The sequence below is a fragment of the Haloquadratum walsbyi C23 genome, from assembly GCF_000237865.1.
GTDB classification, from domain to species: Archaea; Halobacteriota; Halobacteria; order Halobacteriales; family Haloferacaceae; genus Haloquadratum; species Haloquadratum walsbyi.
In genome coordinates this window covers 1-57,671 of sequence record NC_017457.1, presented here as the reverse complement: position 1 = coordinate 57,671, position 57,671 = coordinate 1, and the positions used below count along the sequence as shown (strand labels likewise).

46 protein-coding genes and 1 pseudogene are annotated in these 57,671 nt (G+C 41.7%); 18 read left to right on the top strand and 29 right to left on the bottom strand.

What is annotated here, in order from left to right:
* The first annotated feature begins 86 nt into the window (after positions 1–86).
* The 3 genes from HQRW_RS14435 to HQRW_RS16655 all read left to right on the top strand — a co-directional run bounded on the left by HQRW_RS14435 (position 87) and on the right by HQRW_RS16655 (position 2,129).
* Positions 87–557: a hypothetical protein gene (locus HQRW_RS14435; RefSeq protein WP_014554919.1), complete on the top strand. Its 471-nt coding sequence runs from the start codon at positions 87–89 to the stop codon at positions 555–557.
* Positions 558–748: 191 nt separating this feature from the next.
* The gene (locus HQRW_RS14430; protein WP_014554918.1) at positions 749–1,006 is read left to right on the top strand and encodes a hypothetical protein; all 258 of its coding nucleotides are present in this window, start codon (positions 749–751) and stop codon (positions 1,004–1,006) included.
* A gap of 322 nt (positions 1,007–1,328) precedes the next feature.
* On the top strand, positions 1,329–2,129 hold the full coding sequence (locus HQRW_RS16655) for a hypothetical protein (RefSeq protein WP_014554917.1): 801 nt from the start codon (positions 1,329–1,331) through the stop codon (positions 2,127–2,129).
* 476 nt (positions 2,130–2,605) lie between these two features.
* Here the strand turns inward: HQRW_RS16655 and HQRW_RS14420 are convergent, their stop codons facing one another.
* Entirely contained in the window at positions 2,606–4,732 is a 2,127-nt protein-coding gene (locus tag HQRW_RS14420) for a GmrSD restriction endonuclease domain-containing protein (protein WP_014554916.1), read from the bottom strand.
* Between the two features lie 577 nt (positions 4,733–5,309).
* Here HQRW_RS14420 and HQRW_RS15975 point away from each other — a divergent pair.
* Positions 5,310–5,465 carry a hypothetical protein gene (locus HQRW_RS15975; protein ID WP_158307772.1) on the top strand — a complete coding sequence of 52 codons (156 nt, stop codon included), beginning with the start codon at positions 5,310–5,312 and terminating at the stop codon, positions 5,463–5,465.
* Between the two features lie 503 nt (positions 5,466–5,968).
* Here HQRW_RS15975 and HQRW_RS14415 read toward each other — a convergent pair.
* Positions 5,969–6,514, bottom strand: coding sequence for a restriction endonuclease (locus HQRW_RS14415; protein WP_014554915.1), 546 nt, complete (start codon positions 6,512–6,514; stop codon positions 5,969–5,971).
* 793 nt (positions 6,515–7,307) lie between these two features.
* On the opposite strand from HQRW_RS14415, the gene HQRW_RS16855 reads away from it, so the two are divergent.
* Positions 7,308–7,496, top strand: coding sequence for a DUF5808 domain-containing protein (locus HQRW_RS16855; RefSeq protein ID WP_014554913.1), 189 nt, complete (start codon positions 7,308–7,310; stop codon positions 7,494–7,496).
* Between the two features lie 628 nt (positions 7,497–8,124).
* Here HQRW_RS16855 and HQRW_RS14410 read toward each other — a convergent pair.
* Both HQRW_RS14410 and HQRW_RS14405 read right to left on the bottom strand, forming a co-directional pair.
* Positions 8,125–9,246 carry a hypothetical protein gene (locus HQRW_RS14410; protein WP_149031589.1) on the bottom strand — a complete coding sequence of 374 codons (1,122 nt, stop codon included), beginning with the start codon at positions 9,244–9,246 and terminating at the stop codon, positions 8,125–8,127.
* 1,774 nt (positions 9,247–11,020) lie between these two features.
* Entirely contained in the window at positions 11,021–11,275 is a 255-nt protein-coding gene (locus tag HQRW_RS14405) for a hypothetical protein (RefSeq protein ID WP_014554911.1), read from the bottom strand.
* Between the two features lie 154 nt (positions 11,276–11,429).
* On the opposite strand from HQRW_RS14405, the gene HQRW_RS14400 reads away from it, so the two are divergent.
* On the top strand, positions 11,430–11,684 hold the full coding sequence (locus HQRW_RS14400) for a hypothetical protein (RefSeq protein WP_014554910.1): 255 nt from the start codon (positions 11,430–11,432) through the stop codon (positions 11,682–11,684).
* A gap of 389 nt (positions 11,685–12,073) precedes the next feature.
* Complete coding sequence (locus HQRW_RS14395) at positions 12,074–12,607, top strand: hypothetical protein (protein ID WP_014554909.1); 534 nt, start codon at positions 12,074–12,076, stop codon at positions 12,605–12,607.
* A 2,203-nt stretch (positions 12,608–14,810) separates the two neighbouring features.
* On the opposite strand, the gene HQRW_RS15750 is transcribed toward HQRW_RS14395, so the two are convergent.
* The 3 genes from HQRW_RS15750 to HQRW_RS14380 form a co-directional block, all read right to left on the bottom strand.
* The gene (locus HQRW_RS15750; protein WP_049892392.1) at positions 14,811–15,149 is read right to left on the bottom strand and encodes a hypothetical protein; all 339 of its coding nucleotides are present in this window, start codon (positions 15,147–15,149) and stop codon (positions 14,811–14,813) included.
* A gap of 166 nt (positions 15,150–15,315) precedes the next feature.
* Positions 15,316–15,768 (bottom strand): hypothetical protein, encoded by a 453-nt coding sequence (locus tag HQRW_RS14385; RefSeq protein ID WP_049892391.1) that lies wholly within the window; start codon positions 15,766–15,768, stop codon positions 15,316–15,318.
* A 158-nt stretch (positions 15,769–15,926) separates the two neighbouring features.
* Positions 15,927–16,994 carry an endonuclease NucS domain-containing protein gene (locus HQRW_RS14380; protein WP_014554906.1) on the bottom strand — a complete coding sequence of 356 codons (1,068 nt, stop codon included), beginning with the start codon at positions 16,992–16,994 and terminating at the stop codon, positions 15,927–15,929.
* 1,051 nt (positions 16,995–18,045) lie between these two features.
* Here HQRW_RS14380 and HQRW_RS14375 point away from each other — a divergent pair.
* Together HQRW_RS14375 and HQRW_RS14370 are read left to right on the top strand one after the other, a co-directional pair.
* Positions 18,046–18,495: a hypothetical protein gene (locus HQRW_RS14375; protein WP_014554905.1), complete on the top strand. Its 450-nt coding sequence runs from the start codon at positions 18,046–18,048 to the stop codon at positions 18,493–18,495.
* A 14-nt stretch (positions 18,496–18,509) separates the two neighbouring features.
* Positions 18,510–18,770 (top strand): hypothetical protein, encoded by a 261-nt coding sequence (locus HQRW_RS14370; protein ID WP_149031588.1) that lies wholly within the window; start codon positions 18,510–18,512, stop codon positions 18,768–18,770.
* A gap of 171 nt (positions 18,771–18,941) precedes the next feature.
* Here the strand turns inward: HQRW_RS14370 and HQRW_RS14365 are convergent, their stop codons facing one another.
* Positions 18,942–19,202: a hypothetical protein gene (locus HQRW_RS14365; protein WP_014554903.1), complete on the bottom strand. Its 261-nt coding sequence runs from the start codon at positions 19,200–19,202 to the stop codon at positions 18,942–18,944.
* A gap of 121 nt (positions 19,203–19,323) precedes the next feature.
* On the opposite strand from HQRW_RS14365, the gene HQRW_RS14360 reads away from it, so the two are divergent.
* Positions 19,324–20,289 carry a hypothetical protein gene (locus HQRW_RS14360; protein WP_014554902.1) on the top strand — a complete coding sequence of 322 codons (966 nt, stop codon included), beginning with the start codon at positions 19,324–19,326 and terminating at the stop codon, positions 20,287–20,289.
* Positions 20,290–20,634: 345 nt separating this feature from the next.
* Here HQRW_RS14360 and HQRW_RS14355 read toward each other — a convergent pair whose 3' ends face one another.
* From HQRW_RS14355 to HQRW_RS14345, 3 genes are all read right to left on the bottom strand, one after another.
* Positions 20,635–20,850, bottom strand: a complete 216-nt coding sequence (locus tag HQRW_RS14355; protein WP_049892390.1) for a hypothetical protein — start codon at positions 20,848–20,850, stop codon at positions 20,635–20,637.
* Positions 20,851–21,061: 211 nt separating this feature from the next.
* Complete coding sequence (locus tag HQRW_RS14350) at positions 21,062–21,946, bottom strand: zinc ribbon domain-containing protein (RefSeq protein WP_014554901.1); 885 nt, start codon at positions 21,944–21,946, stop codon at positions 21,062–21,064.
* 29 nt (positions 21,947–21,975) lie between these two features.
* Entirely contained in the window at positions 21,976–22,533 is a 558-nt protein-coding gene (locus HQRW_RS14345) for a zinc ribbon domain-containing protein (RefSeq protein ID WP_014554900.1), read from the bottom strand.
* A 1,830-nt stretch (positions 22,534–24,363) separates the two neighbouring features.
* On the opposite strand from HQRW_RS14345, the gene HQRW_RS15275 reads away from it, so the two are divergent.
* The 3 genes from HQRW_RS15275 to HQRW_RS14335 all read left to right on the top strand — a co-directional run bounded on the left by HQRW_RS15275 (position 24,364) and on the right by HQRW_RS14335 (position 27,451).
* A complete protein-coding gene (locus tag HQRW_RS15275; protein ID WP_014554899.1) occupies positions 24,364–24,555 on the top strand; it encodes a hypothetical protein in 192 nt (63 codons plus the stop codon).
* 782 nt (positions 24,556–25,337) lie between these two features.
* Positions 25,338–26,684: a Cdc6/Cdc18 family protein gene (locus tag HQRW_RS14340; RefSeq protein WP_014554898.1), complete on the top strand. Its 1,347-nt coding sequence runs from the start codon at positions 25,338–25,340 to the stop codon at positions 26,682–26,684.
* Between the two features lie 479 nt (positions 26,685–27,163).
* Positions 27,164–27,451: a DUF5789 family protein gene (locus HQRW_RS14335; protein WP_014554897.1), complete on the top strand. Its 288-nt coding sequence runs from the start codon at positions 27,164–27,166 to the stop codon at positions 27,449–27,451.
* A gap of 1,601 nt (positions 27,452–29,052) precedes the next feature.
* Here the strand turns inward: HQRW_RS14335 and HQRW_RS14330 are convergent.
* The 10 genes and pseudogenes from HQRW_RS14330 to HQRW_RS14285 all read right to left on the bottom strand — a co-directional run bounded on the left by HQRW_RS14330 (position 29,053) and on the right by HQRW_RS14285 (position 45,101).
* A complete protein-coding gene (locus HQRW_RS14330) occupies positions 29,053–29,463 on the bottom strand; it encodes a hypothetical protein (protein WP_014554895.1) in 411 nt (136 codons plus the stop codon).
* 1 nt (position 29,464) lies between these two features.
* A complete protein-coding gene (locus HQRW_RS14325; protein ID WP_014554894.1) occupies positions 29,465–31,843 on the bottom strand; it encodes a hypothetical protein in 2,379 nt (792 codons plus the stop codon).
* A 3-nt stretch (positions 31,844–31,846) separates the two neighbouring features.
* A complete protein-coding gene (locus HQRW_RS14320) occupies positions 31,847–33,535 on the bottom strand; it encodes a hypothetical protein (protein ID WP_014554893.1) in 1,689 nt (562 codons plus the stop codon).
* Complete coding sequence (locus HQRW_RS14315; RefSeq protein WP_049892386.1) at positions 33,532–35,250, bottom strand: hypothetical protein; 1,719 nt, start codon at positions 35,248–35,250, stop codon at positions 33,532–33,534. The genes HQRW_RS14320 and HQRW_RS14315 overlap by 4 nt, the downstream gene beginning before the upstream one ends.
* 272 nt (positions 35,251–35,522) lie before the next feature.
* On the bottom strand, positions 35,523–35,891 hold the full coding sequence (locus HQRW_RS15745) for a hypothetical protein (protein ID WP_149031587.1): 369 nt from the start codon (positions 35,889–35,891) through the stop codon (positions 35,523–35,525).
* Between the two features lie 421 nt (positions 35,892–36,312).
* On the bottom strand, positions 36,313–37,977 hold the full coding sequence (locus HQRW_RS14305) for a pentapeptide repeat-containing protein (RefSeq protein WP_014554890.1): 1,665 nt from the start codon (positions 37,975–37,977) through the stop codon (positions 36,313–36,315).
* A 364-nt stretch (positions 37,978–38,341) separates the two neighbouring features.
* Positions 38,342–38,695 (bottom strand): DUF6788 family protein, encoded by a 354-nt coding sequence (locus HQRW_RS14300; RefSeq protein WP_014554889.1) that lies wholly within the window; start codon positions 38,693–38,695, stop codon positions 38,342–38,344.
* Positions 38,696–39,561: 866 nt separating this feature from the next.
* Positions 39,562–40,698, bottom strand: a complete 1,137-nt coding sequence (locus HQRW_RS14295; RefSeq protein WP_014554888.1) for a tyrosine-type recombinase/integrase — start codon at positions 40,696–40,698, stop codon at positions 39,562–39,564.
* Between the two features lie 264 nt (positions 40,699–40,962).
* Positions 40,963–41,220: pseudogene (locus HQRW_RS14290) on the bottom strand (hypothetical protein); the annotation flags it as partial.
* Between the two features lie 206 nt (positions 41,221–41,426).
* A complete protein-coding gene (locus tag HQRW_RS14285) occupies positions 41,427–45,101 on the bottom strand; it encodes an NACHT domain-containing protein (protein WP_049892383.1) in 3,675 nt (1,224 codons plus the stop codon).
* Positions 45,102–46,243: 1,142 nt separating this feature from the next.
* Between HQRW_RS14285 and HQRW_RS14280 the strand changes: the two genes are divergently transcribed.
* Entirely contained in the window at positions 46,244–47,119 is an 876-nt protein-coding gene (locus HQRW_RS14280; protein ID WP_014554886.1) for a ParA family protein, read from the top strand.
* A complete protein-coding gene (locus HQRW_RS14275) occupies positions 47,116–47,520 on the top strand; it encodes a hypothetical protein (RefSeq protein WP_014554885.1) in 405 nt (134 codons plus the stop codon). The genes HQRW_RS14280 and HQRW_RS14275 overlap by 4 nt, the downstream gene beginning before the upstream one ends.
* 47 nt (positions 47,521–47,567) lie before the next feature.
* Here HQRW_RS14275 and HQRW_RS14270 read toward each other — a convergent pair whose 3' ends face one another.
* Both HQRW_RS14270 and HQRW_RS14265 read right to left on the bottom strand, forming a co-directional pair.
* Positions 47,568–48,323, bottom strand: coding sequence for a hypothetical protein (locus HQRW_RS14270; protein WP_149031586.1), 756 nt, complete (start codon positions 48,321–48,323; stop codon positions 47,568–47,570).
* Between the two features lie 235 nt (positions 48,324–48,558).
* Positions 48,559–51,117 carry a hybrid sensor histidine kinase/response regulator gene (locus HQRW_RS14265; RefSeq protein ID WP_014554883.1) on the bottom strand — a complete coding sequence of 853 codons (2,559 nt, stop codon included), beginning with the start codon at positions 51,115–51,117 and terminating at the stop codon, positions 48,559–48,561.
* Positions 51,118–52,223: 1,106 nt separating this feature from the next.
* On the opposite strand from HQRW_RS14265, the gene HQRW_RS14260 reads away from it, so the two are divergent.
* A complete protein-coding gene (locus tag HQRW_RS14260; protein WP_014554882.1) occupies positions 52,224–52,856 on the top strand; it encodes a competence protein CoiA family protein in 633 nt (210 codons plus the stop codon).
* Between the two features lie 247 nt (positions 52,857–53,103).
* On the opposite strand, the gene HQRW_RS14255 is transcribed toward HQRW_RS14260, so the two are convergent.
* Positions 53,104–53,346, bottom strand: coding sequence for a hypothetical protein (locus HQRW_RS14255; protein ID WP_014554881.1), 243 nt, complete (start codon positions 53,344–53,346; stop codon positions 53,104–53,106).
* Positions 53,347–53,535: 189 nt separating this feature from the next.
* Between HQRW_RS14255 and HQRW_RS14250 the strand changes: the two genes are divergently transcribed.
* On the top strand, positions 53,536–53,985 hold the full coding sequence (locus HQRW_RS14250) for a DUF7344 domain-containing protein (protein WP_049892378.1): 450 nt from the start codon (positions 53,536–53,538) through the stop codon (positions 53,983–53,985).
* A gap of 110 nt (positions 53,986–54,095) precedes the next feature.
* Here HQRW_RS14250 and HQRW_RS14245 read toward each other — a convergent pair whose 3' ends face one another.
* The 5 genes from HQRW_RS14245 to HQRW_RS14225 form a co-directional block, all read right to left on the bottom strand.
* A complete protein-coding gene (locus HQRW_RS14245; protein ID WP_014554879.1) occupies positions 54,096–54,461 on the bottom strand; it encodes a hypothetical protein in 366 nt (121 codons plus the stop codon).
* 271 nt (positions 54,462–54,732) lie between these two features.
* Positions 54,733–55,365 carry a hypothetical protein gene (locus HQRW_RS14240; protein ID WP_014554878.1) on the bottom strand — a complete coding sequence of 211 codons (633 nt, stop codon included), beginning with the start codon at positions 55,363–55,365 and terminating at the stop codon, positions 54,733–54,735.
* A gap of 170 nt (positions 55,366–55,535) precedes the next feature.
* On the bottom strand, positions 55,536–55,907 hold the full coding sequence (locus tag HQRW_RS14235; RefSeq protein WP_014554877.1) for a hypothetical protein: 372 nt from the start codon (positions 55,905–55,907) through the stop codon (positions 55,536–55,538).
* A gap of 286 nt (positions 55,908–56,193) precedes the next feature.
* The gene (locus tag HQRW_RS14230) at positions 56,194–56,382 is read right to left on the bottom strand and encodes a hypothetical protein (RefSeq protein ID WP_049892372.1); all 189 of its coding nucleotides are present in this window, start codon (positions 56,380–56,382) and stop codon (positions 56,194–56,196) included.
* 123 nt (positions 56,383–56,505) lie between these two features.
* Positions 56,506–56,754 carry a hypothetical protein gene (locus tag HQRW_RS14225; RefSeq protein ID WP_014554875.1) on the bottom strand — a complete coding sequence of 83 codons (249 nt, stop codon included), beginning with the start codon at positions 56,752–56,754 and terminating at the stop codon, positions 56,506–56,508.
* A 574-nt stretch (positions 56,755–57,328) separates the two neighbouring features.
* Between HQRW_RS14225 and HQRW_RS17110 the strand changes: the two genes are divergently transcribed.
* Positions 57,329–57,637, top strand: a complete 309-nt coding sequence (locus tag HQRW_RS17110) for a tyrosine-type recombinase/integrase (protein WP_049892369.1) — start codon at positions 57,329–57,331, stop codon at positions 57,635–57,637.
* Positions 57,638–57,671: the final 34 nt, after the last annotated feature.

Sequence of the window (57,671 nt, the reverse complement as noted above, 5' to 3'; positions counted from 1 at the left end):
CAATTAATACATCTAAATAACAAATTCTAGATGAAACAAAGCACATCTTTACTATTCAGATGGGAGATTCTAAATAAAATATAAATATGTCCAATATATTCGTTTCAAAAAGCACTGACATAGAATCCATTATTTCTAATGTCAAGTTACGTGCCAAGAGCATCCCTGATGATCAAGAACACTTCATCAAATTTGTCGCACAGAACGGGCGAGAATTCAAATCTGATGAGATGGTCAAACAGGGAACGGTCTTGCACGATGATGCCAAAACACTTGCAGAGTATGCTGGGGCGGTTCCTAAGCGATGCTTCCAAAACTGTCGGCAGGCGATGCAAATGGAGGATCAAATTGACGCTGATGTTCAATATTGCGAAGGGTACATTCAGTATATTGAAAATGGGCAGAAAATATTGACTCGCCATGCATGGATCTTACTTGACGGATATGTCGCTGAAATCACGATCTCTCCGGAAATTCTGCCAGACGAGAAGAGGTCATACTGTGGAGTGCAATGTAGTTTGGCAGAGGCTGCTGAAATCGCCGACATGCACGGGTGAGAAAATTGATATTTATTATATAACTACGTAACCAACTGGTGGAGCTACGTCTTGCATATGTTAATATCTAAACACTTAGAATGCGAATTTAGTAGCCATGATTAAGTGCCACAAAATCTTAGTTTCTAATATCATGTTGCAGCAGAGTAGGGTAAGAGACTATGAGACTGATAGACTATTCCAAAGAAAGCATGTCTGAAACTGATAATCCAGGGGGTAATTCTTCTGCTGATGCGAACGCAGTAGATTCGATCGACGAATTCGTTGATGCATTCGTGGAGGCTGCTGAGTCAACCGACACTGAAATTGATCAAGAGATTATCGATGATCTCGAACAATATGGTCGGCAATTAAGTGATGATTGTGAAGCGATGCTTAAACAACGTCAAAAGGAAATCGACGATCTTCGAAATGAGCTAGTCGAGGACAGTGAACCGTCAGAAGAATAGTCTGTAACTGTTTCATACTCTTTTGAATTTACTTCTTCAGTAAGAATCATCCACTATTAACTCCGTTTAACGTATTTTGATAACATAAAAACGTGAATACAAATCAAGATATAAGTTGGATATGTTGTATGCGATTGAGAAGTAAGTTAATTTAAACGTCTGTTCTGCTTTTGATTAAATGAATTTACATGTATTCATCAGATACATGATGAAAGACTGGACGAAGTTTTATATGGAATTCTAGACAACTGTACCAGTATCCGTTGAAATAACGACGGTGGGGGGTTAACGAATACCCCCTCAACAAAGGAGCCCCAACTCCATGAATAAACAAGAACTGCGCTGTCTTAACAGCACCGACATCGGTTGTATTGAGCAATTGACACTATTTGTCCAAAAAACAGCAGATTGTCTAGAGGCGACTGATACTGATCAAGAAACAGTTGATACAGTTAGACAGATTGGCGAATCAGCTGTCGAGGGGATTGAACAATCACTTACTAACAAGCAAGCGGAGATTGATGAGATTCGAGAGCAAGTTGCCATGCAGGCGAAGTCCAACGCTGAGGATCGGAAAAAGATTACGCAACTTGAAGATAACCTCGCAGAGCATATTGAGCATGATGCAAAAGCGAGGAAGAGACTCACCGAAGTAGAGGAGAAAGTTGAAACAGACACAGCTGATTCCTCTGAAAAGCAATCGTCCCAATCTGAGGACAACGATGAGGATACGACCACTCCGAGTGGCAGTAAGACCACTTCCCTTGAGCAAGTGTGTGCACTTCCAGAAAACGTTGCAGTAGAGAATCTCACTTCCAATCAAAAGAGAGCTCGATCAATTGCTCGTCGAATCAAAGACTATGGAAAATCCGTGCCAGCTGGGATTGCTATCACGTCGACTCGGATTCGAGATGTTTTGACTGCACAAGAAGACAAACGAGTTCACAGACAGACAGTTCAACGAGTCGCTGACTTTCTGAAACAGTTTGGTGACGGTGGAGTGGATATTAAAGAAACTCGTGGCGGGAAAACAGCGGTTGTGTTCGATGATGGACTCGCTGATGACGTCACGGGTGTTGTGACGGCAAACGAAGAAACCGCTGTGACGCCCGGAGTCGTTTAATCAGTAACACGATCACTGGCGAGGAATAGGACGACAGAATCAATATGCCAGCCCTTCTCTGTAGTAACAACTGAAGAAAAAACCTCTTTGTTTCAGTAGTGTTTACACCAAATGAAACAGGTTTGTCGAACAGTCGGCAGATTCACCCGTCACAACGAGTGTGACGCTGTCGGTGACGAGAGAAATAGAAAACAGCATCGTCATACTCTCGAAGCTTCGTCAGGAGACTACGTGAGTCGGTAGACGAAGCTAAGACTTCTCCTCGACTCAAATCTCTACGACTTGCGGGACTGGGTGACCGAATAGACCACCGAATCGAAGCGGCTGTTGACCGTTCGACCGAAGAACGTTTTTTTAAGCATCTGTATAGACTCGATACGAAAACACTTGAGCGAAAACACGCAATCGAAATTGAATTGACTGAGAACCAGTAGCCTATATTACCTCAAAATAGACAGAAAGACATCTTATTCTCTCTATGCTATCGGGCTTTGATTCCAGTGTTCGTCGATGTATTTATTGGCTTCTTGAATGCTCAGAGGCTGAGCTGATGTGCCGGTTCGAACATAGAACTGCTCACTATCATCCTCTTCAAAGAAAACAGGTTTAGGACTATCATCAACCCAGATGACACAGACTTCTTTTTCATCAACTTCTTCAAACCTCACATGAGTATATGCGGTAGCCATCATTTGTCCTAGTCTGTTTGATACTTCTTGTCGTAATTGGAGTCCAAATGAATCCTTACCTTTTTCCATCAAATTGTAGTCTCGGTCGAGACCTTTGATCTCCTTCGTATCATCTTTGACCCCGATTACTACAGCTCCACCTTCGGAATTGGTCAACGCACAGATTTCCTTTGCTACCTCCTTTTTTAGATCTTTATTTGCCTGCTCTCGATATACATCGTACAGGAAAGACTCCTTGAACTCAATCCGAGTATTCTCACCTTTGTGGATAAGTTCGTCTGCTGACTCTTGTTCTTCGTTTCCTTCTTCTCCGACTACTAAGTTTTCCATATAGTCATTGATAGCATCAGCTAATAATTCCCGCCGCTTGGCGAGGAAGTCTTCGTAATTTTGTAACTTCCAAAGCTCTCCATTATCTGGAATGAATTGGGAATCCAATGCACTCGGATGGTCTTCGATTATTTTTGGTAAATAACTCTCTGGTAGTTCGTCTCCCAGTTGTTTGTTTGTGGCTGGAGTGAGGAAAGCACGATTAGCAATTTCGTTGACCAGCTTCCGGTGTGTAGAGTTACCTGAGTCATACTCTTCATAGAGTTTGCTCTTTGGGAAGATGTGGTGGGATTCCAGTTCGTAACTCCCTTTGAGTGGCTCACCTGTTTTCCAGTCCACAGGATCATTCGCACGAATTACGGTCCGTACCATATTATAGAACCGACGTGTTCGTTTCCCACGTCCCTGCAAGTCAGATGCCTGCACCTCTATCCGTCCTCTCTCATCACGAATTTCCTGCATGAGTTGGTCAGTCGGAGACTCCCCATCCAAGAGTGAAATGTCGTGTTCCACGGTCGTATCTGATGAGCCACTGTACCGTGACCACATCATCCCTGAGTAGAGCCACCGCAGGAACTGCGTTTTCTCGTCGTGAGATAGTTGCTTCTCCTGTTTATTCAGATATACGATAAACGGAATGAGAACGTCACGAGTGTTGATGTAGTCTGATGACGGAATCTGTCCGTCATTTTGGAGAACGTTGATCACGTAATCAAAGATACCATCCTTATTATCCTTACCAGCTAATTCGTACCACTGAGATTTGAGTTCATCCTCTGACACGTTGTATACCTGTTCGTAGGTCATTGTTTCGGTGAGAGTTCCAATCATGCATTTCACATAGAAATTGAGATTGAACTCAAATCCTTGGGTAGCTAACTCAGCCTGCTTTTGTTTCATATTCCGGCGGATATACGCCCATTCAGCACTCATATGCGCTAATGCCAACTCTGCATCACTCAAGTGTGTTCCTTGTGAGTTGATTTTATCAAAGAGTTCGATTGCCTCATGAATATCCGCTGACTTCGGGAGGGTCTCGACTGGGATACTACGAGTCGTGACATTTTGGAGTTGAGCGATCTGTTGGTTATACTCTTTTGAAAGTTCCAACACAGGCTCTGGCTTATCACCTAATTTTTTCTGAGCAATAGTCACCCCATCAACCTCACCATTGAAACAGTCAGTTACCCTAACCCACTCAACGCCTTCACGAGTCATCTTGTTTTCAAAATGGAACTTTCCATCGCCGACGTTGAGATAAAGATCCCGTGGGTCATTCTCGGTATCGTCCTCGGTATAGTACGGTGGGATTTCGTCTTTAATCAACATATACAATACTGTCAGTCGTTGTTGCCCATCAAGTAGGACCTCAAAAAGTGCATGTTTTTCTTCGTCTATTGCTTCGTTTTTAATTTCAGGAGGATTCTCTGTTTCCCACGTAAGCAAACTCCCGATAGGGAACTCTTCGAAAAGTGAGTTCATCAACTCCTTTGCCTGTGAGTTCTTCCAAACGAACTCACGCTGGAACTCTGGCAGAACAATAGCATTCGACTCTACTCGATCAAGAAGTTTGCTAATTTCCATATATCCATTGCGTAATTGAAAGTAAAATAACCTACGTAGATACAAAGGACTCAGCTATCTGCTCTAAGCAAATTGAGAGTCTATCGGACTGCTCAACCCTCTCTACCTCACTCCATGCTAACCTGCTCTATATTTAATCAAAGTTAGGATATGTAAATAGAGTCTTAGCTACAGTAATTCCAGTCTAATAGATAGTGGATAACTTGTGAGGCTTTTGGACTGTAAGTCGTACATTTAGACGTTATTCAAAACATATGCCGATACTATCACTAGAATAAAAAGAATCTCAGTCGTCTTCGACGTTAGTTGCAACTGTGAATCAATGATCGGTCCTGAGCCTCATTTAGCCATTGGCTTCAGGGGATTTCATCTGTATAATTCCACTCTGAGGACTTCGACAGGGAAACTTAGAATGATATCTGCCAGTCGTTCCCGTACTATTCGGAACAAGGGCAGGACTCCTTTTACAAGAAAGCCGTCTGCGACAGCTAAGTAGGTCGGGGTAGCTCACTTCTACATTACAAACAATTCAATTATCAAGCGAGAAGCATATGTTGGATAGGTATAATGATCACATGTGACTGCAATTGCGTTCATTCTCTTCTGGATACCGATCATATTTGCTTTGATGATTGGGGCATCATATATCGGAACAAAATTTGCTCTCCAATCATATTTCGAGGACAAAGACCCACCATCTGATTTTATTGGACTAGAAGACAAGAGGAAATGATTAGTTGGGTGGTCAACCGGGATGACTGTCTGTGAAGCTGACTGTAATGAATATCGGGACTACTGGTTTTTTGCTATCAACATCAACATAGCTGCACTGATAACAAAATGAATATTATTTCATGAAACTCTCCAAATATTTCACTCATGTCGATATCATATATTGTATACAAAAATATCGTTTATATCGATACGTACAGAAACATACATGACGTTTTGATGCAGCGTAACTCAATTAATACGAGTAACTGTGATTGCGTTCTGACTCCTGACATTTCAAGATTGTCTAGACTATGATCGCACAAAATAACCGATAACTACCCGTTGACTGTCCACCCACGTGTCGCATCTTTCCAAGTATAATCTGCTCTATGTCTTTGATATTCCGCCCAGAGTTCAAAGCCGAAATGCAACAGATGGATCCAGCACAATTTAAACAATCTATCACAGGTATCTGATCATATTGGGTTTCATTAGAAATCACTGACATCCCGTCCTGCTCACTCAGGAAAATAGTGAGCGAACCCATCGAAGCAGTCGTCGGAACCGGCTTGGAGATTCAGTAGCATCTACGTCGACATTACGTGATAGCTCGATATCCGCAAAGTGATCGTCAAAGACTTCGAACGCCTCAATTTCGTCAATCATCTCGATCAACTCTTCACCGTTCACTAACAATACTTCGAGTTCAGGTGCGAGTTCACGTGCTTGCCAGGAGAACGTTCCCGTTGTCACGATTGTTACTTGATCGACATTCTCTTCTTGCAGTCGGAGGCTTGCATACTGTTGGACTTCAGGGCTCCCGACCGATGTCGATGGTCCATACCGCTTAGCTTGAATCAGTTGCTTTTGATCACCGGTCACAGCGACGACATCAATACCACGATCCCCTGGTTTCCCAACAACACGTGTATTCCAGCCAAGAAACTCCCACACATCGCTTACAAACTCCTCGAACGCCTCCGGAGCCATCTGTTGTAATCGCTGACGTAGATACTCATGTGTCGGGGTCTGATACTGAACTGAAGACCCGGCTGTTCCGTCTCCCATATGATGTCTGCTATCTCTAGATTGAAGTACAATTTGGGGGGCTATCGCCACTCATGGTAATACTACCGCCATTGGTAGTGGAGAGAAGGCAAAAAACACAAGAACATAAGCTGTAATACTGTATGGTTCTAAATATGACATTCTTCACAGCCGACGATGTTCTCTCCATATAGCACAGTTGAGAGGTCTGATGAGCCTGTTACAGTTCAGTTGGATGACTCAATCCAACACGCAGTGAGTGTGATGCTGAATAGTGACTTTGACCAGTGACTCAGCTGAGTCATATGCTATTCTTACACGGCATGACATCCTGTATATTTCATTAAATACCAAGTTGAGCCATTTCTCAAAATTGGAGGGATTGAAGAGGCGATTCGGTATTTATTTTCCAACTGCTCTCATGATTTGGATCAGCAAATATCGGGAACACTTGCAGGGTGAGCTAAGAATGACGAGAGATATGTTCCTCCTAAAACAGTTCATGAATGTTCATGTAGTGAATATCAGACGTTTATGATGAAAATATTGAGCAATTCCTAGAATGCGTTCTAGAAGAAAGTGACATGATATATAGCCTTCTCGAGAGTGTCTGCAAGACTCGGAATGCTCTATTTGACTTTCGAACTGAGGCTTGTGAAGTCGATTAGCATCAACCAGATATCGCTCATAACTACCTCATGGGCATCATTAAGCACATGTGATCTTTCAGAGGTATTACTATCTTATACATAGTCGATTCATACTCAGAAGTCCAGAATGACTCTTTTCAATCTGCTCACAGAGTGAGATCAATATGGAACAGAATGAACCCCTGCAAGGTCGATTCCTCGGACTCCCATACGACTTGAGAAAGCCGACGCTGTCAAAAGTGAAGAAAAGATTCTGGAACCCAGAAGATGAGCGACTACTCACTCCAATGGTCTTTGGATGGGGATACGCGTTAAATTTCTATCGACTGGCACACGCTCTACGGCTAATTTGAGCGCAATCACCTCCATTGCTCAATTCAAGTGATTTAGGACGTTCGAGTGAATTCTTCGCTTCTGATATCCATTTCTTATGTAACAATTGCCCTTGACCCAAATAGATATTACATAAGGTCAGATATGCTAGTACAACGACTTAGCTGTGTTGTGCTGATCTTGTCGTGACGATATGCATCAGAATGCATCGTCGAGTGCAAAAAGATGTCAGGAATGAATATATAGACGGTATACGAATTGGCTGTGTATGGTGAATTCCACGATACTGCTGGATTCAATTCTGAAGATATTACAGGTATCATGATCAATTCGCACGGGGTTCCTAATGTCACATTAAAATAAATTGCGGATATAATATCTATCAGTCGTCCAATTTTTTGCTCACCTCTTCCGGTCTCTCACGGGGACAGTGAGTGCAAGCACCAGAAACGACTCACAGACTCAATACCTCAATAAAGAAGGGAAATATCTATGTATATATGTTGTGACAAGACCGTAAAACATCTAAAACCGTGTAAGAACTTCGAGATTAAACATATATGCATGTTTTAAATTATAATTTTCAACACAAAAATTTAGCAAATTCATACACTATCGATGTTCATCGATGATCCTTATCGAGTGCATTCACTCAAGGAATTTATGCTTATACTCTATTGAATAATTTGAGTTTTTCTTATTGAGACATGCGTAAGGTTGACCCATTCCCGTTCGTGTAAATTTTGATCTTGAATTATATGGCTTAACAATTAATCTTTCAAGCTTACCATCATCGTACACGCCTAAGACACTTCTAAATGACTGAAAAACTGCATCGCCATAACTTTTTGCGGTTGGTCTAGAGCAGTCAAAAATTTCCTCAATGTGATCATAAAAATCACGTTTATATACATAGAGCTGGGTATTTTGACCACAATCTTCCCTCAACTTTTGAGAACCCTCTATCGCTCTTTTCAAGGCTCTAACTCTCACATCTTTCTTTTGCTTTAGTACACCAAGTCTAATTATACGCCGAAGTACATTCAAATTGAATGTCATATCTGGTTTTAATCCAACCCATGGCGTCTGACTGTCTAAATTAAGCCCCCTTCGTTTAAGATCTTCTCTTAAGAGTTGATCCTCTCTTTCTCTGTCAGAATTAATACGATCAGATAGTCTGATATTATACTCTTCATCATCTCCATCAATTAACAACTCAACAAAAGGATGCAGTTCCTCAATATTATCCTTATCTCCATTGTTTATTTTGATGAATTGATCAATAACTGTGAGCTTGTTAAATCTCGTATTGTATGGCATCCGGATAACCTGATGAATTGCCTCAGAAATCGCTTGAGATACGCCTCTCGGTCCATTTTCTTCCTTCAGTGTTTCAATGGTACTTACAGGAAGATATATCACCGTTTTCTTCATCTCAGAATAATCACTGTAATCTGCAGAGTCAGCTTCATATTTCAACTGCTTTATTGGATCAGCTTCTTCATTGAAAATATTTTTTTTGCGAACATCATCAGACTGAGTGACTCCGATAACATCTGCAAGAGTTTTATATATATGATCCTCAACAAAGGTTAAACGGTCTGAAAGATACGAATGTGCCAAATGAAGCACTTCATAAACAACTAAACCCTTAGTATGTGCCTTATTTGCTCTATTAGTAATATATGCGACCTCTCCAGAGCTTAACGTAGCTGTAAACCTTTCTGAAGACTCATTACGATACACTGTTGCCCGTTGTGATACTGTCATAACAATTACGAAAACGCATACATCCCCCATCAATATATCGGCATTTTGTATAAAATAGTTATTTAGTAAGAACTAATCCACAATATTCTGCAAATTAAATCACACTCCCAAATTCACATATTCGGAGCTTAATTTCCGGGTTTACTCGCTTCTTTGTTATAACAATAAATTCGCTATTGAATTTAAATTCTATGAATTTCAGGTTATTTTTATGCATACAATAGCAATTGAATTTGATTCGATTGTAAGTTTTAGAAAAGTATCACTCTAATTCAAGCATGTCAGAATAATATCGCTCAACAATTTGAGCAGTTTCTGTGTTGGATGATATAATAAAGTTAGAATATCGTATTTCGTATTCGAATGCATCAGTAATATTTTGCTCTAATCTCAGGTGAAGATTTCAACTGTTCAAAATATTTTTTTACGTCTCTATATGTGGGGAGGGTATAACTCTCTGAACTGAGAGCTTACTAAATTATAAGATTCTTACGGTACTACCATATGAGAGTCGCACAGAATACAGATAAAGGGATTCATGCAAAACTAATAATTTAGACTGAAAAACGAATTATTTCACTGAGAATCTGCAGCCATATTTTGACCTTACATATTAGATCACAAACGTAACAACTTATTTAGTAGTAGTAAGTAGTTTAGTATATAATTAGTAGTATAGTAGTAGTAGTAGTAGTAGTAGGAAGTAATATTTTCAATATGTAAATTTTTAAAATTGGCTGAGACGTCTGTTTTTAATGTTTTAGAAATCTGGAGGGAACACTCACACCCTCTGTGTATATAGAGACGAAAAAAAATATTATTCGATCTTATACTTTCAAGACTTTCGTAAGCCTCTCACTAATTATATTCTTCCTTTCTTGTTCTCTTTTTACGAATATGGGCTCTCAGATCAGACTAGCTGAAAAAGTTGTAACGATGTGGATTGGTATGGCTCTAATAAAAATTTGCTAATTTTAGCCTCTCAACTAATTATCTAGTTTGGAATATCTCAACAACTTTTGTAAGGTTCTCACTCATTATCACGATCGTCATCAAAGATAAAATGGAATAATTCTCAACGTCTATCTGCGTTTTTCCATTCAGTATAATTTAAATGAAAATACTCTAATATGTCTGTAATAATCTCACTTCTTTCTTCAGTCCATCCTTCGTCTATTTTTTGTAGTATTTTCTCAGTCTCTTCAGTTGGTTCGTATTCAACAGTCGTATTATTCCATTATTTTTCTGATTCCTGTGGTCAGTTGGTATCCAACTGTCATACGATTACGCTTCACAATTTATTATTTGAGTGGTTACTGCATAAATCAAAGCTTAATCATCATATACTTTTGATCTGTCTTGTGTTGAATTGCTTATTATTGCTCTACTTATATTCAGCCCTCGTGCAGCTGCTTACCTGCTTACCTGCTTGAGTTATTTGATTGCACTATCTTGGGTGCTATCCAAATTTAATAATAATTGTCAGCTGGATGTAATTTGCCATCGTTTTTTAATAACGATGTTAATAAAAAAGTTGCCTGAGATCTATTATGTTAGACAAATATTTTCGAGAGGAACACTCATTCGGAAAAAGAAAATTTCGTGATATACACTCATTAAGTATCTTAATTGAACCAAGGAGCTTCGTCGTTGAATCAGATTTCCTAGAGAAATTCAGGATTTGATCTTATATTAGCTCTGTGTGAGTTGGATCACGCATACCTCTAGATTCTAAGTTTTATGAGAAATAAGGAAAATAATTGAGAGGGAGTGATTAAGCCCCTCCAAGAATTACATAAAATATTTCATCCAATTCCTCATCAGACATTTTCTGTAGTTGCTCGACTGAATACTCGTCTTCATCACGTCGGATTGCTGGAGTTCGATAGACAACCATCGCATCTTCTGGATGTATCTTTACCTGGTTGAATGCGCACCTGTAGTCGTTATTTTCTAGCACACGTTTAGCGATTGATTCTGGGGCAAGATCATGTGGATCGAGACTATATTCATCTGGATCAGTCGTCATACTAGTATAGTATAATTTATCTTATATATAATTATCGACACTTTGTATTGAAAACTATTTTGAATTGTGGGAGTATCGTAGAGGATATTCTACGCCAGACGATGATCATTCATTTTAATTACAGGCGGGGAGAATTCATACATCAGAATAATTCATGAGTGAGTCTGATGACCTCACTGAGCCTGATATTCGTCGTGCTGTAAGGGAAGGGGTGCATGAAGCAGGGGTATCAATTATCTCAACTGTATTTTGGACGATAATAGCGGTATTTACCATTCTTGTTGGTCTTCAGACAGTTCAACTCGCTTTTCATATAAGTGATTTAGCCAGCTTAGTTTTGATTGTGGTTGGTGCTACTATTGTTGGTGCAAGTGTCTATCTTCTGTATCTTCTTCATTGGGAGCAGTGATAGTCAAGAGTGATTCTCATTTGATGGCAATGTACACACCACAAGTTATGATGGTAGGTTACTCATCAGGTCTTCATATAGCTGCGTTGAAGTTAAGATAGAATTTACTAGAGGAGTATTATGCTGTTCTTGTGGAAGATGAATTAAACATATCACAGAGATATCTTTTGTTACGATGATTATTTTGGTTGATATCTATGTGCTATGAGGTTGTGAAGTGCAGACAGATATTACGGGGCTCGCTAGTAGTCAAAAGAGGACGGAAACTACTGTTTTTCCGTCGGTAGTCGGACAACAAAACTGAATCTTTCTAAATCTGGTCTTAAAAATTATCTCCTGAGTCACTCACAATAAGAAAAGCAATAGGAAATGCGTTCGAAGTATTAGTTATGAAACATTTAGATCACAAATCGAAGAAGATGCTGGAAGCAATCAAGCGATACGGCGAGGCAACGACTACACAGATCAGATATATCACCGGATTGAGTAACAATGACATCACATATCGATATTCAAAACTTTCTAAACTCAATCTAATAGATGTAGAGAAATCTCAACAGACACGTGGTGGCAAAAGAGTCAACAAAGCAGTGCTGACTCCCAAAGGCGAAGACATAGATATCGATGGTGAAATTCCAGAGCCGATTCACCCAGACGTTGAATCCAGATTTACTCACATCGAAGAACAACTCGATCAATTAACGAGCCGACTCAATGCTATCACCAATGCAAAGATGAACACAGACGCTGATGACCGTGGTCGTGGTCAAGAGAACATAATAAAAAGCGATGAAAGTAATGAAATAGACCAACTCCAGCAGAACATGTATCATCATGTGCGTCCGTATATCTATGGACTGCGGCGGAGTCTTGAAGCAGAGTTTGACATCAATGTCGAGGAATATATCAACGAGTATGAATGATTATTTTCTGGTAATTCTAATGAATTTCTCAGCACATGGAATCGATCAGGACAGAGAATATGATCTAAGTTCAGTAGTTGTTTAATTTGATTTTGAAACAGGAACTCATCTCTCTGAGCAACAGGAGTAGTTTCCCGAGGGCATGTTGATTGCTGAAAAGATCTCAACTCATGCCGGACTGTTCCTTTCGTGATACAACAGTATCCTCGTCGTGACCATGATCACGCCCTCAATTGCTCAAATCATGAACAGCTGCACTCGTCTCAAATCCCAATACCGATATTTACACTCGGGTTCGGAATCATTCTCCTATTTGGAACATGAAAGCTAATTATACTTTATGTAATAATTAGACGAAATAGATACAACTCATTAAACAAACTTCAGCAGATTAGGAACGACATGTATAGTTGAAAATCTTCATCATATCGACGGAAAATATTTATACTTTGTAAGTAAGATAGATATAGTTACATTTACTGAACTAGTAACTCGCACTAACACTGTTGTTAGTGCCCAAATTGGTATTGGTGTTAGTGAGCATCGAAAAAGACGCAATTACACCCTCTCAACGAAAGTAAAGTTGTGTAGAAGTAAAGTGTAGTTGTATTAGTATAGTTCAGTTAGATCATAGACTACCTTTTCTAACGTTATATTTACTTACTTTCTTACATACACACCTAATTCGCCACTAACAACAGTGTTAGTGGGACTACCTTATTCTATAATCGAGTTAAGTTTCCCACGTACGGAGCACTCATCGGTCAGTAAAGCTAGTCTCAACCTTTGTTACTGGTATTTACTGTTCACTAACTCTCCAATTTACATTCAATGAGCATGTTCTCAATCTAATCAATTTTAGTATTCACTTCCGCAATAAATTTGTCCGTTTTTCAAGTTGTGGTTGCATCTTGACTGGATGGTCCGATAAGATTCTCCCCTTCGAGCATACGAAGAGAATAATTGATTTCATCTATTCTCTTATTATATCTCATAAACACTTACTGAATGTTAACGATCAGTCACTCCAATCGGCTCCTGATCCTATTAGTGTAATTTATTTTTGATCTGGCGGCACTTCGAATTTACATCCAACTGTCGAGAGGTGCTCAATTAATTATTCTTGTGTCCGCTCAGTGTCATTTAGCACTAACATATCTATGGAGACTCTCCTGGATCCGAATTGGTTTGTTGAAACACAAAGCGGTAGATCGTGTATCTCAGACATGACACGCTGCTCATCTGATCCAGATATATCCATATCATTGATTAGCTTCGAGTCAACGACTTGGATCCTATCGGATCACACATTCACCTTTTTAATATACGCAATTTTTGGACTATCTCTCCCGATATGAGTGCTGACCAGTCAGCGAGTTATTTTCTGTTGAGCCTTATGTAACATATGAATAACATACGGGGCAATTAATTACATAAGGCTCTATTGACGTGAGCATGAATTGCTCCAGTAAAGTCTCCTATCGACCCAGCAGGATACATTGACAAGCACACTGTGGCTGTAATCGCAGATAATCTAGCAGGTAGAATTAATACTGTCATTATGGGGATGGTATCACTGTCAGGAAACATTGAGAAAGTTGTCAGGTATAGATTTGTTTGGATACACACGGTAATTTTTATTTGTTCTTTATTTCTCAGCACATACTGCTAATCGAAACCAGACGCACCTCACGGCGTAGTACATAGATGGGTTATTCTCACGAAAGATGGAGTCTTAGTTGATAGAAACTATCTCATAGTTCATGCCTATCAGTATCATGTCCAGTGTGTCTTGGGAACCAGCAGAAAGCATATTGAATCAAGAACGGTTCTAGATTAATGTGAGTAGCAATATTGCTCCTGCACGTATAGTATCAGCATCGAGAATATATCTGCAATCTATGCGTCCTTGAGCCGATATAACTGTTCAACAATTACTACTCCTCTATTCAACTCACTGATGTCTCTCAATTAGCCTTATATAATAGTTAGATAGGATTGTGAGAATATATTTATATAAGAGTCCCAACCTCTAGCTGCGAAGTCTAAATTAAACTCCTGACGGGCTACTTCTCTGAAGTCATGTTATCGGTGAAAAGTATCTGCCCGAATGGAATAACGATCTAAATTTGACCATATCTTGATCGACGGTTTCTTTGAGCGTGTGTTCTGGTAAATACTCAAATCCACAGTCAATGCTACTCTACTTACTGAGACGGTCACGGATCTGATCTCTGTGTGCCTCCTGAATTCGATACTCTCCGATACGAAATTCAACATCTGTTTCTGCCCATCTTCTCTGTAGCAGGGCGTCTCTCTCACTCTCACTGTATTTTTGAGTGATACCAGAGATAACTCCAGCAAGAGCTTGTCCACTCTCATCCATCGGAACATTGTGTCTATCTCTCATTCGCTTACGAAGTTCTGGTCCAAGGACCCATTCACCGGAATCTGCTAGCACACCAAACAAAGCCTCCTGCCGTTGTGTCAAATCCTGAAAAAATGTTTCACTGAGAGTTCCTTGATTATCTATTTGCGTCATGTTATTCTAATTTTTCATCTTTTAATAAAAGTATAATGGCACTTTGCCTCGTGTTGAATGCAGAATTTTATGATGTTGATATGTAGTCACATTATGCAATGTAACAACTCAGATTAATATCAAGAAGTACGAATCTATCGAAGCTGACGCAGCAGATAACCGAAATTTAAGAATCTGATAGTATACTCTGCTCGTCAACCCTCGGAACGAGGTCCACAGCCTCGATTCGGGTACCCGACTCAAGCAGACTCTGCCATGGTTCATCGAATCTCTCCATCAGGACAGGAACGTTTTCAACAGCTTTCTGTGCTTCTGATCGCAATATGTAATGCGTTTCACCGTCGATTCGTTCACGTTTAATGAAAGCGCTGATACCAGGATTCCCCGGTACTTCTTCAGTCTCGTTAATGCGCTTGCCAAAGGCTCCTAGAACCCCTGTGAGACTTCGTTCCGGATTCTGATGTATTTCCCCTCGAAGTTTCGCCGCCAGTTCTGTTCGGTTGAATGGTTCATCCCGTTCATATAATATTTTCAGTAGTGTGATTTGACCACGCATGAGATCGGTTCGGCATAGTACCCGTGTGAGGGTGAATGGCTGCATAAGTGCTAATGTGGTCATTAACATGTTAAAACCCCGTCTTGGTTAAAACAGAACTCAGAGAGTGATACTGGATATGGTATGAAAGACCTGCTCTTAACTATCTCTTTGCGGAATTTCAACTCACAAATTTGATTGGCTCCGATTGTCCGTGTGAGTAGCATCTCAGAGAAAACTCGTTATTCATCTTGATCGCCTAGATCCGAACCACCTACCTCACGATCACGGAGCTGTCTTAGCGTTCGGTTATCAGAATCGGGAGACTTCCAGTACTTGTAGCCGTTGAGTGAGTTAGTTTTGTCTCGGTCATTTGATTGGTACAACACTTCCTTCGTGAGTCCGGTGAATGAGTATTCTTTCCCACGCCACTTCACATTGTTACTTTGACCTCGTTCCCCAGTAATTTCTGCTCGCCAAAATTCATCGGAACTAGACCACTCGGGGTCGGGGTCAGACGGTGCCTTGTCAGAATTAAAGTAGACCTCATCACCTTTAGAGAGCACATTTTCTCTAAGAAGTAGTTCAATTGTCCGGACTGATGAGGACTCTCGCTGTTTCTCCCGCTTTTCACGACGTCTGGTCATATACTCCTCAGCTTCAGGAATAGGAATAATCTGTTGAGAGTTTAGAATCACATGCTCCTGATGCTCATAAGCCTCGATTTTTATACAAGTAACGTCCATTCCATATTCGTTGGTCAACCATAATACTGGAGACGTAATTTCAGTGCTAAAGCTCCCAGCGGCGAGTATGATACGTGGTCTCTCACTAAGCTCAAAGTCGACCCACCCTTCATCGGTAATAGGCGGGTCTCCCTCGAACTCAGTTAAGAAATCTGCGAACTGTTGACTGACATCTTCGGTTTCGATCTCAGACGCAATCTCTGCACCATCTCGTCCAGTCCAAAACGAGCGATATTCTTTCTGCACTTCTTTTGCAGTTAAAGTGGCGCAGTAGCTTGCGTATTTGATTGCTTGGAGGTCGGTTGTTTGATCAGCACGGTCCCGTTTGAGTTCAACGACAACTAATTTTCCATCTGTATCAATAGCGAGGATATCTAACCTATCAAGTGTATCTTGGAATCCAGCATACTCTGATGTGATTACAAGTAGTTCCTCACCTAAGATAGCTGGTCTCTCAATTATCCACTCCTGAAGATTCTCCGGTTCAGTAAAATTCAGATCAGAGAGCTTTGTCGTCTCAAGACTATCATCTAGTTTTCCACTTTTTTCTATACTTAATATCATAATTTAGTAATATCTTATCAGCTATAAGTCAATTCTCCTAAATAACTCATATCGCACACGAGGAGTATTCATCGATATACAGAGGTGTCTAGATACACAATTCTACCTTATTAACTCAATTATAAAATGATGTACTACCACTAACAGTGTTGTTAGTGGCGAATTGGGTATGTATGTAAGAGAGTAAGTAAAAATAACGTTAGAAAAGGTATACTATGATCTAACCAAACTTATTAATACAATTATACTTTACTCCTATACAACTTTACTTTCGTTGAGAGGGTGTAATTGCGTCTTTTTCGGTGTTCACTAACAGAGACATCTATTTGTCCACTAACAACAGTGTTAGTATGGGATCACTAGTTTGGTACATGTGAATATGTATATCTTGCAAAGAGAGTATAAATATATTCTGTCACCACAGCAATGTATCGAATAGAGATAAGATAATACAGTTGACTGACAATCTCAACAGCTGATGGAAATTACTCGCTGAATAGACGCTTGGTTACAAGACGATATTGCTGTTGTTACTCAAAGCTTAGTTCTTTAATTCACACCAATAACTCTCAATTAGCTTCATGTAACGATGAGACAAAATATAAGCAATTCATTACATAAGCCAGCAACGATGCGAGCAGCAATCAGTAATATTATTACTTCTATTGTGGAATGAGTCGGCTCTTTCGAGAACGTAGATGATGTTAGTGATCATGCCAGTAATATCCTCATACTGGCTCCATTGGAAGAATTCGCAAAGCAATCATGACTGTGAGGTCATGTTACCTTCTATTGTATGAGATACTCGATTACTAGAGGCTGACTGATATGAGTCTGTTAAATCACCGAAAATTATAATATGATGCTTTTAAGATGACAGAATGCTTGCACGTATGCCAAATTGTCCCATATGTAGCGAAGAATTCAAACCAAGCGGAATTCACCCGCATCTTCGATCACATGAAAAAAATGAGCTAGTTTCAATGGTCGCACGAGTAGCTAAGAATGATGATCAACCAAGTGTGGATTCGACAGCAATAGAGGGTCAAAAATGGAACCAAATGGAAACCCACAGGACAAAGATATCCCGGCAGAGGAACGAGCGGAATCGAAAGATCAAGCAACACCTGAACGATCTGGATCAGCAGGTCAAGGAGACTCTCCGATGAGCAACCGACCACCTCGAGAGGAACTGAAAGATTCATTCGATAGGAATCAACTAATCCAGCGGAATATCGATATGGCTCTTGACGTAGTTCTTCGGACGAATCCTGCTGAGAACGTGTTAAAAAATATTGACGACGATGATCTTCAGGAACAGTCCAGAGACCAAGTACAATCTATGATGAATGAATGGCTCGACATGTATCGGGACTTACTTGAAGAGGGTCGTCCACTCCCTAGAGACCTAATCGGACGATCCGCAGAGCTGGCGGAGGAAGTGAGGGAAGACGAGCCAAGAGTATCAGCGAAATCAGAATCAAGGAGTGGACGTCGGTGAACCGAGAAGAGCACATGGCGACTGATAAACTGCTCTTGGGATACACTGATGAGGGTGTTCACGCATTCATCGATCACTCGGCAGCTTGGCTGGGGTTCGGTCACAGATCGGTGCGACATACAACTGAGACAATCGAGTATCTTGAGATGATGAAAGGAAACAAGGCAGGGAGGATTGCACTGCTCCATATCTTGATTGATAATCAAATAATGGATGCTAAGTGGTTGAAAAATACATCCACCGAGACTGGTGAGGGAGAGGCTGATGTCACTTGAGTAAACTGCATTAACAATGCCAGTCGTGTGTAAAGGTTGACTAATGATTGTGGTGAAGAGAATATCTATATTTCCATAAATTCCGTAATTTGAGGAAAGCTACTTAAGAGTGGTCAGATAGTATACGTGGCGATATCGCTAAGCTTTCTCTAAGGAACTCCTTACTCAAGTCTAGTAATCATCATCTTCCTCTTCCCCTTCCCCTTCCCCTTCCCACTGATCTCTTGCCCACCCTTCCATCTCTGATGAATGAACATAATATGTATAGCCAGTCTTCTTAACTGGAATTACCACATCATTGGCATCATCGAACTGACCGAGCATGACCATGTGATCATCATTTGATGGGTGTTTGAACTCATCCATTTCAATGACAGCGTATCCGTTTTCGGGCCATAACGATTCGTCTTCCTTAGGATCATACTTTACCATATCTATTAATTACAAATCACTCTGAATGTGTATAATAAGCGGATTATTCCAGTAATAAATTTTTGTGACGCACACGTCTTAGGTTATCATTTATATATATCTGGACTTTCTCATAGTCACTATGCAGAGCATTGATTCAGAGCAGAAAGCGGTCATTCAGACGCTTTCTGAGTATGCCCCAGTATTCCAGCAAGAATATCGGATGCAGCCTTACAATGAATTGAATATTATGCGGGACGAAATATTGACACTTTCGCCAGCAGAATCACTTGATCTTGCCTACAATACCACCATGTTCGCACGTCAAGGAGGAGGCATGTACAGTGAAGCGGCTCGACAGGCACTGGACATTGTTGCATCAAAAACGGGTTCCAAAATCCCACCAGACGAGATGTGGAGTCAATTCTGTCAGATCTGTAAAGAGGAATATGAATACGATATAAACGATATGACGAAAGGTCCAGTCATTGATCTTCCCGAGATACTCAACGAGCGGGAACAAGGACAAAGGAACTTCTATGCATGGATTGACAGCCATATCAAGGCTGGAACACTCAATAAGGTCGAAAAACGACTTCGGGACATGTACGGTGTCGGAATGAAAATTGCTCGACTTACTCTTCGACAGGCGGTCTGGGCTCTCGACAGAGAATCTGATCTACGTGAAGACGAATTAGCATATATCCATCCGATCGATGGGCAAGTCGCTGCTATTATTCAGGCAGTATGGTCGGGTATAGGTGCAGATCCGATCAATAATCGTGATGAGTGGGCTCACCATCTTGTCTCAGCGTGTTCGATGGCAGACGTCTCAAATATTAAATTCAACCAGGGTGCATGGTACTGGTCCAGTGAGGTTTTTGATCAATCGAGCAGCGAGCTCAAACAGTGTCAACTCAGTCCCAGTAATCCCGACGGACCGAAAACTGAGAGTGAGGGTAAAACTCGTGTTGTTTCCGGTCCCGATAGTGAGAGTATTACACTGAGTACTGCAACTCGGGAGCGCTTCAGACAGTACAGGATTGAACATGGGCACTCGAGTGACGAGGCAACGGTTGAGGCTCTCCTTGATTCGGTTGGATATTGAGTATAACATTATTGGTTACCATTTCTATGACTACACTTTGTTCTCATCTTGATTTCATATCGCACACGGGGGGTGGGGTATTCTACATTTTTGACTCTACGAACCTTCCCAATCAATGATTTACTCAGTACTGCCGGGTATGATGCAGAGCATCCACTTCTGAGTATCTCCTTACGGAATATTACCTCAATAATATAGTCGGCTCTAATGTTTCCTTCGAATAATATCTTAGGGTTTCGGAATTCAGCATCATGCGTTGAACTATATTTTTTCATTCAGATCCCTCGTTGTGAATGGTTCGAAAAGTGTTAGTTGTCTGTATTTCAATTGTCTAATAGTTTCTCATCAATTATCGACTTTATATAAGTGATAATATCTAACATGCACCTCCATTGCCAGTGTTCTTTTCTTTATATACTCCCCCCACACCCCCATTGCCAGTGTTCTTTTCTTTATATACTCCCCCCACACCCCCATTGCCAGTGTTCTTTTCTTTATATACTCCCCCCACACCCCCATTGCCAGTGTTCTTTTCTTTATATACTCCCCACACCCCCTCATTGCCAGTGTTACAGAAAGAAGACGACAATCACATACCGCAGACTGTTAGCTGTACTCTATCGAAGATCTCGCTCCAACGGGTGCGTTACCGGTTATTGAGACACGCAAATATATACTACTAAAAATAATTCAACGAAGGAACGCACTGATCCAACGTAGCGTAGTGAGATCGAGGATTACTTGAAATAGTAAGGCTATCTATTAGACAGTGTCAGCTTTCAATTGAGTCTAAGCAAATCTTGGCGAATTTGTCTGCGTTCGACTCAGCGTTGAATGTCATGACATCAGCTCCGTATGTTGTGCTACATACGACATTTTTTTTATAGAATACTATCTTATATTCCCTATCAGCAATTTGATATTTGAAACCTCCATCGCCAAAATCTGGGTTATCTGTGGCTATATTATCGGGCTCTTCAGATACCACTGCCGATTGTGCTTCGCTGACGTTCCTATACACCATGACTTGGTATACCACTCGTTCGCTTGCCTCTGGGGAAACAAAATCAGCAGTTCCACCCTGCCTCTCAACAACACGCCATCCGCTTTCGAAGCTATCAATGGTTGGTGTCAATTCGCTCGCCGGTTGCTCAATTGTTTTTATTTCACTCTCATTATTTTGCACAGCTGATCTGCTATCTCCGCCAGTCTCCGATGGTAAAACTGCTACTCCTGCCCCTACTGATATGATTACGATAGCTGACGCAACCCATCTATTTATTTCTATACCCACTCTATCTTTGATTCTTGACCGCATGATTGGAAGTGCGATGATGCCTGCAAATAGGATTAGTATACCTGCGCCAATGTCCGAAAATAACGAGATAACTCCTAAAAAAGTTAATAATGATCCGACAGGATATGCAATTGATTTACCTAAAGTGAGATTTATGTCTCTTATCTTATCTTTCTGATCCTCTGCTATACTACTATTTTTAATTACGTTGGTTGATTTAGCACCAGCATCTGCTGGATTATCGTCGGTTGAGTTTCGCAGACCATCCCTATCAGTATCTAAGTGAACAGACTCTCCACAATTTGGACAGAACGACTCCCCTCCACTGAGTTCTGTTCCGCAGTTCGTGCAAAAACTCATACTATTTATATTTAATGGATTTACTCATACTATGTCTGATCTAATCGCCGTGAAACAAGATAAAATGCAATTGCTAGTGGCAATCCAACAACGAATGCAGCAATCGTTAGTGCAAACCCACCAATAGCAGCTCCCGCTTGTCCAGCTGCAGTGGTAGTGCTATCACTTGCGAATGCGACAGTATAGAGTAGTAGAAAGAATGGGCTGAGGAGAAACTCAATCGAGAGATAGTAACACATCCCGCCAATCATTGTAATGAATGTCGATCGCTGGTAAAGGAGATATCCAAATACAGGGAGTGAAATTAAGAACACGATACCAACAGGATCTCCTCCAGTTGCAATTGAAAGCGCTAAGTATGCAATGAACGCAGGGATTAATGCAAGACTTCCAGCCATTCCAACCTGTTTCCATTGAACTCCGTCATCCTCACTCTCAGACGTATCAGCTATTTTTGCTGGATTGGTGTCTGCTGATTCACTTAGATTAGTCTCTACAGTATTATTTTTATCAATCGACTCCCCACAGTCTGGGCAGAATGTTTCTTCTCCACTAAGCTCTGTTCCACAGCCTGAACAATAGCTCATATGTACAGTAACTTATACTAATTTATATACAATTCCATTAATTCATGTATCAATTAACACGTAAATAAAACATATCAAGTATTTAAGGTAATCATAGAATATATTACGACCAATTATGATATCTCATTAGATTAATATGAAGATTTTAATATGAGTGAGCATACTCAAACCAATCAGTCACATATTATATCAAATATTTGGATATGACCGTATAGTATTAATTATTAGTACGTCCAATCATAGTATACTATATATATCTGAGCTGCGTAAGTACTCCGCAAATCCTAAATTTGAATGTAGACGTGCGATGATAGTCATTAATACACAATTACTGATTACTTGTGGGGTTGAGCACCGAATTATAATAGATTTAAGCTTTAACACATTAACATCAATAAATTGATAATAGGCGAGCATATTATTACATCAGAGTTTCTCAGAAACAGTCAGACTCGGCTCGTGCAGAGATGTCAGTAAATTCCTTGAAATACCTTTCAATATCCGAATGAAATCAGTGTAAAAACTCATCACGAAATGTAAAAATGTAACTGTTCGACCAGTTGTTCAGATCGACGATTGGGCAAACGAAACCATCTGATTGGGAGCTTGTGATTTTTCATTTTAAGTATAGAATCATGCGTTTGAGCCGAGAAGATGGAACGATGTCAGATAATCATTTTATTACTCAATACTATGATTCTCAATCTACCGAGTTATCAGATTTTCACATGTTTGTTCTGCTGGACATTATCTGCTTGTCAGTGTATGAATGATTAATCAAAGAATTACCTGTGATATCCGGTTCTCAATGGAGAATAATCACTGATAGATGCTAACCGGTCAAGCACATATGATACATTCACATATGATCACATCCCACTGAATTGTCCTCATGGATATGCAGAGATTCTTAAATACACGATTCTACCTTATTAACTCAATTATATAATAGTGTACTGCCACTAACAGTGTTGTTAGTGGCGAATTGGGCATGTATGTAAGAAAGTAAGTAAAAATAGCGTTAGAAAAGGTATAGTATCATCTAACCAAACTTATTAATACAATTATACTTTGCTCCTACACAACTTTACTTTCGTTGAGAGGGTGTAATTGCGTCTTTTTTGATGCTCACTAACACCAATACCAATTTGGGCACTAACAACAGTGTTAGTATGGGTTCACTAGTTTGGTACACATGAATATATATATCTCATAACGAGAGTATAAATATATTCTGTCATCACAGCAATGTATCGAACATAGATGAGATAATGAAATTGGCTGACGCTCTCAATAGTTGATGGAAATCGCTCGGTTATAAGATGGTCTTACTGTTGCTGCTCAAATATAATTCTAGATCAACCTTATGTAACAACTAGAGGAGATAAGAGACGATTTATTACATAAGGTCTAATTGAAGTGAGAATGACATGTCTAATCAAGTTACTTCTTCAGGCATCATATCGACAGAGGGCATGTATGTTTCCGAATTCTCTCACGCTGGTCCTAGCTAACTCTACAAACATGAGAAAGCGTAATAACATGGTCTGCAGACAGTAGCCAGATAAATAAGAACAAGAGCTGAACAGATATTCTTGAATGTTTATTCATATATTTCTGCCCCAGCAATTGCAGTTTCTTGTTCTGACTCTCAGGAAATGAGGAGTGTGTGTCTGAATTTTTGAGTATCCAATCCTTTTCAAGACCGTTTGTTAGTCGGCAGTATTTTTAGCTGGATCCACACGAAAGGATTCGGGTCATAATGAAGATAGTTTAGAGAAATATTAATTACCGACTCATTTTACTTGAGGATGAACCCTCACCCCCCGTGTGCGATATGAAATCAACGGGATAGTAGGGTGGGGCAGATCACGAGGCAAACTCGAAGTCCATGCAGAGGAGATGAGTCGTGAGACGCAGGATATCCCGTCGATGTACACGAGCCCTGAAGCACTCGCCCTCATCACAATTGGATCAGTGGAATCAATCAACTCACGTGGGAGCAAGATGAAAAGTCGCTGAGCGCACTATGTCACAAGTTTGTCTCGTCTTTACTATCTTACTCTACTACGGATTCTATTCATAAGATTATTATTTAAATCTTTCCTAATTGTAGTCGTCAATATGTCGTTTTAGTGCCTCGTCTCTATAGAAACACCATCTTTGGTTACTTCACGACTGCTTCGCTTGCATACCCCCTGTCTGTCTCTTCCTATTTCATATCGCACACGGGGGGTGGGGGTAACTTGCGGTGAAGCTCTAACTTTATTCAGGATTACCGAGAAGTATTCTTACTAATACCCACATCAAAAAATTCCTGATATTCTAATTTTATTTTGAAAACTCTTAGTGAGTAATACATTTTATTACTCTCGCTGGGTCTACATCACAAGCCAAGCATCAGTTCAACTCAGCGTCTGAGTTAGCTGACTCGAGTATGTAGTGTTCCATTCGAATTATCTAGGCATATCGGAAAGATTCTATCTTATATCACTGATTGTGATCCAGTTTATGATGCAATAATCAACAAACAGAGAGTGTATAATAAGATCGGGTTTTCATATCGCACACGGGGGGTGATGATTTTAATGAACTCCTCTGGTTGGCAGTGACAGTTACTATATGAGTCATCTCATTAATTTCATATCGCACACGGGGGGTGAATACGGCGATTTGACTTCGCTCACGGTTACAGTCATTATAAATAACCACCCGATAGAAGGCTTATATCGGGATAATTTAACCTATTTAATCACGAACATGGTATCCACATTTATTTATACTGCTGACGCAACTTCGATAATATGGCTGATGACGACAACCAACATTCTACCTCTCAGTCTATCAAAGCTCGTCTTCAGGAGGGGAATCAGAACTCTGTTTTTCGGAATAAAGGGCTTCTTGAGCTAGATACTGTAATCGATGAGGACCGAATTGTTGGTCGTGATGATCAGTTAGATAATATTATCTCTTATATACGACCGGCATTGCAGGGAAATCGTCCGCCAAATATGCTTCTCTATGGTCCCTCAGGGACTGGGAAGTCACTCATTATCAATGCAGTTTGCGAGCAGGTTCTTGAACTCGCCAACTCACAGGGAGATCGATTCGGCGTTATTAAAATCAATTGTCAAACAGTCAGCTCTCATGACCGGGCTATCTACCGACTCGTAGAGAATGCTGCCCAGAAGGCTGGTGTCGATATTGGTGTCCCTGAGAGTGGTGTCTCGACTGACCAGAAGCTAAATCGATTTTATGAGATCTTGAGCAACAACCTTGATTCAATCATCATCATTCTTGACGAGATTGACCTCTTGCTGGGTCGACGACGTAATCCAGATGATGAACCGGCATACTCGAAGCTGCTTTATCAATTATCTCGAGCATCACACCTTGGTCGGATTGGAGGACACGTATCCGTCGCTGCAATTACGAATGATCCACGATTCATGCAGAATCTTGACGGACGAGCGGAGAGTTCTTTCAATCCACAGGACGTCATCTTCTCCGACTACGACGCAGATCAATTACAAGCGATTCTTAAACGTCGTAAAGATGCATACCAAGATGATGTGCTTAACGGTGGAATCATCCCGTTAAGCGCTGCTCTCGCCGCTCAGGATCATGGTGACGCCCGAAAAGCAATCGATTTATTCCGGAAGGCAGGAGAAATCGCCGACCGTGAAACAGAGGATATGGTTCATGAGAATCATGTTCGTCATGCCCAGAAAGAAGCTCGACGGGATCGAACACTGACCCAAATGCAGGGACTATCGACCCAAAAGAAGCTTTCACTCTACGCTACTGCTGTTTCTTCTGTCTACTCACAGCGCAATTTGGACGCTATTCCCAGTACAGTTGCTTATCGAGTGTATCAGTTTCTCGTCGATATTTTAGATGTTGAGGAAAAATCACGTGAATCTTATCTGAGATACATGAACGAGGCTGAGACGTATAATCTTGTCACGTCACAAAAACGGGGACGTGGTTTCGGTAGTGGTGTACATAAGGAATACACGTTTATTGACGACTCAGAAGTGGTGGTTGAGACTCTCGAAACTGACTTTCGACTTGAGGATGCTAAACACGAAGGAGATCTTATCAAATCTGTGGTCAATGCGCAAATAAACAATTTTTTTGAGGGAAGTTGATAGGAGAAGCGCTACCTCTGACATCAATTTCATATCGCACACGGGGGGTGGGATATCCTATACTTTTGACTCTGCGGACCTCTCCAAGTGATGACTTACTCAGAAGGTAGTGCCGGGTATGATGCAAAGTATCCACTCCCGAGTATCTCCTTACGGAGTATTACCTCAACAGTATGACAGTTACGATGCAGTATATCTAAAGATTCCACCGTTTCTCTCTGAGTTGGCAACGCTTGGAGTCGGGTCGTGGTTTTTTTACCCCGTCTCACGCAGAGAGCAAAGACACACATGATTCATCTGATGCCTACTCAGATAGCAGAGCATACTATGCTCTACTAATTGTCGAACGACATATTATATTGGATAATACTATATTTATGTATGATTTTAATCTCTTAGAAACCAAGATGCTGATGTAATTCTGGGTTATTCTGCACATCGGTACATTCATACGTGTGTCAGATACATAACTATAGTATATGGCAGATCTTGAGGAAGCACTGACCGAGTTGTGCGATTGCGAGTACCCAGCCAGCATAGACGACATCGCAAACAGGTGTGAAAATGTGACAATCGAATTTCAGGACGGCTCTGAAACGACACTTGATCAGATGCTTGATCTCCTTGATGACCCACCTGACACGTTTGAGTCGAGTGATGACCTATATCATACCCTGATGTCTCTTGCACCACAGGGGAGCGTTGGGAGAGCAAACTACGACGATCGAGGTTCAACTCACAACGCCAGAGAACAACAGTCATTCTAACTGTCTTTTAGCAGCTTCGGAGGAGCTACTGTATGACTCGTCGGTTTCTCTGTTCAGAGGCAGTCCGTAATTCAGCAGTACTGAGAGAGTTTGAGACCACGAACACCCCTCTCTAATATGTGCCATCCCACATTTCAGGGCGTCATAGGAGGGTTATCACAGTATTTATTTCACAATCTCTCAGTCGGATCAGCCGTGAGACCCTGTATGCGGATTGAATACTAACTATGAGGGGAGAAAAGATCTTTATACTGGTCTGACCAGTCTGTAAGTATGGGCAAATCCCTCCTCTATAACGGCTCGATTACCGTTTGTGGCGGTATTCTCGGGTTCAGGGTCTGAATAGTGTAATTTCGGGGGAAGTGTCCCTCGTTCCAATACTCCTGTCAATTAGCGGAATTGCGATGGTATTCAGTGTAGTATCTGAAGCCGTTCTCTCATCCAATTCGTCTGATTCAATTCCTGACGACCGAATAGTGTGGTCTACGGTAGTGCTGACTCTCATCGCAGTTATCGCTGGAATGTGGTCTGTGATTGCTTAGTGCCGAGCGATTAGTGGGTTCTCTGTAATGAGTGAGTCCTGTGTAGGTGTGGAAAGTATCGTATGATACTCTAACCCCGTCCCGTACCTTACCTTCTTACAGTCATGCAGTAAATGTATCTCGTAATAATGGATTCCGCGTCGATAAAAGAGCACGTGGACTCGGCTCAGTCTGATATTGAAGACTCACCGCAGATGGGGGAAGCAACCACGAAGGCGTCCATACTAAACGATTTTATCGAACTTTTTGACTGGAGATCCCGACTAACACCGAACTAGAGTGCTCGGTGAAGGCGTTCGGTAAAACATTCAAACTCGATTATGCTCTGATACTCGGCGGGCGACCCCGTTGCTTTTGTTGAAGCGAGAGGACTTGACACTACACTCACTTCCACGCATCGGGAACAACTAACTGCATATCTACAGAACGAGAATGTCAGATTGGGTATTCTCACCAACGGACAGGAGTATGAGTTCTACTACCGATATCTCGGTGACAGTAATTCACAATTCAGAGTAGAAGCGGTTGAACATCGATTACACTTCACTCTCTTTTTAATTTCATATCGCACACGGGGGGTGGGGTATTCTATCCTTCTGACTTTACGGACCCCTCCAAGTGATGATTTATTCAGAAGGCAGTGCCGGGTATGATGCAAAGTACCCACTTCCGAGTATCTCCTTACGGAATGTTACCTCAACAATCTGGTCGGCTCCAATCTTTCCCTCGAGTAATATCTCAGGGCTTCGGCATTCAGCATCGATTGTAATGAGCCTCTCTTTGCTGTCAGCGTCAAGATTGATCGACTCATCTCCTGTATCATCATCAATGGCAATGTGCTCTCCTTCGGTATCGATATTGATCTTTTTTATCTGTCAATGTCGATGATAATGAATTTCACCTGCATTGTTTCCTCTGATACGCAGTAACAACGGGTGAGTTCGTCTGCGTAATTGTATATCGCTTTCCTCCGCTCTCAATTGCTCCAGTTTATAAATCGACTCACATATATTTGTACGCTCTTCTCAGATGAATATGAATGCTGAATTCAAAATTTATTCATATTTCATCATAATTTTTGGTCAATATTCTAAATGTGCTTTTTCCCGGGATCGTCTTAATACGATCACCCATTTCCGATTCTGTGATGAGCAGCACCGGTAACTGCTCACGATCTGAATCTGCATAACTGCGAAGATCATGCATAGAATCTCCAATTGTTTTTTCTATTTCCAGAAGAGCCAGTGGCACTGAACCCGCAAATTGTTTATTAAGAAGCTGGAGAGAATCCGCAAAAAGAACGAAATCGGGAGCACCAGACTCACCAGAGAAATGTCGTCGCTCAATTCGTAATCTACCTAATTTAAATTCAGATCCACCCTTTCGGGCGATTAATTCTGCAGTCTCAAATTTGTCTCTCAATTTCTCATCCAGTTTTCGGACGAGCATATCGTGGTTGTATTCAACCATGCTATGGTTTTTTAACGATGAAGTCTAAAAATCCGTCCTCTTGGAGAGAGAGGAAGTGGTCCACGATCTCCGTTTCCTCACAGCCGAACTCTGTGGCTAACTCCCTCTGAACGTCAGAGTTCAATACTACGTCATCATCTCTTCGTATAATCCATTCTAAGATACCTTTCTGTGTTGATGAAAGTGTGTCATGAACTATCTCTTGTATTTGGTCGTAAACATCGATTACTTTTGAGTATGTCCGAATAGTATCCTTGACTGTGCTTACATTCACGAATTTTTTGGAGATCCTATCTAATTGTTTCAATTCTCCTTTTAGTTCAAACTCCCTCGCTAATTCTTCAGATAACCGAATTTTCTGTCGGGTTTTTTTTTGCAATTTTTCTAATATATTCTTCGCATTGTCAATGTGATTCTCAAATTCATTATGAGCTGTCGGCAGTTCAGGAGCATCGAGATTAAACACTTCCTCTCGGATATCGATAGCTTTCTGATATTGATCATGCAAATCAAGAACTTCGCTTTCCAGATTATCCGGTACCTCATCGGTGCGAGATATGAACTTATCGAGTGATCTAGAGGCAATGTCATTTAACATACAGATACTTTCGGCTACATCCTCGAGTCTCTTGATCAGATTTCGAAGTGAACCTGCATTATCCAGTGCATTTCGTATTCTTAGATTTGCTGGACGGAGCGGGTCCTCAACTATCTCTGTATCGCTCAAGGCTTCGACTTTGCATACTATTCCTATTTGTTCCAGTTGCGAGAGTGACTTACCCACGGATTCAAATTTCTCATCAATAAGGGTGACCAATTCATCTGGAGATTCAAGTTGTTCGAGAAGCGATTTTAGGACGTCTCCTATCATATCATTCACACAGTCCTCAATCATCTTGATCCCGGTCTGATTTGAATCAAGATTCCATGGGTATGACTGCACTGTCCTGATTGCCTCTAAATTGTCTACAATCTCGTGTGGATTGTCTGATTGATCTGTAAGCCATTCAAATACTACCAACTCAAGCTCAGCGAGCCGTTCAGTTTTAATCTTCGTTTGTATTTTTTTGAATAAGCTCCCACTACGATTAGAGATATTAATATAATCATCGATTTTATTAGTTTTACTTAAATCTGATAATATATCACTCAGCTTGTCTGAGTCATCCCGCAAGTCAAAATTCTGTGCTAATTTCCGCACAGAATTAATTTTACTCCGAAGACTATTCTCGGTCTGTTCCATTATGTCCCGAGCATTTGTCACATGTTTATCGAACTCAGGTTTAATGTGAGTTATTTTTGAAGAGGTCTCCGCCGCAAGAGATGACTTGCGAATTTCATGCGCTGACTCATATTCTGTAATTAACTCTGCAGTATTAATAAACGAACTAGAGGAGACATCAGCAGTGGGATGAAATCGGTCAAGTGAAACCGATGCCATGTCATATAGAATTGAGACATCACTCTCTAAATCATTTATTTCATTGACTAACGATTGGATACTACTTGCGTTTTCAGCCGCACTCTGTGCTCGAGTTTCTATTGCAACCGGTATCGAATTAATCTCTTCAAGATCGTTGAGTTGCCTAATTTCTCTCTCGACCCGTGACCACCCCTTACGTATGTCATCTAAATGTTTAGATCCCTCACTAAACTTTTCATTAATGACTGTAGTAAGTTGCCGGAAGTTGTCTGACCTAGTGACTACTTCTTTAATGTACTCCTCGAGAATCAACTTGACTTCTGTTTCGATCGCTGTTGCCACCTCATACTGCGAGTCAATTGTCCATGGATAAGACCACAATGGCACAATCATCTCTAATTGCTCCCTAATGGAGCGGAGATCACTAATAGACGATGACTCAGTGATTGCATTACGGAGCAGCTGATTCACTTGCCTATTTTTTATTGGAAGCATATCTTGGAGACTGTTATGACTCTGGATAATTTGCTCAATCTCGTTTTTACACCCATCTATATCGGATTTAAATATCTCTATTAGACTGTTTCTCTCATTAGAATCAAGCACATCAATGTCAGCATTTATGAACCATTTATCAACCCTGTCTGCGAGTGATTGTGCCTCTGGATTACGAAGAATATCCAGTAAGCGCTGGTTTATATTATTAACTTCATCTGGATATTCACCTAGACCCATCGGTTCTTTATCACAAAAGTCCAGAATGTCCTGTTCTAATGCTTGATTATAAGCTATGCGAACACTTTCTTTTTGTTCAGATACCAGTTGATCAGTAAACCAATTCTCTATTTCTTCTTTTGTCTCTGTAACAGCCTCGTTAGCTTCCTTGTGATATTCTTTGTTGGTTTTTACATCGATGCCATTCATAATACCCGATAAATTCTCCATTGGGTCCGTCATATCTTATTGAATTTTATCATGGATTTGCTGAAATTCTTGTCTAGTGTTATCCCTAATATTCTCGATTTGGTTAATTTGGTCACTAAATTTAGACAGGTCATCAGCGAATGCTCTCAACGATTGTAACTCGTTCCGAGTCTCAGCAATCACCTGTTGCCAGTCCTCTTGCTGAGTCCGTCGTATATCTTCGCTCTGTGACCCAAAGTCAAGCATTGGTAGCTCTCGCTTGAGCGATTCAATTTCACTCAACCATTCATCCTGAAATACCCTCTTTATATCATCTCGCTCAGGAATGTCAACTACCACAGATGTTCTTTCGATATCCTCATATGATTGGTCAATTGTATCTAACTCATTCTCGAGGCTCGTTTGCAATTTGTTTATTTCTATCGTTTGGTTCCGGAGTTTGCCTATCCCGTTATCTATTCTCGACTTTGTATCTCTCAATCGAGTTTGAGCAGTGGTGTAGGCACTCGTCCGGAAATCCATATCATATCCAAATATAAACTTGATTAATAAAGAGTTACTCTGTTTCACCTCACGGATCATTTCTCGAGCATGATCGATTGTGGTATCATCATATGAGATTTTACCCTTCGGATAATTTTCCTGTAATTCATCAATCCTATTAAAATTCTCATCAATCTCATCTAATGTACTTTCCAGTTCAGTATGTTGAGTTTGATAAGAGTCTAATACAGATCTTTCATTATCTTGAATAAGACGAATAATATTGACTGCTTGTAGAATCCATTTAATAATCTGATTATTTCCATCTATCTGTGCTGTTAGTAATTGTGTCAAAGTTGGTTCATATTGGTATGCTGATCTACTTTGGTTCTGCTCGGAGTTTATCGAGATATCAGAATCAAGCTCCCGCAAAATTCGTAGAAGCTCGGCACTCGTAGTGCTATCACGATATAAATCTATACCAGTCTCAAAGTCATCAAAGAACTCTGATTGTTTTTTATTGTATGAATTTTGTATTATACGTTGGTATCCACTAATATTAGAGGTATAATCTCCTGAAAGTAGCTTCTTTTCAAGATCTATGTTCCGTATCGACCCTAGTAGAGACTGGACCCCCTCTCGATCTTCGTCAGCTGCTGCGGTAAGAATGAGATAGTCGATAATAGCTCCATCGCTCTGTATATTATCGCTCAGCCGACGATATAAATTAGAAGCTATTTTATTATTCGGTGAGACTGGTAACAGCGAGGACATTTGATTTTCAAACTCCTGCTGTTGCTCCGTAATAAGATCTTGAACTTGATCATTTATTTTTGGCAAATAATAATCGACTTTTCGAATATCTTCATCTGTCAGATTCTGCTCATCAGTCATGACACTGGTCGGGTCAGCAACCGGATTTTGTTCGAGAACGTTGTAGAGCAAACTTATTGCGAAGTTACTGAGCCGGCGCTCATCTAAGAGCGCAACGGTCAGCTTATCAAGTTCATATGCTATTCGAATCCGAGACTCCTTACTTTTTATATGAGTTGTGACGATATCTTTATAATCAGCATTTTTATTAGTTCCTTCATACTCCGATGTGCTTGGATTAAGTAATAGAATCATGAACAGATCATCTTTTGAAAACGCCCGTTGATTGATTTCTGCTTCTAAAAAAGGGTCTACTACTTCCTCTATGCTTCCTTCACCACATGGGATAGGGTAAACGCTGGTCTTCATCTCGGATCTTCCTGTAGAATTTTTCCAAAGTCTTTGAGACGTTCGTCGATCTCATCAATTCGATTTACTTTATCGACTAGTCCAGTGAGCTGTTCTTTTCTATTACGAGCGGACCCAGCGAAATCCAGCTGTGGATTGGTTACAAAACTAGGAAAAGCAGTAATTAATGTTTTAGGTGCGATTGAAACATACATTTCCTGGTCTACACTGTTATGTCCGTATTTTGTAAATTGGTTAAACATATCTGCAAAGTCTTGAGATATATCCTCCGTGGGAGTTGAACGGGTCATCTGAGCTAATTTATATAAAAAATCTATTGTTTCTGATTCACTTTCTTCATTAACCTCCTCTAGGGCGATATCATGCATGCGTTCACAAAGTGGGGAAAGTATTAATTCATGTGTTCTCTGACCCTTGCGGTACGTGGGAACATTTGCGTTTCCCGCCACAATTTCCCCTGCAGAATTTGCTATTCCTCTCAACACTCTCCTTGCATACCGTCGAAGGATATCCGAGGAAACAGAACTAGTGTAAATTGATGTGTTCTTTATACCAGCGAGGAATGCTGAGTGGATCTTATCAACTCCACTTGTTTTGGGTGCACACAACACTGGCGGAGCCTCAGACTTCATATATTGGCGGACCTTCTCAGTCTCAGTAAAATCACCTATATGATGGGGACCCGGTTGCAGGAGAAGATAGCTAATGAAATCTCTGATTTCGTTGGTAAATTTATTTAATCTCCGGTCCATGGACTCTAGATCGATCATATTAACACGTGACATAGCGTCTGGTATCTCTCGTAGCTGGTCATCAGTCTTATTGATTCCACCATTTAGAGCACTGGCTTGGCTTTGCAAAGCAATATTAATCCACCCTGGTCGACCCCTTGACATCCACCAAGCGAAATTTTCTTGTTGATACTCCAAATTCTCACCAAACAGTTCACTAATTCGATCATCAGGGTGTAAAATCGGAAGGGAAACAGGAGTTACTCGACGAAATTCTGCATGACCAATTTCTTGTACACTCGCATATCCAAAAGCCCCAATTAAGTAGAACGGTGGTTCTTGATTCCCTATACCAGTGACGACCTCCCTCAGTGGTCCTGTTGTTTGATCAATGAGACCCTCCAGACGAGGATAGCTTTCCTCCATTTCGTCGATCAATAGAACGATTGAATCCTTCTTATGAGCGATGTCTGAGATATCTTCATGTTCAATGGTCAGTTCGTCATAATCGAAACTGTCAGCATCATAATTTCCCTCTATTTGCTCAAAATACTCCTGCGGATTAGAAGAACGTGCGTTTGGAAGATACTGATTTTGATCAAATTTCTCATTTCGATCTATTTTAGCTCTAATAGTATCTAACTCGTCTTTACATCTGTCCTCTATCCAATTATATAAATACACTTGGGAAGTTAGCTGCTCCTCTGAATTGGAAATACCGACTTGATCTTCGAGATCGTCAATCAATTTTCCCAAGGTCACGTACAGAGCTGGTTTGTTTTGGTACGCCCAAGCATATCGAAAGGCATGCATCATAAGCTGGGTTTTTCCTGCTCCAATTGCTCCGATTACATATGTTGCTGGCACCCGTTGACCAGGGTCGTCAAAATCTTTAATCTGGTCTTGAATTGTCTCTCGACGTTTTTCATGCACTGTTGTTAGATCATTCCATTTCGTATCGATAGTCGGCGTCCTCCCACTCATATTTATTAATTGACTCAGCACAGGGGTATATTCCTTTCCCGGTATGACATAGTTCCAGGGCAGTTTGTGTGGCGTGACCGGGAATAGATAGATTCAGAGACTTGATCATCTGTACACGGTCAATCTATACTAATGGCTTTCTCATTGTTTATAACTCACATGGTCAGAATCCGAGTCGATTTATTACTAGACCACACACTCATATCGCTCCAGAATATCATCTCTGAGCAATCAATAGCCATATTCGTCGAGATTATGATCCAGTATGTGACTTACTCAGATGGTAATGCTGAGTATGATGTGAAATACCCACTTCCCAGTATCTCCTTGCGAAGTATTACCTCAACAACTTGGTCGGCTCCAATCTTCCCCTCAACTAATATCTCAGGGATACTGAATTCGGCATCGATTTCCTGAATAGAGCTGAATTCGGCGACTGGGGTAAGGGATTCAGCGTATATCATTAATGCCCTCTCATAATCGTCCGATCCTACGATTGAGAATTCAATAATATCAGAAAAGAGATCAAAATCTCCCACGTACAGTTTTTCTTGAAATGGTTTTGCATCAATCACGACCAGTCCTTCATGCAAGAGTTGTAAACGAAGCGAACCTGCATCCTTAGTTGCGAATGATCCCATATTAACTCCATGTCGAAGCGAGGGATAACAGAAGACACAATCTTGACGATTTATTGGGAGGCAAATTTCATTTTTATAAGCCACTACCTGTAGTTTCGTCTCAATATCATCCCGGTATGTCTGGTTAGATGGTCGCAGTCCTCCTTGTTTGATGCTCGGAATATCTTCAACATATGCTGAGTGGTATATATATTCTATCTCCATGTTGCTACCACTAAGAAGAGAGAAATCAAAATAGTAAACATTTATTCTAGTGATGAGCAGATCAAATACACACTAAACACATATTGACTATCACAATCTATCATTTCAACCCTCAAAATATATGCTGAGACTTGGACAGAGAGAAATTTTTAGCTATATTTGGGAGATATTAGTGAACACTTTACTCAATCTACACCCCCAATTATGACCAGTGGTGTTATTTCATATCAACAATCGCCCCTTTTTCAGCTAGCAATTGTTTCGATGCAATACATTTCTTGCCGCCAGAAGAAATCCAAACTGTAGTATTTGTGAAATCAATGTCAGACAGATCAGTTTTGTTCAGGGAAGCTCCCGAGAGATCAGCATTCGAGAGATTTGTCCCAGGGAGGTCAGCATCTGTGAGGTTCGCACCGGAGAGGTTGGTTTGAGACAAATCGGCTTTTTTCAGGGAGGCATCAGAGAGATCAACATCTGAGAGATTTGTTCGATTGAGGTCAGCATTCGAGAGATTTGCCCTAGAGAGGTTAGCCTCAGAGAGATCAGCATCTATGAGATCGGTGTGTGTGAAATCAGCGTCCGTGAGACTACTGCCGGAGAAGTCAGCTTGGTTGAGATTAGCGTTGGAGAGGTCGGCACTCGAGAGATTTGCTCCGGAAAGGTTAGCACGTATGAGATCTGCGCCCTGAAGAGATGCGTTTGAAAGGCGAGCGTCAGCAAGGTCAGCTTCCCTGAGATATGCGTCAGAGAGATTACCGCCGGATAGAATAGTTTGTGGGATAATATTGTGAGGCAAGATGGCTTCATCCTGTGGAATTGTGTATTCAAATCGGGCGTCTGTCAACTGAGCGTCTGTTATATCTGCATCAGAAACAGAGGCACCGGTAAGATTGGCTTGCGTGAGGGTAGCACCGGTGAGGTCGGCACCGGAAAGATCAGTTTTTGTAAGAGGTCTGGATCCGCTAGAGAGGTCAGCGTCAGTGAGATTAGCACCTGCGAGATTGGCATCACGGAGATCAGCGTCAGTAAGATCAGTACTAGAAAGGTCGGAATCAGAAAGATCCGCCTGAATAAGACTAGTATTAGAGAGATTAGCCATGCGAAGATCAGTGTTTGTGAGGTCGGCGCCTGAAACGTCGGTGAGTCGTGGGTCAAACAGGTCGGCGTTGGAGAGATCAGCGTTGGTTAGATCGGCACCTGAGAAGTCGGCATCGATAGCTGAAGCGAGTGTCAAATCAACACCTGAGAGGTCAGCACCAGAGAAATCAACATCTCTAAGACTAGCTCCACTGAGATTAGTGTCAGAGAGATCGGCGTCCCTGAGACTTGCATTGCGGAGACTGGCGTTGGAGAGATCAGCATGTGTGAGGGCAGAATTGGAAAGGTCGGCACCGGAAAGATCAGCTGTGGAGAGGTCAGCGCCGGAGAGAACAGCTTGTGGGATGATATCACGAGGTGAGACATCCTCATCATGTGGAATTGTGTACTCAAACTGAGCGTCTGCCAACTGGGCATCTGTCACACATGCACCAGAGAGAGAGGCACCCGTCAAATCTGCGTCAAGAAGGTAAGCACTGGACAAGTCAGTGTCTGTAAGATCAGCACTAGAGAGGTCTGTTCCAGTGAGGTTGGCGTCAGAAATATTAGCGCCGGAGAGTGTAGCTTCGCTCAATGACGCAGCCGAAAGGTCAGCACCAGCGAGATTAGCGTTGGTGAGGTTAGCACCGGAAAGATCTGCGTTGAGAAGACGAGCGTCGGAGAGGTCAGAATTGTACAGATCTACACCGGAGAGGTCAGTATCCGTGAAGTTCATACCGGAGAGATCAGCACCTGGTTTAATATCAGCCTCATCAGTCGGATTGTCTGAGTCGGAGGAGGTCATTGTTGGGTATCTGTACGTATGGTCGTTTTCTAATCAGTATAATACTGTGTCTTATTATACTACAGGAAGGTATTCTATGATTTCTGAAAGAGCCCAATGACGGATTGGGCGGACTGAACATATTCTCTCAGGTTGTGCACCGGTTAACTCTGTTCGATATCTCGAAACGCTCTCCTCTTTCCGCTTGAGTAAATACACGCTACTCTCTTTGATTCCATATCAAGAGGTAAGAATGACCAGTCGATTTGTCTGCAGTCGCCACTCCCTCACTGGGATCATCTCAGAGAACATCTTCAGTGAATGGAATTAAGCAACTTAATCCTGATCATAATATCCGTACTCAAATAAACGATCGATGCCTCTCTCAGATATTGATATTTAGCTTACTTGGCTTGCCAAGATATTCAGATACAACACTACCGTTCCTGCGGAAGTATCTGTAGACGTATGGTCCATGCTTTTCACCACCTTTCGTGCACTTACATGACGAATCACCACATTTCACCTTCTCCGTGACTACTGTGCCTCTGCCTGCATATTGACTTTCGTCTACTGGTTTGGCATTACTTGATATCTCGTCTTCTGATACGGCTCTATTTCTGTACTCAATTAGCTCATTTAGATACTCCTGTAGCTCCTCAAGCGTCTGATCATCTTGCTTTGGTATACCCTCTGCAAGATACTTTGGTAATGAATTGGGTGTTTCTGGTTGCTTCATCGCCTTATGTAACAAAGTTACAGTAATACTACTTATATTTTACATAAGATATCGTAGGGAGTAAGTATAGAATCGATATCCAGCTTACATAGAATTCATCAATAAAAAGTGACAATATCAATATAGTTAATCGTCGGACATGGCTTATTTCGCTGCGTGGATAATTATAATCACATACATCGATGAATAATATAATTTATCCGTAGGCGCTGTAGATTCAAAAATAAATGATATAATAAAAGTATAGATATATCTAAATTATCAAAAGAGACTGATTTTACAGCTCCCGATTCACATAAAATATCAAATTTATGATTAATTTAACAAAATAATATAACACCCGTACTATCATTATACTATTATTCGGCTGACTATACTGAGGTAATATACCGACCAAAGGTAAACTGATAAATCATATTTGTCTAATAATTCGTCATTTGTCATCTATTAGGCATAGAATATCCGTGCTATAATATCAGCTCCAGCAGCTCATAGGTACTGATCTTTCCCTATTAAACGGTGGTCGAGATATAAATTAACGAGCACATTAAGCTGGTATATTTTTGTTATAGTCTGCTCGTCCCGTTCTGCCATTAATGTACATGTGTGCTGGCTAAGCGTGAATTTTAGTGTGATAAAACTTAAGTATATGATTTTCATAACCTTATGTAACAATTGGATAGAGAAAATTATTTGTTACATAAGGTCGATTTAACATCATCCGACAACAGTCGATATTTGTCCTTTCAGACTGGGAATCACACCGTTGGAAATCACTACAATGATTACTGGCATGATTATGTCAATTTACTTCTCACATAGTGCTATTATGTTAATAATGAATCTAATTGATCACGACACGTTCGTTACTTACCAAGTGCCTGTTCTAGACGTTCTCGCTGCTCAATGACGTTCTGCTCTCGATATGATTCGTGGGTTGTTTCAATTGATTCATGCCGGAGAAGTTCCTGTGCGAGTTCTGCATCTTGAGCATAGAGATCGCTGCCGAGCCCTCGTCGACCACCGTGAGGTTTGAGATACTCTCCGTCGATATCAATGTCAGCTGCCTCACAGAGTCGTTTCATTACGGACCGCCCCCCATTTTTTGAAAGTGCTGGTGGTGCGATTTCGTACTCGTGGAGTATTTCAATCGATAACGACTCTTCAAGCACTGTCTTAATTTCCTCAGAATTCCACCCCTTCGATTCAAGACCTTCCTTGGCAGCGTCTGTGAGTGATGCGTGGTGACCTGTCGGGAATAGTGGCCAGTCTCCACTTGCTGGATTCAGCACCGATTTATACTGTTCAAGAGCGCCGACGACTCGGCTGGTCAAAGGGATTTGTTGTCGCTTACGATTCTTTCCGAACACAGTGGTGACACCCTGCGTGAGATTGACATCTTTCCATCTGAGACCGTTCCGGTGTTCATCACGTGGATCCGAGAATAGTTCGGCACCTCGAGCTCCAGTCAGAGCAAGCACTGTGACGACAGCCCGATCTCGAAATACACGTTCGACATTATCATCACCTGATTCCTCCAGAGCAGCATGAGTTCGATCCTCAACAAATTCAAGTAGTGCTTCTCGTGTCTTGACTGACCAAAACTGTCGGTCGTGATCGCCATGGTATTCTGGAAGCTCTTCCTTCACCCGATTCGGTTGAGCAGGGTTCGATTCGATCCGTTCGTCATCGACGCACCATCCGAGAAATGCTCGAACGATGGTGAAATATGGACCATTTGTATGGGCTGAAGCCGCTGAGAGGTTATCATCTTCGTCACGGACTCTCTTCCGTAGATGCTGAGCGTACCGTCGACAATCGATGATGCTCAGCTCTGTGAGGTCTGTGGTATCTTGATAATCGTCCAGATACTCTGAAAATGTCTTGAGAACTACCCGGTTGTTCGCCCGATAGTTACCAGAATCAAGGCTAGCAATCCGTGAATCGACTGCGACGTCCAGATTGGTTTCATCATTTGGAGCCGTGGATTTGCCGGGTATCATGATAATGAATTTGTGGACGGCGGGGACCCACTTTAGTTTACTGTGTCTTTTCGCTCTAAAACACAGTAAATTGTTCGAATCATCAAAGTCCTAATATCGACACTTTCAGCGTATCAGAATGCAAAAATTGGTTCTATAAATCATATATCGCTATACATAATCTCAGCATATGTCTTGAATCAGTCAAACGGATGTCCGAGTTCCAACTCAGACTGCGTCTGGTGATTATAATAATTATAAATTGTCCTGTTCTGAAGTCATAAGCTATTTACTCGATTTAGAAATAGAAGATCGAGCCTCTTCAAACCGCTTTGTAACTTCTTGGACAAGGTCTTCCTCAACGGCAGTTCGCAGAAGTGCATCTGTCATCTCCCGAGCGACGATGTTCTGATAACCTCGCTCACTAAGCTTACGCTCAAGCTCATATTTCATCCAAGAGTCGAAGTCGTTGATGTTCTCCTCACGAGCGTAAAAAGGACATTGTTCAGATACCTCGTATGAGAAGGCAGTTGTACTGGTTGGACTCAATCATCCTGAGAAAGTGGAAACGCAGTTTGAAGAATGTGGAACATTGAGTGACATTTGAGAGATAAATTATCTTTTATTATGCTACTGTAATTACGATATTTAAGAAAGTCTTGGAACAACGCATCAGCACCTCGTGTGCGCAAGGCACTTTTGATATTCGAGTGTAATCATGACATTTACACTGTCAAAACATAAAAAAGTCAATCTAGGGATCGAACCTTTACTCTGAATTCCGCATCCTTGTGCAACTGCTGTGCTATGTCAGAATCAAGCAAAACATCGTTCAATATGTCGAGATTCTCTCGTGTCCCATAGTTCTTGATTATCTGAACGGACATTCTATACCTATCGACCGTCGGATCATTTTGTAACCACCCCTCCAGTACTCGCCAAATACGGGATTTTGATATGAAACGGTCATCGAATCTCATCATCCAGCCAATAACATCTTTGTTCTCTGTGGTTTCAATCTCACTTAGCTCTTCTAAAAGATCACTATCATCAGGAAAGTACCTTTGTCGTTGGTTATCTGTCAAATGTGGATACACGTGGTCAGTGACCCAATCTTCCATATCTAATTCGTAAGCCTTCTTCGTAATTGACACCAAATCTACGTCAGAGATATCACACAGATACGGTTCGATAGAAACAAGCTGCCGTTTCGAAATCAGCTGAGATCGCCCGGTAGTTTTAAACCCAAAGTTTGTACCAATATGATTCAGCAGATTTCCTGGATCATCACTGTCTCCATACGCTTCCTCAGCCAGTTTTCTGGTTTGGGATGTTCCAATGTACAGTGCTGCTTGGAAAAATTCAGAATTGGTGTTGACCTTCTCCCAATGCCGATCTAAGATTTTCTCTGCACTTTCTCGTGGGATATCGAACAAAAGATTACCTAAGTCATAAGATAAACTCTCTGGATCGTCTGGGAAATATTGATTAAGAAGGTCATCAACCAACCTATGGGCTTCTGCCCCCCAAGCGTTCGATAAAACATTAATTAGACTGGATTTTTCAACGAAATTAACTGATGAAGAGTCTATAACCGTTTTATCAGCTAACCTCAGCCGTTCATAATATGCTCGGTATTCGAATAAATTATTCTCACTCGCACGTTTCAATTCCTCGATGTCACCCTCTGCTGTATTTTTGGCCCACAATTGAAACGCACTAGTTCGAGTTCGGTCGGCATTGTTGTTATCCGTCCAGATCTCTTTCATTCGTCTTTTTATCTTAGCAGGAAGAGCCTGACCACCTAGGTTTCTAGGACTCCAAGGATCTAGGAGTGTCGTTGCCCACGGGGATATTCCATCTGTTTTCCTCATATTTTCACCTCGCTCCTTTACCACGAGTTCCAGTGCTTTCGAGTCGGGAACCTCACTCAGAATAGACACGAGATAGCGTTCCATATCCGAGGATTCCTCTACTGTTTTAATCAGATATTCTACTTGGTCTTCAGATATATCCCGCCTGAGAGAGTGTTTTACTTCTCTATAAACATCACCAGTGGCGATTTCGACGTTTTCGTCACCAATATCACTCCCACTCGGTAGTGACTTCCATCGAGTGATTACCTGATCGACGAGGCTGCTATGTTCGGGGATGCAACACTGGAAGCTCGCCCATAGAAATCCCGACAGAAACTCCGGATTTTCTCCGTGACGCTTCCAACATTCCCTGATACCTTGCTCTAACTCAGTTTGAGCAACAAAACCAGCGAGACGAAGTGTTGCTTCAACATGCTCAGCATCTACTGACGAGAGAATCTCGGAAAGTTTGTCTATATATGCATAGCCCCCTTGATGCATCACATCGTCGAATACAGAATCTCGCCGGGAGTTATTTACATTCGGTGACCCATAGTTACTTTTACAATATTGTATTCCTGCCTTCAAGTCACCATTCCTGAACCTTGCCAGCAGAACTATCGGAAACTGTGGTAATGACTCAGCTAGTTCAAGAACTTGTTCTGAGTCTGTTTGATAAAGAATATCCATTGTTTCATCAAGTATACTATTAAGAATCTCTGTGTGTCCTCCCTGGTCATCTAGCCACCGTTGAAACTCTGCGGCTACCTTCTGCTCATATTCTGGAAAATCTCCATTGAGCCTACTGATCGCTTCGATGAGCGAAAGAGGGTTGCTTTTCCGCAGTTGTGAAAGGATAGTCTCAGATGGTCGGAAATATGCGATTGCAGTCCCAAGAATTGAGTAATAATACGGGTCGTTTAGGTAGGTATGCGTGGTACTATCTCGGTCCATTTGTTCGATGCCGGCGTCAGCGAGCAGAAAGTCACGAATTCGGTCATGACGAAAGGACAGGACTCTCTCTTCTCTTTGTTTCAGAATTGCAAACAGTTGCTCTTGCTCAGATAAGTTTCGAATCCCATCTAAAATTCGTTGGCTAGACCATGACCAATCTTGTATATCTCTCCATTCCGGGTTTAAATTTTTAGCCTTCATTATATTATGGGACAACTCTTCAACAGCTCGCTCATAGTCTCCAACGATTAATGATTCATTTAAATTTTCACTCGCCATCTCAAAAGCGTATTCAGAATACTCACTAAGAACCTCTTTCGAAGTGTCTGGTAGATTATCAATAGTTTCTTTACTGCACATAAGTTGACCGAGTAAACCGATCAAATGTGGATCTCGACCCACTTCCTCTGCAAGATTACGAGCTTCCTCATCCGAAAAATCGTGTCCATGCTCGTTTGCGTGTAGCTGTATAAGCTCACCTGCGTTCTCAGCGGAAAGCGCCTCAAGTTCGATGGGCTCAGCGAACTCATTTCCAGTCATCTTACGCTTTTGTTTGCTCCAAATTCGGGGCCAAAATGGGCATAGAATGGTAATTGGCAATCTACCTGAACCGGATTTATGCCCATTCTTGGATTCATCTGTGGTGTTATTCAATCCCTCCATCCAGTTTTGTAGTTTTGCCAGCAGACGAGACGGATTATTTGCACGGTTGAGATCATCGACTACAATCAAAAGCTGTGAATTTTCCTCGGCGAGTTGTAGTGCCTTTTGACCTGGTGTATGCTCTAGACTCGAGTTTAAACGCGTAAGTCCCGATTTAATTGCCTGAGCTAAAGATTTTGAATGTTTAATATCTTCTGAATCAAGCCTCAGTGCTGGCTTTTGATTTGCTCTCCAGCGTTTCAGCGCCTGATAGGAAATAACGCTTTTTCCGAATCCAGAATTGCCAACTATGGGGACGAAGTGGCTTCCAACACCGGAGCTACGGGCATTATAAAGTATTTCTGATAGTTCCGGACGCTCTATCTTTACACCGCCGACAGAGGTATGAAAACTCTGTTTATATGAATTGAGACTATCCTCTGATAGTTCTAGCAGAAGCGGCTCAGAGAGCCGTTTTTCATCGATATCAAAATATTCTTCACAGATATATTGTCCATCCGGATCATTCTGGAGAAATTCGCTAATACGGTGGACGTCCCAGATATCAACAGAAATGTCACGACGATTAACAGTATGATAAACATCTTGCATCAGTTCACTATTTAATACACGGTTTGAGACTAAAACTGCTGTAAACTCTGCATTGGGAATATTTTCACGAATCTTATCTGATTTATCAGCAGCTTTAATCAAATCTCCCCTAGGATCATTATCTCCTGCGTCTGGATTAGCAAGCCATTTTTTCTCTAAGTTTGATTTTTGAGTTGTAGTAAATTCTAAAAATATATAATGTGGTGGATCCGCGTCGAGAACCTGCCCTAGCCCATCTACAGGATCATTAATTGGCTTACCCTCTGTATTGATACCGGTCTGAATAACAGCCTCATATTTTTGATCGCTCCTCCGTAGGACTTCAGTTGCGAGATTTTCGAATTTACCAGTGTCACTCATCTCAGATATTCTGGTTTTTAATGACATGCTCAATTATCTGATAGTCAATTATACTGCCTTCATGTTAATATCTAGTGGTTATTTGAATGAATGCTAAACATCGCATTTCATGCAAATGAAATCATATTCGGGTCAGCTTTCCTCGTAGTTTTAGATATCAAAAGCATCAGAACTGAGATGCCATACGGACTGCATATGTAATGACTATGCAGACCGCCGTCACTAAGCTGACCTTCTCCTTGGTATCGGAGTCAAGTAAATTATGTTTCAGTAGATCAGCGCTGACGAACGATTTTTGAATAGAGTCAGATTATGATATTTTAATGGATGGTATCGAAAAGACTCTCACTAACGGACCCGCTATTTTACGGGCAATCGGTTCTCTGCAGTCTGCAATTATATTACTGCTAGTGGTGTTTCGGCTATCGGAGTTGTTTTGAGTCGATTGGCTTGTCATGCGCATCTATGCAGTAATCGGGCCCGTGCTAGTGCCATCGACGCTGAGAAGTATAGTAGAATTGATATAAGATGATTCAAAAAACCAATATAAGTATTTATTGAAGACATGACATATACAGGTGAGGCGATGATTCTCGGAGAGATACCGTGATCTCTGATCGAAACCAGTGAAATAATCGATTTTTTATCACGAAGGATTGCCAATATTTCTCAAATTCACCATCGTGATTATTTGCAGACTTGAAGAGGGGTATCAATTTAATTTCAAATAAAGTCGTCACGTCGGCAGCTGCCCTGCAGTGATCAGAGTGCGACCCAGAACGGAATATAGCAAATCTAAGCCAGGATTTATTATTTGGAGTATGTATGACTAATCTCAAATACGTTGAGGAGAAACATACTGCCCCGTTAGAGGTGGAAACACGTATGATCGGGAGTTGCAATTAGCCGTCGATGATCTAACTGTAGGACGGAGCGTGTAAGTTACCTCATGTTGGTTTACTACCAAATCTGTCTGATATGCTACGTTGTTCATTAGTTGTGTTCACTACATTTGTTCAGCATGTTCATGATGTGTATTCATTGCATATGTTCACTAGTTGTGTTCACCACATACATTCATGAAGTGTATTCATGAAATCGTCTGGCGAAGTTTCAATACAGTGGTCATATATTACTCACGTATGTTGGCATACTCGACATACAGCGAGGCAGGTGGGGTAGGAAAGACCACAACGGCGGCAAATCTAGCTGTTGCACATGCTCGTGCCGGATTAAAACCGCTCGTCGTCCCACTTGATCCACAGGACGGAGATCTATCACGGCTGTTTGGTGTTGATACTGACCGAACAGAGTCAGTCGACAACGTGGTTCGCCACATGATCCGTCGTTCAAAAGGCGAGTTTGGCAATCTGATTCGAACGGTTGAGGGGGTTGACATCATTCCAGAGCATAACATGCTCTCCGACCTTGCGGAGTATCTTCAGCGTGAGAAAGAGCAAGCGGAAGCAATGGGTGAAGCATTCGGGATGCATTCCCAGCTTTTACGCGTCCTTCGCAAAGCAGGGGTACCAGATCAGTATGATGTCTTGATCTGTGACCCGCCTGCAACGGAAGGACCACATCTCTATAATGCAATCAATGCGACTCGTTCACTCGTGATTCCTGTCGAACCGAGTGCAAAAGGACGAGCTGCAGTTGAAGGACTGGAATCGCTCGTTGCTGGGTTCGAGTCACAGTTGGATATCGAAGTTGGTGTCCTCGCAGCAATCCCAATCAGATTCAAGAATACGCGTGATCAGAAGCAGATTCTCACAGAGATTACCTATGATATTCCTGAAGTGATTGGTGAAAGAGCCTCATTAATGGAAGGCTGCTGGATGCAACAGTGTTCTGCCTTCCAATACGTCCGAGAACACCGTACACAGCGACGAGATTACGAAATCGAAACGCTAGCACAGTTCGACCGGATTGCTCGGCACTTAGAGGATGCAATTGATATTGAAGCACCGAATCCACCAGAGCCAGGGGATGTCGAACATGAGGTGATCTCAGCATGACGGGTATGAAAGAAGGTGCCGGCGAAAACCCGTTTTCGGATGACACAGATGAGCTGGATGAAACGGAGTCAAGTACAGAGCGTAATCAGCAGACGCCAGATAAAACTGAGGATCAATCTGACGTAACCGAACATATGAAACAAGAGCGTCAGAAAATGCGAATTCCATACAAGTTTCGGCGTGATAGTGTTCAGGACGGTCGGAATCGTGTTCCGTTATTCCTGCAGGAGGAGACGAAGGGAAACGAGCGTGATGCACAACGAGAACTCGAAGATCGCTTTGACGGAGACGTATCGCTGACAGATCTTCGAGAGGCAATAGCATTAGTCGGACTCAATCATCTCAACGAAGTGGAGGCACAACTTGAGGAGTGGGGATACGGAATGAAGTTTGAAGAATAAATTATATTATACGTGTAAAGACAGATCCTAACCACTTTGGAATATAGCTAAACACTAATCCTAGTAACATTACTTGACACATACATATAGGAAATTATGGCTTGTGTTCCAACACCACTAAAGAAGCCAACGGCGTGTGCAAGGACGTTAACGAAGATCCCAGATTGTACAGGATTGATCGGAATAATGCTATATAAAAAAAGACAAACAACAGCTCCATACCCGACGATCTGAGCAAGGTTCTTGCGATTATCAGTTATGCGATATCGGAGGTGACCTGGCTGCTGGAGATCGGTTCTTGAAACGAATAGGGTACTTCCTAATGCAAGAGCAATAATGATAGCTCCAGCGACTTCTAGTGTGAGGATCCCATTAGCAGCCATGAGGAGACCTAACCCAATCAGAAAAATTAGTAATACTACTTGTACACCTGCCTCTTTCCCATACTCGCCAGCAATAAAGTGTCCTATTGTAGCAAGAAGCATTCCGCCAAACGCACTTACAATTCCCGAGAAGCCTCTTGATGTTGCCTCGTCAGCTAGCAACCCAGCATGCTGATACAGCATTACGTAGTCAACGAACTTCGTAATCGGTGGTACGACGAGAAGTAGAGTAGCCACAGTGATCCAGAAGCGCTGTCGGTCACGTATTTCTGCCCGATACAGGGAGTATACGAATCCGATTGCGACTACGTACCCAAGCAGGTTTGAGGTGAGATGTGCGTTTGATGTGTGTAGGACGACTGTTGTCCAAATGGTGATTATGCTAGCATCCCCGTAGGTGAATAGTAACTGATTATACATAGCATCTGACAGAAAAAAGTGAATAGTTGCGATCACCACTGGAATTATCAGTAATATAAGGATATCAATCAAAGCCAGTCTATACTCTTGCCAACCGGACATTTTGCTCCTCATATTTATAGAGTTGATTAGTGATCGTATTGTCTGTCATCGTTCTAGACGCACGGAGTGAGAATATCTGGAGATTCACCGATGAGACATATCCAGATATTTTCATCAGGATACTCACATCGATTTATGTTGACGGTTTTAATCCATCGACTTGAGTTACTTCAAACCGTGCCCCGCCTTCAGAGCCCTCTGTAAGGGACATCTCCCATCCATGAGCTTCAACGACCTGTTTCACGATTGAGAGTCCAAACCCAGTACCTTGATTAGTCGTCGTATAGCCCGCTTCGAATACATCGTCTCGCTTATCTGCAGGAACTCCGCTTCCATCGTCTTCGACATAGAATCCATCCTCAAGCTCACCAATTGTGACTGCCACATCCTCGTTTGTATGCTCGATTGCATTCCGCATCAAATTCTCCAATAACTGTGCGAGCCGATTGGGATCTGCTTCGATACTCTGTGTGGCAGTGATATCGATATTAACTGTTGCATCGGCATCAGTTGTCTCAACATTCTGCCGGCAGTTCTGAGACAACTCGGCGAGATTGACTGACTCTGTGCCGTTTATTTGTTCGTCTGCACGAGCTAACGTGAGAAGATTTTCAATCAGGTCGTCCATCCGAGTCAGTGCTGAGTCAATCCTGTCAATTCTCTTATTATTACAATTACAGTCCTCACGAAGAAGTTCCACGTTTCCTTCTGCAACAGACAGTGGGTTTCGGAGGTCGTGACTCACGACACTTGCAAACTCATCCAATCGTTTGTTTTGACGCTTGAGTTGTTTTCTGTCCTCAGCGAACTCGGTAATGTCCTGTGCAACCGCCATCACATGAGTGATCTCTTTACTATCGGATTCTACAGGTGTCACCCGAGCCCGGTATCGGTCACCGTTGTACTCCTGCTCAGCAGTGGTCGCAATCCCGTCGAACGCCTGTTCATATTGATGGCAGGCTTCATCCGCAAGTTCATCAGGGAACACGTCGTGTGGGACGTGCCCCTCAATATCCGAAGGCGACAGGTCAGCTCGTTCTAATGCTTCGCCTCGAGCATAGACATACTCGAAATTTTCATTGATGAGGTATACTGCACCATCGGGGAAATTCTTTGCAAGTGTCTGATACTTCTGGTTTAATTCAGCCAACTCTTGTTTTCGATGTTTGATATCAGTAATATCACGGGTTACACCGGCAATATACTCAACCTCCCCGTCGATGACGACTGGTGTAATTCTAGTCTGCCAATGAACAGGGTCATCGCCAATCTGGAGTCGCTCTTCGTATTCGAGTGTCTCTCGTTGCTCGACACAGTTCCGATATTTCTGTTCAACTTTTTTTACTTGACTTTCATCCAGTACATCCTGTATCGTCTGTCCACAACTTTCCTCAGCTGAGACGCCTGATGCGTCTTCCCAGGACTGATTAACTCGTTCAATCACAAACTCTTCGCCGACACTGATCAAAAATCGAGAATCCTGCGTATGCTCAAAGAACGTCTCAATCTGTTCGAGTCGTTGACGACGTTCGTGCTGTTGTGTGATATCACGGATTGCACCCCGAATTTTGGTAACATCGTCACTATCATATACCGGCTCACCAGTGGCACGTACCCATTTTTGTTCATTTTCAGCAGTAATGAGTCTCAACTCAATTTCAAACGGTTCGCCGTGGGCATGACAGTTGCTTATCGCTGTTTCAATTTTTGCCTGATCATCAGGATGGCAAAACTCGATTCCAGTCTCCAGTGATAGCTCAAACTCATCATCAGGATCAATATCGTGGATTGCGTATGTTCCCTGCGTCCAACGTGCCTCACCCGTTTCCATGTCAGCTTCCCACCCACCGACATCAGCCAACTGTTCGGTGTGTCGGAGCAGATCTTGGTTTCGTTTGAGCGTTTCTTTGCGTTCAGTTCGATCTGTAATATCTGTATAGATAGCAAATCCACCAGAACCATCATCATAGACAGCGTTCTGAATCAGGAATTCACGCAGACCATCTACAGTCTCACGGGTTACCCTCCGAGATTTGAGGCGACCACCTGCTTGAACGTATTGATTAATTGCTTCAGCTTCATCAACTCGATCGTCAGGAACGATGTGGGCGTCGAGGGAGTCGCCTACGAGCGTGTTGGCTTCATATCCAAATACATCCTCAAAAGCCAAATTCACGTAAGTCACAATTGGCTCGTCGGATTCATATTGAACTTCGACGATAGGTTGTGAGAGACGATCAAACAGGGTTTGAAATCGCTGTTGCTCTTGTTGAACTCGTCGCTCAGCCTGTGACTGGTCGACAGCGTTCACAATCCGATGAGCTAGCAGTTCGTACTGTTCATTTCCAGATGATTTCTGGAGATACTCAGTCACTCCGGCAGAGATAGCTTCGCTGGCGATTGTTTCGGATCCTTTGCCTGTGTACAGAATAAATGGGAGATCAGGATACTCCTCTCGAACAGTTTCCAAAAAATCGATTCCATCCATTTGAGGCATATCGTAATCAGAAATAATACAATCGAATGTCGAGCCAGCGAGGCGAGCAAGCCCATCGTTCGCACTAGTGGCGATTTCGGTGTTGAATCGGTCATTTTCCCGCTCCAGAAAGGTTGTCGTCATCTCGGCAAAGTCGAATTGATCATCAATGTGGAGGATACGAATTGTATCCTTATATTTCTCTTCTGTCGTCATATTCAGTTACTCATGGGTGTATTTTTGTAGTATCATAAAATCTCTCGATACAGTTGCAGTTACCATCATAAACAAGATAAATATTATTACTATGATCATTATGAATGAATACGCAATCTGTGTTGGTTCAGACCGCACTGATGGAATGAACGTGCATACATCTCATATAGAGTCTCCTCTGAGTAGACCCTGTCACGATTACGATTGGGGCAATTCTAGTTTCCCAGTGTGGTGAAATGTGCTAATCTAAGAGGTCTTCAGTGGAGGCAGATCCGTGTCTACATCGGCTGAATACCGTTCATTATCAATCATAATGGTATATCCCTCAAAAAATCAGCAACTGAATCATACTTTACAAATTGTTCTCCAGCCATAGAATCGACTTTCTGAGCATGAAACACGAAAGTGATTATAGATCTGCTGATATCAGTATATTCAACACATATTACAGCATTTTTTTGACTATGTAAGTAAGAGTGAACTCAACGGCGGAGGAACTCGACGCAATCACAACTCGTGATATTGAGTAGGAATAAGCATCGACAGCTTGCACAGAAACGCTGGTATAATATTATTGATAATTAATGGTTGTGATAATTTCGTCCCTTATGTAAAATATGGAATCAATATATTACATAAGATATCCTACTTTAGACGTGATCCTGATACGCATAATTCCAATAAAACCTATATCAACGGTGATAGAGAACTCATTATGTCATTCATAACCCGATAAGGGGATCAGGTAATTGTTTGCCCAGTATTGAGAAACGGCAAGACGTCTTGTTGAACGGCTCAATGAACTAAATAAAATTTCTGCACACAGATTTGTTGGTCAAAACAACTCTGATGACGATGGAATGAATCAAGCTGAGCAAAAGTGAGTGATTGAAAAATTTAACACGCAGTAATCGTGTGAGTGCAATATCGTGCCGTTCTATCACGATGATTGCACTTACACAGCTACCTCCAATGATCTGTACGGGAGTACTCACGTGTGAATTGAGCCTCCTGCTCATACTCTTGATACTAGACTATTATAAGAAAACAATCGTTACACCCTCAATCACCGATTGAGTAAGTGGGATGAACCTAACTTAGAGGTAGTGTTTGTCGCTGAAACTGAGAAATTAAAGCGTATCGTCAGAGGGACGCAAGTTAAGCCTCGAATGGCTCTCAATTCAACGTTTATGTGTCCAAGTTGTGGCAAAGAAGTTACCTTTGACTCCTCGTCAAGTGAGTTGCTTGAGTATTTTAATCATAAAGATGGCTCTTCTGACTGTTTTGCCAATGACGCTGCTTCTGACGAGCATCGACTTGCCTCTGAAATCTCGCTGCAAGCTATTTATAATCGCCTTGCTCGAGATACAAATAAACCAGTAGAGATTGACACCGAACGATGGGTTGGTGAACAACCAGATTTCATTTTCGCTGATGTGCGTGTTACTTCGCCGGCATATATAACAGCAGAAATTTTCTACAAAGCCAGAAAATTCAATCTTAGAGATCGTTTTGAAGTTCTATCTCAAAATGATTATCAAACATATCTGATAATCCACACTGAGGGATGTCATGACCCCGATGAAATCAATCGATATATGTCCCGAGTTTCCCCGCTAAATGTTGGGTATTTTGATCCTCACTCAATGGAGATTGTTCTCGGAGATCTGTTCTCTTGGGAACAGATCAATTTTAATAAGAAAAACAAGGTGCCAAACTATCTAATATTCAGTGGATAGCAAAATATACTTGATCGAAATTCATGGGCTTCTGCTTATATCCATACCACAGAATCGGCATATTCAACTGGACACTCAATCACCGATTGAGTTGATGATGAGTTTGCAGACATAAGATATGATACGATGATTCTGATCGTCTAATCTAGGACATATGATGTATTAACTCAATTTGTATGGAAAACTCCCAATTCAATACACGAGACTATGTGGCGAAAAAATAGTGTGGAGATAGGGAATCTGGTTATCAGGACTGATACTTATTTCTCAGCGCAGCAGGATACCACCATACAGCCCCCGTATCTCCGACTTTTTTCATACTCAGGTCGTCCATTTCAACGAGCTTTTTTAATCGGTCAAAAGTACCACGATGCCCGATTTCGAGTTCATTCGATACCTCTTGAGTCGTTAACACTGGATCTGAAGCTTGACGAAAGACAGCAAGAATATCCTCATCAGCGACAGTTGGTTTCCGACCTGGAGAGCCCATTTATCAAGAACAGCAGTAGCAAAATCATAGGAATTTGCTCATTTAAGAGAATTAGTTCTTACAAAAGAATTAATATAGATCAGGAGAAATTGATTATATAGATGTTCAGACAAAGAAACCACCCAGTTCAGCATAATAATATACAATACTCAACTTACAATCGGCTAAGCCAAACTGGGCGTGTATGATATGGTTGAGATACCAAGAGTCGTTACGCAGTACGCTGACCAATCAATATCCGTAGTATACCATTCTCTTCGTGCTTCTCGACGACGGCTGGTGGCTGGACTTCTTGCTCACCGGGCGATCACTGCGTCTACAGGTATGAATTTAGTCAATTTCATCAAGAGTGATCAAAAAGCTGCTCCTGTCGTGACAGTACGGGATCTTGCTCGTGAAGTGACTGCTATTGAGGAGGATGTATCAGTCGAATCTGCAACTGGAGATTCTTATCATAATGTCTATACGTCGCTGATTCAGACTCATCTCCCCAAATTAAATAATGTGAGTGCGATCAAATACAATGACAGTCGTAAGACTGTTTCACCTGATCGAAATCTTCTACCGCTCATCGTAGTGGTTACGTCCACATCACCCGTGGCTCAGATGCTTTTTGACGACACTATCGTAGATACATAGAGTGGTATAGTCCTGTCACATGAGGACTCACCTAGCGACTGACGACATACTCAGCTGCGAGATATATACTAATAATCTCCCCAGATTAATTACACCACCTACCGGGAGCATCAATGCGCAACCCACACTACGCTGATACTGTTTGGTTGAATCCTAATGTCATACTCTGGAATCCCTACTGGAATTTCCTTCTGCTGATATGTCGCCTCTTGTGGGCTGAGAATCTTCGCAACAACGGTCATGTTTTTTGCCACACCTACAAACCCCGCTGCGAATTGACCTGTTTCACCACTATCAAGCATGAATCCTTCCACAGCGAATCCCCTCTCTCCACCTTTTAAACGGATAGAGACATCTAATTCACTATCACGCTTATTACTAATTAAAAACTCAGAATCTTTCGAATCCTCTAATTCTGGCAGACATCCACTAGATAAGAACAGCCCGGAGATAGCGAGGAATTTCCGCCGGATCATATCTGATTGTTTATCTATGGTGAATGAAAATTTAACTCCGATTTTCTGGATGTGAGACATAAGGCGTTAATATTGGTCATATTTTCTCATGATCAATCACGCTAATGTGTTCTTATACTGCTATGGCCACATCTTGAACAGTATGTTATTGATACCATCAGCCTATCTAAGGGATAACAAGCCCAGCGTAATAGTGTCGGATCCTTGCTGGGATTCCACCTGTTCGTGCTACATATGATTGAAATAAAGAGTAAAAGCCGAAGCGTGAATCTCAGTCAGTTACTCGCCAGCGGTTATAATATTCATTTACTTCCTCTGCGACATTAGATTGGCTCATCTCAGCCAGTACTGTTTGTATCATTTCGTATGATGCATCGACAGTTTGCAGTAATTCACTGATAGTAAATTCACCGTCTGTTGAATGTACGGCTTCAATAACCTGTTCGTGTATTTGATCACGGCTGGGTTCCCAGCAAACATGACTACACCAATTCAATACCGTGTCTTCGTCCACATCCATCTTTTCAGCCACACGTGTACATGATCGTGGGTATCCACCATTTATCAGTAGGTATCCAGCAACGGCTTCCTGTCCTCCGATAGCTACTTCTACCGGTACTGCATCCCCTTCTGGTTCACTGAACGGTCCGTATGTATTCCATAACCCGTATGCTAGGCGGGCTTGACTCAGTAAATCAAACGTCATATCGATATATTGTTTGTTGCCATCAATCACCTCACCATGCATTCGAAACCGTGCTGGTTCCAAATCAATGCTAGTTATCTGAACCGTCTCAGAACAATCTACGTCAGTAATTAGCCAAGCTCTTTCATTCTTATCTAATACCGTTCCGTCCTCTACGATTTCTTTACGCCCGTTGTATGCCCCATGTACTAACGACATATCTACAGATATGATGCAGTTTTATATACCATTATCTAAATGACATGAACATCTCTCAATCTCTCACGGTACTGTAGACACGAAGTGAGATACTCTGATCATCTGACCCGCCAATCAGCGTATCATCTATGCGAAGACTATAGATTAATTATATCATCTTATCGAGAAAATCAGTAGTCGGTCCATTCCACATCGATACCATCTGAGTGGATGTCGATCTCATACTCTTCAGAATGAGCGGGAATCTCCGTTTGGTCATATGTCGTTTCTTCGGGGTGATCAAGATCCACAGTAATGATGATTTCCTCTGTATCTTGTAATCTTGCTGTGAATATGCTTGTTTCACCACTATCAACGAGGAATCCTTCTTGATCTATCGTACCTCCATTTTCATCTTTGATTCGAACAGAACCTTGTACCACGGTGTCACAGCTATTGATGACAAAAAAGTCAGAATCTATGAGCAGTTCCTGCTCAGAGCTTGATGAACATCCACCGAGAGAGAAAAACCCAATTGCAGCGAGGAACTTTCGTCGATTCACATCACACTATCCTTGCACAATAAGAAGAATTCTATTCTAATTTTCTGGATATGAGACACGACAGTATCACTGATTTGTCAGTGTGAATGAATTTAGGCTGGTATACTGGTGTTTTGACTACCTAACCCAGGGGGTAAATGCCCGCAGATGCGGGTTCACTATTAATATTATAACGCCACATAAACGCAGTTGAAATATTTCAATTCCTTGTTACACTATCCCCCTATATTCGTGTTATTGATAACTCAACAGACGTGGTGGGAGTTCCCGAAGTGTTGATAGAGGGTCAGAGTAAGCCTGTGTCATTGTCATCCCATCCACTGCGATAATCGTTCAATGTTTCACGAACATATGATTGAGAACAGTCGCAGTCTGCTGCAATTTGTTTTGGATTTGAAACACCCATATCGTACTGATTGAGAATACAATCCTGCAGTTTGGTTGTATCATCATCGCCGCCCCCCAATCCAAACATAGATACGAATAATATCAGCAAATCATCTAAAAGCATCGTCAAGTTGGCGACTCACAATGATAATCTTCGCCGGTCTCATGAAGACAGTCGCAGAGAGTGGCTTAATAAGTAACTTTCACGACATTAGCTGTCCCAATACCAGCCATAATCTCCTCCTTGGAGCCTACTAATCAGTCCAGCATCGCTTGCATCGTCGAGAATTGGCTTCAGAGTTTTCTCATAGAAGACGCTTTGATTCAGATTCGACGCCTGCGGGTCAACGGTCTGGTTCGTGACTGTGGCATCACGATCTTGGCAACCTTCGAGTAGACGCCTTATTGGAACACGCTGATGCTTACCAGTTGCCTCATTACGCAGATATTGGAGTATCACAACCCGCGTATTGGTTACTTCCTCACATCGGCTGTCAGTCCACCCGGTTCGGTCAGTGATAAACTCCTGTATCGACCCTCTCTTTACATCATCCTCAGCTGCAGTAGAAACATCAGCCGTGTCAGGTGTCTCGTCTATTCAGATAATTTTCTCCCCCACATTTGGCAAGTGTATCATGTCACCGAAGAGTAGTGACCAACACAGCACAGCGTCTGTTTTCATGATTCAGACAAGAAGAACACGCACGTTATGAAGATCACTGTTTCTGCGAGACCGACCGGCTATACCTTATGTAATAATTGAGCGAAAGAAAGCAGATTGTTACATAAGGAAAAATCGAAGTGTCGGTAGCAACGTATAATAATTCAATTGAACTATTTTGAATGGTAATGTTCGTGAATTTTCCTTTACTCATACGAACGAAGAATATTGACTTATACCTCCAAAATACACAATCAAACCGTTAAATATCTGAGAGAACAGACTGAACGAGACATTGTGGACAGTATTTCCAAAAGAAGCAACCACTAGCCGTTAGCCAAGATCACTGTCGGTCTTGAATCAGAGAGAACAAATGCGACCTGAGCACGTTTCACGTATCATCAGAACCGCTGTCAAGAGAGCAGGTATTCAGGAGAAGATGTACGAAGACAGGGAAAGGCGGACTCGGTGGAAAATCACCAGCCACACGCTACGTCGATCCGCTGCTTCCTATCTCGCCAACAAGACAGGCTATCCACTCCATATGTTGGCTTCCGATCTGAATCACCGCTCGGTTGATACTACCGGTGATAGGTATGTGCGTGAGGACAAGGTTTATTTCACTTATCTTAGCATGGTTGATTTCTCCGAGACCAACATCTCCAAGACACACAGACGATAATCATATCTAATGGATCTTTTGTCACTCTAACGAA

Excerpts from the sequence above, each read along its gene's own strand:
- HQRW_RS14305 (WP_014554890.1), bottom strand. The coding sequence starts at position 37,977 with ATGACCTCCTCCGACTCAGACAATCCGACTGATGAGGCTGATATTAAA.
- HQRW_RS14360 (WP_014554902.1), top strand. The coding sequence starts at position 19,324 with ATGCAGAGCATTGATTCAGAGCAGAAAGCGGTCATTCAGACGCTTTCT.
- HQRW_RS14230 (WP_049892372.1), bottom strand. The coding sequence starts at position 56,382 with ATGTTTGGATTGGGGGGCGGCGATGATGATACAACCAAACTGCAGGAT.
- HQRW_RS14400 (WP_014554910.1), top strand. The coding sequence starts at position 11,430 with ATGAGTGAGTCTGATGACCTCACTGAGCCTGATATTCGTCGTGCTGTA.
- HQRW_RS14375 (WP_014554905.1), top strand. The coding sequence starts at position 18,046 with ATGGAACCAAATGGAAACCCACAGGACAAAGATATCCCGGCAGAGGAA.
- HQRW_RS14345 (WP_014554900.1), bottom strand. The coding sequence starts at position 22,533 with ATGAGCTATTGTTCAGGCTGTGGAACAGAGCTTAGTGGAGAAGAAACA.
- HQRW_RS14315 (WP_049892386.1), bottom strand. The coding sequence starts at position 35,250 with ATGAGTGGGAGGACGCCGACTATCGATACGAAATGGAATGATCTAACA.
- HQRW_RS14370 (WP_149031588.1), top strand. The coding sequence starts at position 18,510 with ATGGCGACTGATAAACTGCTCTTGGGATACACTGATGAGGGTGTTCAC.
- HQRW_RS14275 (WP_014554885.1), top strand. The coding sequence starts at position 47,116 with ATGACGGGTATGAAAGAAGGTGCCGGCGAAAACCCGTTTTCGGATGAC.
- HQRW_RS14300 (WP_014554889.1), bottom strand. The coding sequence starts at position 38,695 with ATGAAGCAACCAGAAACACCCAATTCATTACCAAAGTATCTTGCAGAG.
- HQRW_RS14285 (WP_049892383.1), bottom strand. The coding sequence starts at position 45,101 with ATGAGTGACACTGGTAAATTCGAAAATCTCGCAACTGAAGTCCTACGG.
- HQRW_RS16655 (WP_014554917.1), top strand. The coding sequence starts at position 1,329 with ATGAATAAACAAGAACTGCGCTGTCTTAACAGCACCGACATCGGTTGT.
- HQRW_RS14405 (WP_014554911.1), bottom strand. The coding sequence starts at position 11,275 with ATGACGACTGATCCAGATGAATATAGTCTCGATCCACATGATCTTGCC.
- HQRW_RS14410 (WP_149031589.1), bottom strand. The coding sequence starts at position 9,246 with ATGACAGTATCACAACGGGCAACAGTGTATCGTAATGAGTCTTCAGAA.
- HQRW_RS14380 (WP_014554906.1), bottom strand. The coding sequence starts at position 16,994 with ATGATATTAAGTATAGAAAAAAGTGGAAAACTAGATGATAGTCTTGAG.
- HQRW_RS14430 (WP_014554918.1), top strand. The coding sequence starts at position 749 with ATGTCTGAAACTGATAATCCAGGGGGTAATTCTTCTGCTGATGCGAAC.
- HQRW_RS14340 (WP_014554898.1), top strand. The coding sequence starts at position 25,338 with ATGGCTGATGACGACAACCAACATTCTACCTCTCAGTCTATCAAAGCT.
- HQRW_RS15750 (WP_049892392.1), bottom strand. The coding sequence starts at position 15,149 with ATGACGCAAATAGATAATCAAGGAACTCTCAGTGAAACATTTTTTCAG.
- HQRW_RS14420 (WP_014554916.1), bottom strand. The coding sequence starts at position 4,732 with ATGGAAATTAGCAAACTTCTTGATCGAGTAGAGTCGAATGCTATTGTT.
- HQRW_RS16855 (WP_014554913.1), top strand. The coding sequence starts at position 7,308 with ATGGAACAGAATGAACCCCTGCAAGGTCGATTCCTCGGACTCCCATAC.
- HQRW_RS14395 (WP_014554909.1), top strand. The coding sequence starts at position 12,074 with ATGAAACATTTAGATCACAAATCGAAGAAGATGCTGGAAGCAATCAAG.
- HQRW_RS14320 (WP_014554893.1), bottom strand. The coding sequence starts at position 33,535 with ATGAAGACCAGCGTTTACCCTATCCCATGTGGTGAAGGAAGCATAGAG.
- HQRW_RS14240 (WP_014554878.1), bottom strand. The coding sequence starts at position 55,365 with ATGTCGTTAGTACATGGGGCATACAACGGGCGTAAAGAAATCGTAGAG.
- HQRW_RS14365 (WP_014554903.1), bottom strand. The coding sequence starts at position 19,202 with ATGGTAAAGTATGATCCTAAGGAAGACGAATCGTTATGGCCCGAAAAC.
- HQRW_RS14270 (WP_149031586.1), bottom strand. The coding sequence starts at position 48,323 with ATGTATAATCAGTTACTATTCACCTACGGGGATGCTAGCATAATCACC.
- HQRW_RS14295 (WP_014554888.1), bottom strand. The coding sequence starts at position 40,698 with ATGATACCCGGCAAATCCACGGCTCCAAATGATGAAACCAATCTGGAC.
- HQRW_RS14330 (WP_014554895.1), bottom strand. The coding sequence starts at position 29,463 with ATGGTTGAATACAACCACGATATGCTCGTCCGAAAACTGGATGAGAAA.
- HQRW_RS14280 (WP_014554886.1), top strand. The coding sequence starts at position 46,244 with ATGTTGGCATACTCGACATACAGCGAGGCAGGTGGGGTAGGAAAGACC.
- HQRW_RS14355 (WP_049892390.1), bottom strand. The coding sequence starts at position 20,850 with ATGAGGGGGTGTGGGGAGTATATAAAGAAAAGAACACTGGCAATGGGG.
- HQRW_RS14415 (WP_014554915.1), bottom strand. The coding sequence starts at position 6,514 with ATGGGAGACGGAACAGCCGGGTCTTCAGTTCAGTATCAGACCCCGACA.
- HQRW_RS14255 (WP_014554881.1), bottom strand. The coding sequence starts at position 53,346 with ATGGGCTCTCCAGGTCGGAAACCAACTGTCGCTGATGAGGATATTCTT.
- HQRW_RS14350 (WP_014554901.1), bottom strand. The coding sequence starts at position 21,946 with ATGAGTTTTTGCACGAACTGCGGAACAGAACTCAGTGGAGGGGAGTCG.
- HQRW_RS15745 (WP_149031587.1), bottom strand. The coding sequence starts at position 35,891 with ATGGGATCATTCGCAACTAAGGATGCAGGTTCGCTTCGTTTACAACTC.
- HQRW_RS17110 (WP_049892369.1), top strand. The coding sequence starts at position 57,329 with ATGCGACCTGAGCACGTTTCACGTATCATCAGAACCGCTGTCAAGAGA.
- HQRW_RS14335 (WP_014554897.1), top strand. The coding sequence starts at position 27,164 with ATGGCAGATCTTGAGGAAGCACTGACCGAGTTGTGCGATTGCGAGTAC.
- HQRW_RS14325 (WP_014554894.1), bottom strand. The coding sequence starts at position 31,843 with ATGACGGACCCAATGGAGAATTTATCGGGTATTATGAATGGCATCGAT.
- HQRW_RS14245 (WP_014554879.1), bottom strand. The coding sequence starts at position 54,461 with ATGATCCGGCGGAAATTCCTCGCTATCTCCGGGCTGTTCTTATCTAGT.
- HQRW_RS14265 (WP_014554883.1), bottom strand. The coding sequence starts at position 51,117 with ATGACGACAGAAGAGAAATATAAGGATACAATTCGTATCCTCCACATT.
- HQRW_RS14435 (WP_014554919.1), top strand. The coding sequence starts at position 87 with ATGTCCAATATATTCGTTTCAAAAAGCACTGACATAGAATCCATTATT.
- HQRW_RS14385 (WP_049892391.1), bottom strand. The coding sequence starts at position 15,768 with ATGACCACATTAGCACTTATGCAGCCATTCACCCTCACACGGGTACTA.
- HQRW_RS14250 (WP_049892378.1), top strand. The coding sequence starts at position 53,536 with ATGGTTGAGATACCAAGAGTCGTTACGCAGTACGCTGACCAATCAATA.